This window comes from Duganella fentianensis, assembly GCF_964031615.1.
Lineage (GTDB): Bacteria > Pseudomonadota > Gammaproteobacteria > Burkholderiales > Burkholderiaceae_D > Rugamonas > Rugamonas fentianensis_A.
Map to the genome: position 1 here is coordinate 629,254 of NZ_CAXIQN010000022.1, position 57,671 is coordinate 686,924.

The following is a 57,671-nucleotide window of genomic DNA, read 5'->3' on the forward strand; positions in this document are numbered from 1 at the left end:
GGCCGATGCGCCGCCGCCACCGCAGATGGCGGCACCGACGGAAGGTGCTGCCGTCAAGTAAGCCTGAGTAGTGTCGTGAGTCGCAGTATCGTTAGAAATTGTTACGCCCCCTATCCTTCGTCGTTGCGCTGTCCAATAATGAAACTGACGGCAGTGACGGAGGAGGGGAATGATGCGGATGCTCACCAGCCAGCAGCGCTTGCTGCTGGCAGCTATGCTGGTTACGTGGATTAGTCTGGCTGGCGCACAGTCGGAGCCTGCGGCCGACAGCGCTAGCGAGCGCGCAGCCTATGCGCGTCTGCCAGTATGCACGCTCAGTGCCGATGGCCAGCATCTGGCCGAGCAACCGTGTCGCACGGCGCCGGCGCGGGTGCCCATGCCGCGCCGTCCCGTTGCGCAAATAGTCGAACCGCTGCCTGCTATGCGGCTGGCGCCTTCGCCCGCATCGCCTACGCTTGCGCCTCCCGCCACTGGCGCACCACCTGTCATCGCATCACCTGTGATCACGCCGCGTGCGCTGAACAATTGCACAGCCAGCGGCTGCAACGATGCTGCGGGCGGACGCCTGAATAACGCCGCGCCCGGCATGGTGATCACACCGCAAGGGCAGGTGTGCAGTCGCAATGGCGTGTGGATACAGTGCTAGCGCAAACAGCCCGCAGGTTTTCTCCGTCCCTGTCGAAAAATTCGCTACAATGCGCATGTGACGTTAACGTAAACGTCAAATAAAAACCAGATAGGGACACACATGCAAATTCAGGACAATGTATTCATCGTAACGGGTGGCGCTTCGGGACTGGGCGCAGCGACGGCGCGCATGCTGGTCGCGCAGGGCGGCAAAGTGGTGCTGGCGGACGTTCAGATCGAAGCCGGACAGGCACTGGCAGCCGAACTAAAGGCCGTCTTCGTCAAATGCGACGTCACCTCGGAAGCGGACGGTCAGGCCGTAGTGGCCGCCGCCACCGCACAAGGTACGCTGCGTGGCCTGATCAACTGCGCCGGCGTCGCGCCGGCCATGAAAACCGTGGGCAAAGACGGCCCCCATCCGCTGGAACTATTCCAGCGTACCGTCAACATCAACCTGATCGGCACCTTCAACATGGCCCGTCTGGCCGCTGACGCGATGAGCAAAACCGCCGCAACGGACAGCGGCGAGCGCGGCGTCATCATCAACACCGCCTCCGTTGCCGCCTTCGACGGCCAGATCGGCCAGGCCGCCTACGCCGCCTCCAAAGCCGCCGTGGCCGGCATGACGCTGCCGATGGCGCGCGACCTGTCGCGCAACGCCATCCGCGTGATGACCATCGCCCCCGGCATCTTCGAAACACCGATGCTGATGGGCATGCCGGAAGAAGTGCGTACCGCGCTGGGCGCCATGGTGCCGTTCCCGCCGCGCCTCGGCAAGCCGGACGAATACGCCCAGCTGGCTAAAGCCATCATCGAAAACACCATGCTCAATGGCGAGACCATCCGACTGGACGGCGCCATCCGCATGCAGCCGAAATAAACCCCGGGGTCAGGTCGGGCAAAGTGCAGGTGTCAGGTCGGGCAGATGGGCACGTGCGACTGCGAAGAAACAGCAGTCGCGAGCTCTGCGCCAATGCCCGACCTGACCCCGCCGGGTTTTTGGTGTAGGATTCCAGAGTGATCGGGCGCGCAGCGCAGGCTGCGCGCTTTTTTTATTCTGGAGAGTGTATGTTCCGTCTGAAGTCGCTGACTGCGCATCTGGCGCTGTCTCTGCCGCTGCTGCTTGCGCTGCAAGTGCCGGCCCACGCCCAACGCAGTAGCAACGAAGCTGCGCCCGAAATCGCTACCGGCTATGCCGCCAAGGCAGGCAAGTCGGCCCAGAAGTTCATGGTGGCGGCGGCCAATCCGCTGGCGACGGACGCGGGCTACCAGATGCTCAAACAGGGCGGGGCGGCGATCGATGCCGCCATCGCTACCCAGCTGGTGCTGACGCTGGTGGAACCGCAATCATCCGGCATCGGCGGCGGTGCTTTCCTGCTGTATAGCGATGGCAAGCGGGTGCAGTCCTACGACGGCCGCGAAACGGCGCCCGCCGCTGCGGACGAACATCTGTTCCAGGATGCTGACGGCAAGCCGGTTGCGCGCGAGATCGGCGTGATCGGTGGCCGTTCGGTGGGTGCGCCGGGCGTGCTGCGCATGCTGGAAATGGCGCACAAGGAGCATGGCCGGTTGCCTTGGAAGGCGCTGTTCGCGCCGGCTATCAAGCTGGCCGAGGAGGGCTTCAAGGTCAGCCCCCGTCTGAACGGGCTGCTGTCGTGGGACCGCTATCTGGTGCGCGATCCCGTGGCGCGCAATTATTTCTTCGATGAGCAGGGCAAACCCCGTCCAGTCGGTTACCTGCTGAAAAATCCCGAGCTGGCGCGCACCTTGCGCGAAATCGCCGAAGGCGGTGCCGATGCGTTTTACAAGGGCCGCATTGCGGACGATATCGCTGCCAAGGTGGCCGGGCACCCGACCAATCCGGGCAAGCTGACGGCGGCCGACATTGCCGGCTACCGTGCGCTGGAACGCCAGCCTATCTGCACCGACTACAAGGTATGGACCGTGTGCGGCGCACCGCCGCCGTCGTCGGGCGGGGTGGCGATTGCGCAGATGCTGGGTGTGCTGGAGATCAAAGACATCGCCCCTCATAAACCGGTAGATGGCCAGCTGACGGCGCAAGGCATCCACCTGTTTAGCGAAGCGGGCCGGCTAGCCTATGCCGATCGTGATCACTACATCGCCGATCCAGCCTTTGCCCCCTTGCCCGGCAAAGGCGTAGCTGCGCTGGTGGATAAAGCCTATCTGGCAAAGCGTGCAGCGCTGATCGGCGAGCGTTCGATGGGGCGCGCCAGCTACGGTGTACCAGATACGCTCAAGCTGGCGTGGGGTGCCGATAGCGCCATCGACAAACCATCCACTTCCCATCTGGTGGCGGTGGATGCCTACGGCGGCGCACTGTCGATGACCACTTCGGTGGAAGATGCTTTCGGTGCGCGCCAGATGGTCGATGGCTTCCTGCTGAATAACCAGCTGACCGACTTCTCGTTCGATGCACGCGATGCCGATGGTCCGATTGCCAACCGGGTGCAGGCAGGCAAACGTCCGCGCAGCGCCATGTCGCCGACGCTGGTGTTCAAGAAGGGCACCAAGGACCTGGTGCTGGCGGCCGGCTCGCCCGGTGGCGCCACCATCATCAACTATGTAGCCAAGGTGCTGGTGGGCACGCTGGACTGGCAGCTCGATGTGCAGCAGGCCATCAGTCTGCCGAATATCGGCAGTCGCAACGGCCCCACCGAACTGGAAAAAGGCCGCGTAGCACCGGAGGTGATCGAGCAACTGAAGGCGCGCGGCCACCAGATCCGCGAGTCCGAGTTCAATTCCGGCCTGCAGGGCATAGAGCGGCGCGTTGTCAATGGTCAGGCAGTTTGGTTTGGCGGTGCCGATCCGCGCCGCGAAGGTGTCGTATTAGGTGACTAAGATAGTGACTTAGTAGGCCGAAGTCGGCCTAAGTGCAGGGCTGGGACTCCCCAAATCCCCCAGACCCTGCTAATCTCTTCGAATGGGAATTCATAAGAAAACCGGCCTGATACTGACAGGTGGTGGCGCACGCGCCGCCTATCAGGTTGGCGTGTTGCAGGCGATCTCGCAAATACTGTGGGAGGCTGGCTGGCCGCCGGCGCGCAATCCCTTCGAAATCATTTGCGGCACTTCCGCCGGTGCCATCAACGCCACCGCGCTGGCCTGCCGCGCCGACAATTTCGGCGAAGGCGTACAGAAGCTGCTGGACGTGTGGGAGCACATCGAAGTAGGCCAGGTGTATCGTGCCGATTCGCTGGGTGTGATCCGTTCCGGCGCGCGCTGGCTGTCGCTGCTGTCGTTCGGCTGGCTGCTGCGCAAATGGCGCGCCCAGCCACCTGCCTCGCTGCTCGATAACACCCCGCTGGTGGGCCTGCTGCACCGTATGCTGGATCTGCCGCGCCTCGATGCGGTGCTGTCGGAAGGCTTGCTGCACGCGCTGGCCGTGACGGCATCCTCGTACAGCGCCGGTAACCACCTGACTTTCTACCAGACCGCCGCCGATATCGCGCCATGGGTGCGCATGCAGCGGGTGGCGCTGCAGGATCAGATCGGGGTCGAGCACCTGCTGGCCTCGTCGGCGATTCCCTTCATTTTCCCTGCCACGCCGCTGTACATGGGCGGCCATCGTGAATACTGCGGTGACGGTTCGATGCGCCAGCTGGCGCCGATTTCACCGGCCATCCATCTCGGCGCCAGCAAGGTGCTGGTAGTGGGCGCGGGCCGGCTGACGGAGCCGCCACGCAGCGGCGCCGAACACGATGCCTCGCGCTACCCCAGTCTGGCGCAGATCGCCGGCCATGCCATGTCGTCGATCTTCCTCGATAGTCTGGCGGTGGATATCGAGCGCCTCGAACGTATCAACCGCACGCTGTCGCTGCTGCCGGAATCCGTGCTGGAGCAGACCCCGCTGAAACCCGTCAAACTGCTGGTGATCGCACCGTCCGAGCGGCTCGATGCGATCGCGGCGCGTCACGTGGCCAGCCTGCCCGCACCGATCCGCACCATGCTGTCCGGGATAGGCGCGACCGAGTCGCGTGGCTCGGCGCTGGCTTCCTACCTGCTGTTTGAATCATCTTATACTTGCGAGTTGATCCGCCTTGGCCAGCACGATACCTTCGCGCGCAAGGACGATGTACTGGCATTCTTCGAATCCTGATCGGACTACGTTTTGTCGCTGAAATTACGCTTCTGTCGCTATCTGCTGTTGCCGCTGCTACTGTGGGGCGGTGTGGTCTGGGCCGGGCCGCCACCGCGCACGCTGCGCTTTGACCAGTTCCGGGTCGAGAATGGACTGGCGCAGGAAACTGTGCTGTCCATTACGCAGGACCGGCAGGGCTTTATGTGGCTGGGCACGCAGGCCGGCGTTACCCGCTTCGACGGTTATCGCGCCGTGACCTTCAAGAGCGCCGTGGCCGACCCGCGCAGCCTGATCGACAACTGGGTGCGGGTGCTGCATGTCGATGCGGCGGGCCAGCTGTGGCTCGGTACTGACGGTGGGCTAGACCGGTTTGACCCCGATAGTAATAGCTTCATCCATTACCTGCCCAGCGAATCTAGCCAGCGCGGTAATGGCAACCGGCATATCCGCGCCATCGTCGATGATGGTGCCGGTTCGATGTGGCTGGCCAGCGGCGACGGCCTGCACCTGTTCGACCCGCGCACGCGCCGCTTCGTCAGCTGGCACCATGATCCGGCCGATCCGGGCAGCCTGTCCAACGATCAGGTGAATGCGCTGGCGCGCGATGCCAGCGGACGCCTGTGGGTCGCCACGGCCACGGGGCTGGATATGCTGGCACCGGGTGCCATGCGCTTCCAGCATTTCACCATGGATGCCAGCCGTAACAGCAAATTCAACACGGTACTGTCGCTGCAGGTCGATAGCGAGCAGTCGCTGTGGGTAGGCACGCTGGGCGGGCTGGAACAATGGCGCCTGCTGGGCAGTGAGCCGCAGCGGCGCCGCTTCGGCCCGCGCGAAGGACTGCGCGCTGGCGCTAGTGTGCCGGTGATGTATCAGGATCCGGATACCAATATCTGGATCGGCACCCAGGCCGATGGCCTGTTCCGCTGGGTGCCATCGGAGAACCGCCTGCAGCAGTACCGCCACCAGCTGAGCGATAGCCACAGCGTGGCCGATAACCAGATTTCCTCGCTGTACCGCGACCGGGTGGGCACCTTCTGGGTCGGCACATGGAATGATGGCGTGAGCCGGGTGGATATGGGCAGCGGCGGTTTCTCGCGCATCGTGCGTCAGGCCGATATTCCCAACACGCTGACGGACAACCGCGTGCACGCCATCATCGGCGAAACCCAGGGGCGGCTGTGGCTGGGCACCAGTAGTGGGCTGAATCTGTACGACCCTGTTAGCGGCACGGCGCGCACATGGCGCTATAAGCCCGGCAGTGCCAACAGCCTGAGTGACGACCACGTGACCACGCTGTTGCGCGACAAGAAGGGCAATATCTGGATAGGCGGGCGCGCCGGTCTGAATTATCTGAATGTGGCGGCTGGCACCATCAGCGTTACCTCGTTTGCCCATGGCGATCCGGCCAGCGACATTATCCGCAATATCGTTACCGATAGCGCCGGCATCCTGTGGATAGCCTCGCGCGGCGGTCTGCACCGGCTGGACCCGCAGACCATGGCAGTACGCACTTACCGGCATGATCCGTCCGACCCTAGCAGCTTGTCCGATAACGTGGTGCGGCCGATACTGGAGGACCGGCAGGGCCGCATGTGGATAGGAACCTTCAACGGCCTCGATCTGTTCGACCGCAAGACGGGCGTGTTCCGTCACTTCCGGCGCGAAGCCAACAACCCGAAAAGTCTCAGCCACGACGAAGTGCATTTTCTGTATGAGGATGGTGCCGGTACCATCTGGGTGGGCACGGCGGCTGGCCTGAACCGCATGGAGCAGGGCAAGGACGGCAGCATCAGCTTCCACGCCTATCTGCGCAAAGACGGTTTCGCCGATGACGCGATCGCCTCGATACTGCCGGACGATGCCGGCAACCTCTGGCTCAGTACCAATAGCGGCCTGTCGCGCCTGAACACGCGCACTGGCCTGATCCGCAATTATTCCGGCGCCGATGGCACCATCGAGGGCGCGTATTTCGACGGTTCGGCCTTGCGCGCGGCCGACGGCACCTTGTACTTTGGCGGCTTTAACGGCATTACCACCTTCATGCCGAGCGAAATCCGTGAAAACAGCGTAGCGCCCGGCGTGGTGATTACCGATTTCCAGATCTTCAACAAGTCGGTCAAGCCGGGTGTGAACGGGCATGCCGATGTACTGAAGACGGCGATCGAACATACGGCAGCGCTGACCCTGAGCGAGCGCGATTCGGTGTTCTCGCTGGAATTCGCCGCTTTGCACTATGCCGCGCCCCAGCGCAACCGCTTTGCCTACCAGTTGCAGGGCTTTGACGAAGACTGGGTGCTGACTGATTCGGACAAGCGCTTCGCCACCTATACCAATCTGGATCCGGGCAAGTACATCTTCCGGGTCAAGGCGGCCAACAAGGACGGCATCTGGAATGACAATGCAGCGACGCTGGAAATCACCATCCTGCCACCGTTCTGGAAGACGTGGTGGTTCCGCCTGCTGGTATTTATTGCGGCAGCAGGTGCCGGCTATGCGGTCTACCGTGCACGCGTACGCAGCCTGCATCACCAGCAATTAAGGCTGGAAAATCTGGTCAGTTCGCGCACCGCCGAAGTCGAACAGAAGAACCTGCTGCTGCAACAGCAGAAGCAGGAGCTGGAACAGCGCCGCCTGGAAGCGGAAGCCCAGCGCGCCGAAGCCGAGCAGCGCCGCATCGACGCCGAGCGCCAGAAAATCGAAGTGGAACACCAGAAGGAGAACGTCGAACAGGCACACCGAAACATCTCGGTGCTCAGTGAACTGGGGCGGGAAATGAGCGCTACGCTGGATGTGGAAACCAGCATGCAGACGCTGTACCGCCACGTGCATCACCTGATGAATGCGCAGATCTTCGGGATTGGTTTCGTGCGTGAAGATGCCGGCGTAATCGATTTCCCGTTCGCCATCGAAGAAGGGGTGCGGACCCTGCCTTATCAGCGTCAGCTAGATAGGCCTAACCAGCTGGCCGTGTGGTGTCTGATCCATCGTCAGCCAGTGTTCATCAACGACTTCCACGCCGAATTCCGCAACTACATGGATGAATCCGGACTGGATAATCTGGTGCCGTGCATACGGGAAGATGGCCAGCCTGCCTCGATCGCGCAATCGATGATGTATGCGCCGCTGATCGTAACGGACAAGGTGGTTGGTCTGCTGTGTGTGCAGAGTAAGGAAAAGCACGCCTACCAGCAGGTGCACATGGATATGCTGCAGACGCTGGCCGCCCATGCGGCAGCCGGTCTGGAAAATGCCCGCGCCTACCAGCAGCTGGAAGAAACCCTGCAGACGCTGCGCCGCACGCAGGAGCAGCTGGTGCAGCAGGAACGTCAGGTGCGCCTGCACACGGACGAGCTGGCGCTGGCTAACCGCGCGCTGCAGGAAAACGATGAGCGTCTGCGCCTGGCCAAGCAGAAGGCGGAAGATGCCACCCGCCAGAAGTCCGAGTTCCTCGCCAATATGAGCCACGAGATGCGTACGCCGCTAGCCGGGGTGATCGGCATGCTGGGCTTTGCGCTGCGCGATATGAAGCTGGGCGTGAGCACGCGCGAGCAGATCCTGCGGGCACAGGCCAATGCCCAGTCGCTGCTATCGATCATCAACGATCTGCTGGATTTCTCGAAAATCGAAGCGGGCAAGCTGACTATCGAGAACATCGACTTCTCGCTGTCCGCCGCTGTGGAAAATGTGGTCAGTCTGTTCGAGGAGCAGGCCGCGGCGCACAGCGTGGGCTTCAGTCTGGAATTCAGCGAAGACTTGCCGCAGTTCGTGGTGGGTGACCCAACCCGTTTGCGTCAGGTGCTGGTCAATCTGGTGGGGAATGCCTTCAAATTTACCGAGCAGGGTTCGGTGCGGATGCGTGTGGAGCGGGTGCCGACCGGTCCGGATGGCGATAGGACCGGCATGAACCGGATCCGTTTCAGCGTCAGCGATACCGGCATCGGCATCGAGGCCGAGGCAATTCCCCGGCTGTTCCAGCAGTTTGAACAGGCCGATGCGTCGACCACGCGCCGCTATGGTGGCACGGGGCTGGGGCTGGCGATCTGCCGCCAGCTGGTAGAACTGATGGGCGGCGAGATCAGCGCCGTCAGCGCACCGGGGCAGGGCAGTACCTTTACCTTCGAACTGCCGCTGGCCAATGGTGTGGCGCCCACCCTGGTGCCGCATGTGCCGCGCGAACCGCACAGTCACCAGCTCAAGGTACTGTGTGCAGAAGACTTCCCGACCAACCAGATCATCATCCGCATGATGCTGGAAGATCTGGGGCACAAGGTGGACATTGCTGCGAACGGCGCGCTGGCAGTCAAAGCCTGTGCGCTGACGCGTTACGACCTGATACTGATGGATGGCCGCATGCCGGAAATGGATGGCGCCAGTGCCACGCGGATTATCCGCGCAGGCGGTCCTATCGATGCGCCGGTGCGCGATCAGGAATTGATGATTATTGCGCTGACTGCCAACGCCAGTGAAGAAGACCGTAGCCGCTATCTGGCGGCCGGTATGGACGATTTCCTGACCAAGCCTATCGACGAAGACAAGCTGCACTTCCAGCTGAGCCGCGCAATCGAGCGCCAGCTGCAGCGCGGCGTGCATCTGCCGCGCATGGCGCCGCGTAGCGTAGCTGCCGCCAGTACGGCGGATCTGGATGCCATGTTCGGCGTAGCTCCCGCACCGGCGCCGGGACTGGAACCGGCGCGGCTGGCCCAGCACAGCGGCGGTACGGACCTGAAGCAGCGCCTGCGTGCCGCCTTCAATCAGGATGTGCCGATCCGGCTGGCAGAACTGGAGCAAGCGATCACGGATGAAGCGGCTGATGTGGCGGGGCGTCTGCTGCATGGCATGAAAGGCAGTGCCGGTTATCTGGAGGAGCAGGAATTGCAGGCGCTGTGTGGCGATCTGGAGCTGGCAGCCGATCATGCGGACTGGGTGCGGCTGCGTGTAGCCTTGCCGCTGTTGCGCGAACTGCTCGGTGGAGCAGGATCGCAGCGCAAGTAACTAGGCACAGGGGAAATACATGAAAGTTCTGGTAGTCGATGATGATGTGGTGTCCCGCATGGTGCTGATGCACCTGATCGATAGCTGCGGACAGTTTGAAATAGCCGAAGCCGAAGATGGCGAAGACGCATGGCAGCAACTGCAGCAGGGGCTGCGCCCGGCAATCTGCTTCTGCGACCTGCGTATGCCGCGCCTGTCGGGGCTGGAACTGCTGCAGCGTTTGCGCCAGCATGAGGAACTGGCCACGCTGCCGTTTGTGCTGGTCACTTCTGCTAACGACACCGATACGGTCACGGAAGCCACGCAGGGTGGCGCTAGCGGTTATGTAGTAAAGCCGTTTCAGGCCGATCAGGTACGCCAGCATCTGGATGCGCTGCGCAAGAACCAGCCGGCCGACTACCAGCATTACGCCGAAGAGCCGTCACAGACGCTGGCAAGGCTGGGTATTAGCGCCGAACGTTTGCTGGTGTATCTGAATGGCTTTGCCACCCAGCTAGGCGCAGCCCGTGAGGAACTGGCAGGTCTACTGCAACAGGGGCAGCAGAGCGAACTGCGCCAGCGACTGGAGCGCCTGCATGCCGGTTGCACTACACTGGGTCTGAGCGGCGCCGCCTCCTGCCTGCAGCAACTGCAGGTGATGCCACTGGCAACGCCGGCGATCCAGGCGGCGCTGGAGGAAGTGCTGCGCGCCGTGCACTATCAGAGCGAACTGGTCCTGCAGTCCGGCACCGCCTAGACTTCCCATTCCAGCGCCGGACTATGCGTGCTTTGCCCTCGCTGTAAAAATAGTTTAAACTTAAAGTATCGTCCGATTGCGGACGCTGCGCGCCACTATTTTCGACAGGGGATCATGAAGCCTATGCCAGCCAGTTCTGCCAGTGCCCATACCGACCCGTTTGCGCGTTCCCATCTGCCGCCTGTCGACACATGGCCGGAACTGCGTTTCGATCTGCCCGAACTGCAGTATCCGCCACGCCTGAACTGTGTCGCGGAACTGCTCGATGCCGCGCTGGCGCACGGGCAGGGGCAGCGCATTGCGCTGCGCGGCGAGCATGATAACTGGACTTATGCGCATTTGCACGCGCAGGTGAACCGCATTGCCCATGTGTTGCGCACCACGCTGGGACTGGAGACCGGCAACCGCGTGCTGCTGCGCGGTGCGAATACACCGATGATGGCGGCCTGCATACTGGCTGTGCTGAAGGCTGGCTGCATTGCCGTGCCCACCATGCCGCTATTGCGCGCCCGTGAGCTGGCGGTGATTGCTGCCAAGGCCGAAGTCAATGCCGTATTGTGCGCCGATAGTCTGCGCGCCGAAGTGGAAGCAATGGAGCTGGCACCGGCAGCGCGTGAGCGCACGGTGTATTTCGGCGCTGCCGGCAACGCCATGCTGGAAGCGCTGATGGCTGACCAGTCTGACCAGTTCGAGGCGGTGGATACGGCGGCCGATGACGTCTGCCTGATCAGTTTTACTTCCGGCACCACCGGCATCCCCAAAGGCACCATGCACTTCCACCGCGATGTGCTGGCCATTTGCGACTGCTTCCCCCGTTCGGTGTTGCGCACCGCTGCGGACGATATTTTCATAGGCACGCCGCCGCTAGCCTTCACTTTCGGTCTGGGCGGCCTGCTGCTGTTCCCGCTGCGGGTGGGGGCCAGTGCCGTGCTGCTGGAAAAACTCACGCCGGAGACCTTGCTGGTGGCGATCCAGCACTACCGGGCCACCATCTGCTTTACTGCGCCTACCTTCTATCGCCAGATGGCGCCATTATTCGGGCGCTATGATCTGGCCAGTCTGAAAAAGAGCGTATCGGCTGGCGAGGCGCTGCCCGTGGCCACGCGTGAAAGCTGGCTACAGGCCAGCGGCCTGACTATGATAGACGGCATCGGTGCGACCGAACTGCTGCACATCTTTATTTCCGCTGCCGGCGATCAGGTGCGGGCTGGCGCGACGGGCAAGCCCGTGCCCGGCTATCAGGCCTGCATACTTGATCAGCAGGGCCAGCCGGTAGGGCCGGGCGTGATAGGGCGGCTGGCCGTGAAAGGCCCGACGGGCTGCCGCTATCTGGCCGATACGCGTCAGCGCGACTATGTGTTGAATGGCTGGAACCTGACGGGCGATGCCTACGAGATGGATGCGGACGGCTATTTCTACTACCGCTCGCGCACGGACGACATGATTATCTCGGCCGGCTACAACATCGCCGGACCGGAAGTGGAAGATGTGCTGCTACGTCATCCGGCGGTGGCCGAGTGTGGCGTGATCGGCCGCGCCGACGAGGAACGCGGGCAGATTGTGGAAGCCCACGTAGTGCTCAAGTCGGGCTACGCAGCGGAACCGGAACTGGTGACCCAGTTGCAGGAATTCGTCAAAGCCCAGATCGCTCCGTATAAATATCCGCGCGCTATCCGCTTCCTGCCCGCACTGCCGCGCACCGAGACGGGCAAGCTGCAGCGCTTCAAGCTGCGCACCGAATAAAGAGAACCGTATGAATATCGTATGCATAGGTGGCGGACCGGCCGGCCTGTATTTTGGCCTGCTGATGAAGAAGCAGAATCCGGCCCATCAGATTACCGTGATCGAGCGTAACCGGCCCTACGATACCTTTGGCTGGGGTGTGGTGTTTTCCGACCAGACACTGGGCAATCTGGCGCTGGCCGATGACATCAGTGCGCGCGCCATACAGGCTTCCTTTAACCACTGGGACGACATCGATACCTATTTCAAGGGCGAGAAGGTGAGTTCGGGCGGTCACGGATTTTGCGGCATCGGCCGCAAGCATCTGCTGAACATCTTGCAGCAGCGCTGCGAAGAACTGGGCGTGACGCTGCTGTTCGAAACAGAGGTGGAGGACGATCAGGCAATCGCCGCACGCTATCAGGCCGATCTGGTGATTGCTGCGGATGGCTTAAATAGTCGTATCCGCACACGTTACGCAGCCAGCTACCAGCCACAGATCGACGCGCGCCGCTGCCGCTTTGTCTGGCTGGGCACGCGCAAAAAATTCGATGCGTTTACTTTCGCCTTCCGCGAGACTGAGCATGGCTGGTTTCAGGCGCATATCTACCAGTATGACGCCGAAACGTCGACCTTCATCGTCGAGACGCCGGAAGAAGTGTGGCGTGCGGCAGGGCTGGAGCAGATGACGGCAGAGCAGTCTATCGCCTTCTGCGAGCAGTTATTTGCCGATATTCTTGATGGCCATCGCCTGATGTCGAACGCCGCCCACTTGCGCGGTTCGGCTATGTGGATAGTGTTCCCCCGCATCGTCTGCCAGCGCTGGGTGCACTGGCAGCAGATCGGATCGCAGCAAGTGCCCGTCGTGCTGATGGGCGATGCCGCCCACACGGCACATTACTCGATCGGTTCTGGCACCAAGCTGGCGCTGGAAGATGCGATCGAACTGGCGCGCTGTTTTAGCCAGCATGACGACACGGCCAGCGCATTGGAAACCTACCAGCGGGTGCGTTCGGTGGAAGTCATCAAGCTGCAGAGCGCGGCGCGCAATTCGATGGAATGGTTCGAGAATGTGGCGCGCTACACAGCGCTGGAAGCACCGCAGTTTGCCTATTCCATGCTGACGCGCAGCCAGCGTTTATCGCATGAGAATTTGCGCTTGCGCGATGCTGGCTATGTAGCCGACTACGAACGCTGGTTTGCGTCGCGCGCCTGTGCTGCGGCAGGATTGCCGGCGGCGCCGTCTGGCGCCGCCGCGCCGCCGCCAATGTTCACGCCGTATAAGGTGCGTGAACTGGTGCTGAAGAACCGCATCGTGGTGTCGCCGATGGCACAATATAGCGCAGTCGACGGCATGGTGGGCGACTACCATCTGGCACACTTAGGTGCGCGTGCGCTGGGTGGGGCAGCCATGGTGTTTGCCGAGATGACCTGTGTTTCTGCCGATGCCCGCATTACACCGTATTGCCCCGGCCTGTATGCGCCGGAACACACTGCAGCGTGGCGCCGTATCGTCGATTTCGTGCATGGCCATAGCGATGCACGTATCGCCATACAGCTAGGCCACGCCGGTGCCAAAGGCTCGACCCGTGCCATGTGGGACGGCATAGACCAGCCGCTCGAGCGCGACAACTGGCCGCTGCTCTCTGCCTCGCCGCAGCAGTATCTGCAAGGCGTATCGCAAGTAGCGCAGCCGCTTACGCGCGCAGACATGGCTCGTATCGAAGCTGATTTCGTGCGCGCCACACAGGCCGCCGAGCAGGCTGGTTTCGACTGGGTGGAGCTGCACTGCGCGCACGGCTATTTGCTGTCATCGTTCATTTCGCCGCTAACCAACCAGCGCGAGGACGAATATGGCGGCACGCTGGAAAACCGCTGCCGCTATCCGCTGCAAGTGTTTGCGGCGATGCGTGCCGTATGGCCGCAGCATAAGCCCATGAGTGTGCGGATCTCTGCGCATGACTGGGTGGAAGGCGGTATCACGCCGGACGATGCGGTGCAGATCGCGCGGCTGTTCAAGGCCGCCGGTGCCGATATGATCGACTGCTCCTCTGGGCAAGTCAGCAAGGCCGAGAAACCGCTCTACGGGCGCATGTTCCAGACGCCGTTTGCGGACCGCATCCGTAACGAGGCAGGTATAGGTGCGATTGCGGTCGGCTCGATCTTCGAGGCCGATCATGCCAACGGCATCATAGCGGCTGGCCGTGCCGACCTGTGTGCGGTGGGACGCCCGCATCTGGCCAATCCCGCATGGACTCTGACGGAAGCGGCGAAGATAGGCTATGGTGGCGTGCACTGGCCGCGCCAGTATGTGCCGGGCAAGCAGCAGCTGGAGCGCAATCTGGAACGCGATCGACAGCTGGCAGCCAGTAGCAGTGGTCTGTCACCGCAACAACTGGCGGCACGTCTGCTGGAAGGATGAACCGAATATGAAATCGAACGAGATGCAAGAAGATACGTCGCAACAGGAAGACCCGCCGGTGCTGGATCTGGCTAGCCGGCTGACGCAGGACCATCACCAGTCACTCAAACTGTGGCTGCGTATGCTGTCGTGTACCACCAAGATCGAGAACGAAATCCGTAGCCGCTTGCGGGCCACCTTTGGCATCACCTTGCCGCGTTTTGACCTGATGGCGCAGCTGGAGCGTTATCCGCAAGGCTTGCGCATGGGCGAGCTGTCCAAACGCATGATGGTCACGGGCGGGAATATCACCGGCATTACCGACCAGCTGGAGCAGGAGAAGCTGGTGGTACGCGTGGCCGATCCGAAGGATGGCCGCGCCTACAGCGTGAAACTGACACCGGCCGGACGCAAGGCCTTTGCCACCATGGCAGCCGTGCACGAAGGCTGGGTAGCCGAACTGCTGCAGGATATGTCGGCCGGCGACAAAGGACAACTGATCGACTTGCTGTCGCAGATGAAGCAGCACCTGTATGCTGCCGGCGACAAATAACCGAGCAAGCATCGCACATTAAGGAAAACTCTATGCGCTATTTACCCGGCAAGCCACAGCAACTACCCGGCAACCGCCAGCAGCTCGCTAGTTATCAGGCGAGTCATTTTCTGTTCGAGGTGAGTGACCGTGTGGCCACGCTGACGCTGAACCGTCCGGAGCGCAAAAATCCGCTCACGTTCGAATCGTATGCCGAGTTGCGTGACCTGTTCCGCCAGCTGGCCTACGCGGATGATATCAAGGCGATCGTCATTACCGGTGCGGGCGAGAACTTCTGTTCGGGCGGGGATGTGCATGACATCATCGGGCCGCTGACCCAGCTCGATATGCCGGGCCTGCTGGCCTTCACGCGCATGACGGGTGATCTGGTGAAAGCTATGCGCGCTTGCCCGCAACCGGTGATCGCCGCGGTGGACGGTGTGTGCGCCGGTGCGGGCGCCATCCTGTCGCTGGCGGCCGATCTGCGCTATGGCACGGCGCGCAGCAAGACGGCGTTTCTGTTCACCCGCGTGGGTCTGGCCGGTTGCGATATGGGCGCCTGTGCGTTGCTGCCGCGCGTGATCGGGCAGGGGCGGGCGGCCGAACTGCTGTACACGGGGCGTTCTATGTCCGGCGCGGAGGCAGAGCGCTGGGGCTATTTCAATAGTTTGCATGAGCCGCAGGACTTGCTGGCGGCAGCGCAGGCGATGGCACAGTCACTTGCCGACGGCCCCACTTTTGCGCATGGTATGACCAAGAAGATGCTGCAGCAGGAGTGGAATATGGGCGTGGATGAGGCCATCGAAGCGGAAGCGCAGGCGCAGGCGATCTGCATGGCGACCAATGATTTCCACCGCGCCTACCATGCGTTTGTGGCCAAGCAGCGGCCTGCATTCGAAGGCGATTAATCCGGAACCAATATGAGTGATAAAACCTATCTGGACTGGCCGTTCTTTGAGCCTGATCACGCCGCGCTGGAACAGGCGCTGGATGAATGGGCAAGCAGGGAGATCAGCCAGCAGCATGCCAGCGATGTCGATCAGGCTTGTCGCACACTGGTGCGACAACTGGGCGATGCCGGCTGGCTAGCCCACGCTATCGCGGAGCGCGAATATGGCGCAGCCGGTGAACGTATCGACACCCGTGCCATTTGCTTGATCCGCGAAACGCTGGCGCGCCACAACGGGCTGGCTGATTTTGCTTTTGCCATGCAGGGGCTGGGCTCCGGCGCTATCTGCCTGCATGGTAGTGCCGCCCAGCGGGCCGCCTATCTGCCGCGCGTTGCGCGGGGCGAGGCGATTGCGGCGTTCGCGCTATCCGAGCCGCAGGCTGGGTCTGACGTGGCAGCTATGCAGTGCGCTGCCGTGCGCGATGGTGACGACTATGTGCTGGATGGCGAAAAGACGTGGATCTCGAATGGCGGTATCGCGGACTTTTACGTGGTGTTTGCCCGCACCGGCGAGCAGCCGGGTGCGCGTGGTATTAGTGCATTCATCGTCGATGCCGGTACGCCCGGTTTCGAGATCGCCGAGCGCATCGATGTGATCGCGCCACATCCGCTGGCACGACTGCGCTTTAATGGCTGCCGCATTCCGGCTAGCCAGCGTATCGGCGAGGCAGGGCAGGGCTTCAAAGTGGCGATGGCTACGCTGGATGTGTTCCGCACTTCGGTCGCTTCAGCCGCGCTGGGCTTTGCCCGCCGTGCGCTGGATGAAGCCATGCAGCGGGCAACGGCGCGGCAGATGTTTGGGCAGGTGCTGGCAGACTTCCAGCTGACGCAAGCCAAGCTGGCGCAGATGGCCACGGGCATTGACGCAGCAGCTTTGCTCACCTATCGCGCCGCGTGGCTGCGTGATCAAGGGCGCAATGTGACCAAGGAAGCGGCCATGGCCAAACTGACGGCCACCGAGACGGCGCAGCAGGTGATTGATGCGGCCTTGCAGATGTTTGGCGGGCTGGGTGTGGTGAGCGAGCAGCCGGTGGAGCGTTTATATCGCGAGATCCGTGCGCTGCGCATCTACGAGGGGGCGAGCGAAGTGCAGCAACTGATTATTGCGCGGGAAATGCTGCGCGCAGCAAAGAACGGGGAAGTGTGATGGAGTTTCTACAACCGCCCGGATGGGCGCGGCCGCGAGGCTATTCTAACGGTGTTGCCGCAAGCGGGCGCATGGTGTTCGTGAGCGGGATGATAGGCTGGGATGGGCAGGGCGTGTTCCACAGCGATGATTTTGCCGCGCAGGTGCGGCAGGCTTTGCTGAATGTGGTGGCGGTGCTAGCTGAAGCGGATGCGCGGCCGGAGCATATTGTGCGGATGACGTGGTATGTGGTGGATAAGCGCGAGTATGTTGCTGCCTATAAGGAGATCGGTGTGGCTTATCGTGAAATCATTGGTAAGCACTTTCCGGCTATGACTGCGGTGCAGGTGGCCGGATTGGTTGAGGATAGGGCGCGGGTGGAGATTGAGGTGACGGCGGTGGTGCGGGATTAGCGGAGAACGCCCGCCGCGTTCATGGGTAAATACAATGCGCGGATACTTACCCAACCTAGTTGATCATCGTAGCTCCCTCCGGGAGAATTGGACGAATTGGTGGCGGATCTGAGTATAAATTGATTTGTCCCTGTCGCATTTTTAATCTCATCAACATTCCTTTCAGATAAATTTGGCAGCGAAATTCCGCTTAAATTAAATCCGAAGTTATTTCGACCATGTGAAAGTACTACTGCTGGTGCGCAAGGGTTTGCTACAGTGCATTTCGGGTGACCGACAATATAAATCGGTTTTCCATCGCTATTTCGGGTGAAGACCACTTTGTTGGGTATCACCGTCAGCGACGGAAAATTTGCAACGGTTAATTCCGGCACGACGCTATAGGCTAGTCGCTTATCCCACCCGTCAAACCCATCAACTCCAAGCGTTACCCAGGGTATGAGGCCCGTGCATTGATTTTCATCCAGACATTGTTCTTGTATTTCTCGCCCGTCAAATTGAGATATCGCTGGTTTGGGCAGACGGCCGTGAATTACTGCAAAGCCTACCAAGGCCGCTTTTGCTTGTGCAATTGCAATCTGGGTAGACCTCTCTCTTCGCTGTTCAATTCTGGATTGATGGAATATATTAACGAAGGTGATTGCCGCGCCGAGTGCAATGACGCTTAGCAGCAGCAGTAATGCAGCGCCATGCTGATTATCGTTTAAGAAGTTGACGCTGCGATTTTTCAGAGTCATGTTAGTTGAATTGGCTGAATGCTAACCTGTACAATACGGCTTCTTCGCGTGTGCCGCTATCGCACAATGGATAGTGCAACCCCCTCCTAAGGGGTAGATGTGGGTTCGATTCCCGCTGGCGGTACCAATTTTTCGCTTCTCCTTTGCTGTGCTCTTCGGGCTCGGCAGCAATGCTCAATTATAAACTATGGCTGTCATCTCTATTTCGTCGGCGCAACTGGCATTTGGCCATGTTGCTTTACTTGATCATGCGGAGTTCTCGCTCGAAACCGGTGAGCGGGTCGGTGTGATCGGGCGCAACGGCACTGGCAAATCGTCATTGCTGAAAATTATCGCCGGCCGTTTAAAACTTGATGATGGCTTGTTAGTTCAACAGCAGGGGCTCAAGGTTGCCTACGTTGAGCAGGAGCCTCTGTTCGAACCAGCATGTTCGGTATTCGATACGGTGGCTGCCGGTCTAGGGCCGCAGCAGGCTATGTTAGCTGAGTATGAGTCGCTTACAAGTCAGTTCGGTCAAGGCAATGATGAGCAGTTGCTGGAGCAGATGCACGAGCTACAAGTGCAGTTGGACTTGACCGATGCATGGGGGTTGGCTAATAAGGTAGAGACTATTTTGGATCGTCTCAATTTGAATGGTGAGATGTTGATGTCCACGCTTTCAGGGGGGATGAGCAAGCGAGTGGCTCTGGCTGCCGCATTGGTAGCTGCGCCCGATGTGCTTCTGCTCGACGAGCCTACTAACCACCTAGACTTTACATCGATTCAGTGGCTGGAAGGGCTATTGCGGGACTTTAAGGGCTCGGTGTTATTTATCACTCACGACCGCAGTTTTCTAGATAATGTGGCAACCCGGATCATCGAGCTAGACCGTGGGAAGCTATTGTCATATCCAGGTAACTTTGCTGCCTATCAAACTCGCAAGAGTGAACAGCTGGAAATCGAAGAGGTAGAGGCTGCGAAGTTTGACAAGTTCTTGGCTCAAGAAGAGGTATGGATACGCAAAGGTGTGAAGGCTCGCCGTGTGCGTGACGAGGGGCGTGTGCGGCGTTTGGAGATGCTTCGACTGCAACGTGCTGCGCGCAGAGAGCAACAAGGGCAAGTCAGGCTAGAGCTTAGTTCCGGCGAGCGTTCTGGCAAGATTGTGGCTGAGCTAGAGAATGTCACGAAGGCTTTTGGTGAGAAAGTAATCGTGCGTGACTTCAGTGCCACAATATTGCGGGGAGATAAAGTGGGGCTGATCGGCGTTAACGGTGCCGGGAAGACTACATTGCTTGAGATGATCTTAGGGGAGCAAACTGCCGATAGTGGGGTGGTGCGCTTGGGGACCAAACTTCAAGTAGCGTATTTCGATCAGATGCGGGCCCAGCTCAATGAGGATGATAGTTTGATGGACACTATTGCACCCGGAAGCGATTGGGTCGAGGTTAACGGCCAGCGAAAGCATGTGATGAGCTACTTGGGAGACTTCCTTTTTGCGCCAGAACGCGCGAGGTCGCCTGTCAAGTCGCTGTCGGGTGGCGAGCGCAACCGCTTATTACTGGCACGACTCTTTGCTAAACCTGCTAACTGCCTAGTGCTAGACGAACCGACAAATGATTTAGATATCGATACGCTGGAGTTACTCGAGGAGTTGCTTGAGGATTATGAGGGTACTGTGTTCCTGGTTAGTCACGATCGCACATTTATCGACAATGTTGTGACTCAGGTTATCGTGGCTGAAGGGCAAGGGGAGTGGCGTGAATTTGTCGGAGGCTATACTGATTGGGAGCGTGTCAAGTCGACCGCTATAGTCTCTGCTAAGGCTAAGCCTATCACTAAGGTTGTAGCTGCGCCGATGGCGCCGCCAGTGGCCAAGGGTAAGAAACTTAGCTACAAAGAGCAGCGCGAACTAGATGAGTTGCCGAAGTTGATCGCTGACCTCGAGGCGGAGCAAGCGTTAATTACTCTAGAACTTGCATCACCGGATTTTTACAAGCAAAATCCTTCAGAAGCCAAGCGCATGAATCAACGTTATGTTGAACTGGAAGAGCAGATGCTTGCTGCCTTGGAGAAGTGGGAGCAGATCGAGTCCCGTACGCATGATTGATGGCGTCGACCTACATTTCACTCACATCGCCGAATTAAAAAGGAAGTTCATGCAAGTTACCTTCTGCCCTCAGAGTGGTGCGTATGTTTAGCTGCGCCGCGCGAGCGCGTATCCTGCCATTCGCGATATATATTGCATTTATAGTGTTGGCAGATCTGCTGACCCGTGCCGGTTGTTCTGAGTACTCGCTGCGCTGGCTCTACCCACTTAAGATTGTCACGGTGGTTGGTCTGCTGGTTTGGTACTGGCGTCAGTACACTGAGTTACATCAGGTTCGCCTTAGTGGCGGGGCATTGCCTGTTGCGATACTGGCTGGCGCAGCGGTGTTTGCAGTCTGGATATCTTTGGACGCCCCATGGATGCGACTGGGAGTGCCAGGGGTGGGGTACGTTCCAATCACGGATGGTCACATTGACTGGTTGCTTGCAGGTGTGCGTTTGTTTGGCGCTGCGGTGGTGGTGCCGCCTATGGAGGAGTTGTTCTGGCGATCGTATCTAATGCGGTGGACTGAGTCGCCGGATTTTGAAAAAGTCGATCCTGCAAGTGTAAAGTGGCTGGGTTTTGTTATTACGGTGATATTATTCGCTATTGAACACGAACTATGGCTCGCAGGTATTGTTGCCGGTGCCGTATATGGTGCGCTGTATCAGCGATACCGTAGTTTGTGGGTTGCTATATTGGCTCATGCCGTGACCAACGGTATGTTGGGCCTGTGGATTATTGTTACTGCCAGTTGGGAGTATTGGTAGTATTATTATGAACTGTCTGACAACTCAAAAGACGATTAACAATGCAGAGTTCTTCGCGCAACACACGTAACTCAAGTGCTAGCATCTTCCTGTTGGGCTACATAGTCTGTACTTTCGCGCATGCCAATCCTGGTGATCCACTTCAGGTGAGTGCCGGAGTGGCGTATAGTCATGACAATAATCTGTTTCGCCTCGGTGACAATGATGTAGGTTATGACGGACAGCGTGGCGATTTTTCGCGCCAGACCATTATCGGGCTAACTTACGATCAGACTTTTAATCGTCAGGTACTTTCATTGCAAGGTAAATTTAGTGATATTCGCTATGATCACTTTACCCAGTTGAATTACCATGGCAAAGATTTTCAGGCAAAACTGAATTGGTATATCGGTCATAATCTGGATGGTAATCTTGGTAGTGTCTATAACAGTACGCTAGCCTCTTATGCTGATGTGCGCAGTAATCAGCGTGTGCTGCGTCAGCGCGAGTACAACTTCTTTGATGGCGGTTGGCGCTTGCATCCGCATTGGCGGTTGCGGATGGCTCTGTCTCGTGACAAGGCTTCTTACGATTTGGCTAGCGTCCAGGTGATCAACCGGATCGACACTGCGTACGAGACCGGGCTTGACTATTCAGTCGGTAATGGAAGTACAGTTGGAGTACTTGCGCGGCGGACCGAGGGGCGTTATCCGTTGCAAGGCTCACGCGCGCATTCAGTGTTCGATAGTAGCTACAATCAGGATGAAGCCAAGTTGCGCGTTGTATGGCGAATAAGCAAAGATCTTGACACTCAATTGACAGCGGGGCGCGTACGGCGCAGCCACCTCTATATTAGTGATGAGGATAGTAACGGCTTTAATACCCGCTTAGTGGGTAATTGGGGGGTGACGAATGCGTTGCAGCTAAGTGCGTCAGCTTGGCGTGAGTATGCGCCGCTTGAAAGCACACTCGTAAGCTATAGTCTCAATCGCGGCGGCAATCTGGCGGCGGTTTGGAATCATAGTAACAAGCTTCGCTTCGACACTCAATTGCGTTATGAACGGCGCGCTTTTGGAGGACTAGCACCTGGTGTGAATCTGGCGCTGGCCGAAGGTGATAATACACGTCAGACATCTTTGGGTGCGATTTATGCGCCGCTAGCCGGCGTGCAGTTCCGAGCTTCGCTGTACCGTGATCGACGAAGCGGTGCTTCGTTGTTCGGCCTTGGCGCGTATCACGCCAACGGCTATTCCCTCAATGCCAACTTGCAGTTTTAACCATGACGCTTAACGATATTCCCTTAGTTCCATTTTTTCAGAGAGTATTGGATCCGCTGATTGTGATGGTCTCGCTGTACCTATGCACGGTCTTATTCCAAGAGCCGTTCACTGGTTACTACATGATTTTAATGATTTTGGCGTTTTTTATCGCAAGCGGAATGGATAATTACATTGATCCTTACCGCACCTGGCGAAGCGGACGTATGGCTGCCTATGTTCGCGATACTGTGGTTAGTTGGTCGCTGACGGTAGTTGTGTTGACACTGATCGGAGTCACTTCTGGCTTGGGTAGCGCTTTCAATCTTGATGTCTTGTTGTGCTGGGCTGTGGCGACGCCGGTGATATTGTTGCTTAGTCATGAGGCCGTATGGCGCATGTCAATTGGCAGAATCGGTCGTGGTGAAGCGCGTTCTGTCATCATCATCGGTGCCAATGATGTCGGATTGCGATTTGCCGATATTTGTGATAATCAGCCTAACCTCTTTATGCATATGTTGGGTTTTTTTGACGATCGTACGGAAGATCGCCACCCTCCAGGGCGGCGCCATCCAATTCGCGGCAAGATGGACAAAGTCAGTGCATTTGTGCGCGAACACAATGTCAAGATGATCTTCATTAGCCAACCAATTTCGGCCCAGCCTCGTATTCGTCGCCTGCTCGATGAGTTGCAGGACACTACTGCCTCGGTCTACTTTTTGCCCGATATTTATGTGTTTGATTTGATGCAGGCGCGCTTTGATAACGTCGGCGGTATGCCGGTGATTGCTATTTGCGAGACGCCATTTACAGGTATTAATAGTATGGTCAAGCGCACAAGCGACATTATCCTTGGCTCACTTATCTTGATCATGCTGTTGCCGATTATGCTGGTAATTGCTCTGGTGGTCCGCTTCACATCGCCTGGACCGGTAATCTTCCGGCAGAGACGCTACGGGCTGTATGGCGAGGAGATTTTGGTTTATAAGTTCCGCTCTATGACCACCGTTGACGACGGTAACACTATCGTGCAGGCTCGAAAAGATGATCAGCGAGTCACGCCAGTTGGTGCGTTCTTGCGCCGCACCTCGCTCGATGAATTGCCACAATTCTTCAATGTCTTGCAAGGACGAATGAGTATTGTTGGCCCGCGCCCGCACGCGGTGGCACATAATGAACAATACCGTAAGTTGATTAAGGGATATATGTTGCGTCATAAGGTTAAGCCGGGTATTACCGGTTGGGCCCAGGTCAACGGTATGCGTGGCGAGACGGATACCCTGGATAAAATGGAGGCGAGGATTCAGTATGATTTATCGTACTTGCGCAACTGGTCGTTATTGCTTGACTTGCTGATTATTATCAAGACTGTGAGCGTGGTTCTGAAGCGTGAAAACGCGCACTGAGTAGGTATCAAAATAAGACAACGGTAAAGAGCAATACCTAGGAAGCCGTTGCCGGCTATTAACTCACGCGTACCTTGACTGCAAATAAAATGACATTAGGGTTGAGGTGCGAGAAACGCAATTAGATTTAGGTGTTGCAAATCTATATCGATCGTGTCAATATTTGCAACGTTGTGCAATTTATTGCTTTTTATAAATATTGTTGCTCGCTGTTACAGCTGCCTTTTATTCATGAGGGAATCATTTTGAACCAAATTAAACAGTACGGGCTCGAGTCGCGCACTCTTAATCGTGTGCCACGCCATACGATGTGTGCGGTTGCTGTGCTGGTCGCATTCAGCTTGGCGGCATGCGGCGGCAAAGATAAAAAGCCCGGGCAGTCGCTTGCGAGTGTCGATGGCGAGGAAATTACCGTTTTGCAGCTAAACGAAGAACTTCAGCGTGCCAATGTGCAGGCCGCACAGCAGGCCGCTGCAAGTAAGCAAATACTTGAGTCATTAATTGACCGTCAACTGTTGCTGAACGCTGCGGTCAAAGAAAAGCTGGATCGTGACCCGAAAGTGGTACAGGAAGTTGAGCGTGCGAAAGCGTTGGTGGTTGCTCAAGCTTACATGCAGAAGCATCTGACGGCGCCGACTAAGCCTACCCGTGAAGAGGTAGAAAAGTATTACCATGATAATCCGGTATTCTTCTCCCAACGCAAGTTGTTCGATTTGCGTCAGTTATTGCTGGCGACGCGTGATTTAGATGATGCGATGCGCGCAGAAATCGACAAGGCAAGGTCGCTCGACGACGTTGGGGTACAGTTGGACGCACGTCAGATTAAATATGCGCGAGGCCAGGCTGCGCGATCCACGGCAGACTTGCCGCCAGAGTTGTCTGCCAAATTGCAGGTGATGGCAAAGGGGCAGCTTTTCATCGTGCGAGAAGGCGAACGCAGTCTCGTAATGACTATCGCTGAGGTAAAAGATAATCCGATTTCGCTAGAGGTCGCTGCGCCGCAGATTGAACAGTTTTTGCTGAATCTGCGCAATAAAGAGGCGGCAAGTGCCGAGATAAAGCGTCTTCGTGCGGCGGCTAAAATTGAAATGCTGCAAAAAGATACAACTCAAGCTGCGGCCGCCCCTGCAGCGTCAGCTGCTTCGGCCGCTTCGACGGCCGAAAACGGTGCCGGCGCGCGCGCGGTCGAAGGCTTGAAGTAATTGTTAGCACATTTTTTGTCACGTGGTAATTCTCAATAGGATTAAGTAAATCATGAACCGACTCGCAAATTGGGTAGCCGCGTTGCTGCTGATGTTTTCCTTAAATGGCGTGAGTGCCGCCGAAGTTCTATTGGGCCCCGGTGATGTGCTGCGCTTGTCGGTGTTTGGAAATCCTGATTTGGCTTTGGAGACACGTGTTAATGAGGCGGGCAATATCACCTTCCCGTTGATAGGTGAGGTTGCGGTTGCTGGCTTGTCACCATCGCTGGCCGGTAAAAAGATTGGCGACCGACTGGAAAGTGGTGGCTTTGTTCGCAAGCCCCAGGTCAATGTTTTGGTCACCACATTGCAGAGTCAGCAAATCTCAGTGTTGGGTCAAGTTAATCGGCCTGGCCGCTATCCTTTGGAGGGGAAGCGTAGCGTTATTGATCTATTGGCTATGGCCGGTGGCATTTCGGCTGACGGCGGCGATACTTTGAACCTGCTTCGTAAGCGCAATGGGGTCACCACCAAGGATGTGGTCGATATCATCGCGATGATGCGTAGTGGTGAACTGAGTCAAGATTATGAGCTGGCCGGCGGGGACGTCGTTTATGTAGAGCGTGCGCCACGCTTTTATGTGTATGGGGAAGTGCAGCGTCCAGGGAATTTCCGTCTTGAGCGAGGGCTAACCGTCGTGCAGGCGCTGTCGGTAGGTGGGGGGCTGACTCCTCGAGGTACTGAGCGTGGCATGGTAATCAAGCGCCGTGATACCAATGGCAAGTTACTGTCGTTCGATGCCAAGCATGACGACATTTTGCAACCCGATGACGTGCTGTATGTGAAAGAAAGCTGGTTCTAAGCGAAGCGGGCTTGTGGGCACGGGTTGACCCGCGCTAAACCTCGATTGAAAGTACCCTATGAATTTTTCCCAATTTTTACTGATTTTGCGTGCGCGCAAATATATTGCTTTGGTTACTTTACTGGTGACGGTGCTCACGACCGTAGTAATCAGCCTACTGCTGCCGAAGACATACCGCGCTACCAGTTCGGTTGTGCTGAACTATAAGGGTGTTGATCCCGTTACTGGAATGACGCTTCCGGGTTCTTTACTCCCGGGCTATATGGCGACCCAAGTGGATATCATCAGCAGTAAAACGGTTGCGTCGAAAGTTGCTGAGCGGCTGGGTTTGGACAAAAATCCAGCTGTAATTCAACAGTTTCGTGATGCTACGAACGGGCGCGGTACGGTGAGCGATTGGTTGGCGGATCTACTGCTTAAAAAGTTAGAGATTGAGCCAGCGCGGGAGAGTAGCGTAGTTTCCATTAGTTTCAAAGGCAACGATCCCCAGTTCGCTGCTGCGGTGGCGAACGCCTTTACAGAAGAATATCAGCGCGCCAGCCTCCAACTTAAGGTTGACCCGATGAAAAAAGCTACGGCTTATTTCAATGATCAGGGTAAGTTGCTACGGGATAATGTTGAGGTGGCGCAAAGCCGCCTATCGAAATATCAACAGGAGCATGGCATTGTCAGCGTCGACAACCGACTCGATGTTGAGTCCGCACGCCTGAACGACTTGTCGGCGCAACTGGTAGCGGCTCAGACGCAGGTGGCTGAAGCCAACTCTCGTCGGAATATGGCCCTCGGCCGTGATGGCGCTGAATCTCCTGACGTTAATGGCAACCCATTGGTGCAGAACCTGAAGATCGCGCTTAGTAACGCTGAAGCTAAGTTTGCCGATATCAGTCAGCGCCTCGACAAGAACCACCCCAACTATCAAAGTGCTAAGGCGGAAGTCGAGAAGATCCGATCGGACCTTCAGGCACAAATGCGGACCTCCTCCAATAGTGTTGGAAATAATGCTGCGATTTTGCAGCAGCGAGAAGCTACTATCCGTGCCGCATTAGCGGCCCAAAAGGATAAGGTACTGGAGTTAAACCGCACACGCGACGAAATGAATGTTCTGGCTAAGGACGTAGAAAGTGCACAGCGCGCTTTCGACACTGCAATGCAGCGTCTGTCGCAGACGCGCATCGAAGCACAATCGGAACAGTCTGATATTGCGATCCTGAATGTTGCAGTTCCACCAATTGAGCCATCCGGTCCTAAAGTTTTGCTCAACACTGCCTTGGCTATCTTCGTGGGTACCGTGTTGGGCATCGCTACTGCTCTGCTGGTTGAGATGCTTAACCGCCGCGTGCGTTCCCAGAATGATCTGGTTGAGGTTACCGGTGTTCCAGTTCTGGGTAGCATAGACTGGACTGACAAGCCGCGCAAACGCACCCTGATCAATACTTTCTCCGGACGCCGACTGGCGCTTAAATAATGGACGCGACTATGACTCAATCCGTAAATCCCGTGGCAATGCCAGGTGGCGAATCCAGCATCGGCGGTATCCTATTGGCATCTGGGAAAATCACGCCGGAAAATGCCGAACGTGTGCTGCGTATGCAAAAGGAGCTTGGGATTCGTTTCGGTGAGGCGGCTCAGCGATTGGGGCTGATTACCGAGGCCGACATCCAGCAGGTCCTGGCCCGGCAGTTTGATTATCCTTATCTGACCAAAGACGATAGCAAGTATTCGAAAAAGCTAGTAGCAGCTTACGAGCCATTCTCGGCGCAGGTGGAAACTCTGCGCGCGGTACGTAGCCAGTTGATGCTGGGGTGGTTCGGTAGTGGCCGCAAGGCGTTGGTGGTAGCCAGTGTTGATCCTAGCGACGGTGCCAGCCTATTTGCCGCAAACCTTGCCGTAGTATTTTCTCAATTGGGCGAACGCACACTGTTGGTGGACGCGAATCTACGCAATCCGCAGCAGCAAGATATCTTTAACCTAACCGAGCGCCAAGGCGTGTCGGATGTGTTGGCCAATCGTGCTGCGCTTGATGTGATCGCGAAGGTCGACGAGTTCGTTGACTTATCGATTCTCGCTGCTGGCACTTTGCCGCCGAATCCTCAGGAAATGCTTAGCCGCAGCTCGTTCAATGGGTTGAATACCCAACTTGAAAGTCGCTTTGACGTGGTGCTATATGATGTACCAGCGTTTAGCATTGGCTCGGATGCACTTGCGGTTGCTGGCAGGGCAGGTGGGGTTTTGTTGGTAGTTCGCAAGAATCATACTTCTCTGGATGATGTGGCGGCTGTGGCCGAGCAGATGCAGCATACTGGCGCACGTATCATTGGTACGGTTTTGGTGGAATTCGATGACTGAACTGGTGCATAACATGTACTGGCGTGAAAAGGTACGCGCCGCTTTCCCTGAATGGGGCGCGATCATACTTGGCTTTGCAGCCATGTATGTGCCGACTTTCTATAGTTTAATGACGGGTGCTTGGTCCACGGAGGAACAGGCGCATGGCCCTATAATATTAGGCTTGGCACTTTGGCTACTTTATCGTCGCAGTGATCTGTTATTGAGTGGCCCCAGTGTACGACATGCGTCGGCCGCGTTACCGTTGCTGGTGCTTGGCCTGCTTTTATATGTATTAGGCCGCTCCCAGCAGATCCTATTATTTGAAATTAGCTCTTTTATTTTTGTGCTTGTTGCACTGGTGTGGTTCAAACGTGGTGGGCGAGTGCTGGCTCAACTATGGTTCGCTTTCTTTTTTATGCTGTTCATGGTTCCGTTGCCGAGTGCCGTAGTGAGTGCACTAACTATGCCTATGAAGATGGCAGTATCATGGGCAACTGAGCATGTGCTCTTCTGGTTCGGTTACCCAATTGCACGTAGTGGCGTGATTCTGCAAATTGGACAATATCAACTGCTCGTTGCAGACGCTTGTGCAGGACTTCAGACCTTGCTAACACTTGAGTCGTTGGGCCTGTTTTACATGAACGTAGTACGTAACACGTCGGCGTTACGCAACGTGATGCTTGCCATCTTGATCGTGCCGATTTCTTTTACTGCCAATGTGATTCGCGTTGTGACGCTTACATTAATTACCTATTATTTTGGCGACGCTGCCGGTCAAGGTTTCCTGCACGGCTTCGCTGGCATGGTGCTGTTTGTAAGTGCGTTGGTCCTAATTATTAGCATTGATTCGCTTCTTATGATGGTTGTGCGTTGGCGGCAAGGCCGTGCGGTGCCCGTTAAGGGAGCAATACAGTGAAACGGTCCACTCTTACCGCAATATTGCTAGGCGGAAGCATGTTGCTTGCTAGCATTGGTGCTACTGTTCTCACACCTACCCGCTATCTCTCGGCTCATCTTCCACCAGTGGTTCTTGATAAAATGGTGCCGGTTGCGTTTGGGGAGTGGCGTGAGGAAATCAATACCCAAGCAACTGTTATCAATCCGGAAACTGCCGCAACATTACGGCGTATCTATTCGCAAACGCTATCTCGAACTTACGTCAATCGCAACGGCGAGCGAGTGATGTTATCTATCGCATATGGTGGCGACCAGGGCGATGCAAATCAGGTTCACTATCCTGAAGTATGCTATCCGGCACAGGGCTTTCAGTTGACGTCTAGCAGCACAGGACAGCTATCAGGGCCTTTGGGCACTATCCCGGTTAAACGCCTGGAAACTAATTTGGCCCAGCAAAGGTATGAGCCAGTGACCTATTGGACTACGGTTGGCGATCGTGCGGTAGTGGGCGGGGTCAGTAAAAAGTTGGCGGAGCTTAATTATGGCCTGCATGGAGAAATCCCGGATGGCTTACTATTTCGGGTGTCCTCAATAGATCGGGATTCGATGCGCGCATATCAGCTGCACGACGAGTTCGTGCAGTCCTTGGCACAGCAATTGGCGCCAGAAACTCGTAAGCGCTTGATGGGGCTGCGTTTATGATAGGCGCAATCGGCAAGCGAATGGGCACGCGACTGGCAATTAAACCAACTGCTTTGCCGGCGCGTCGTGGGCGTTGGGGACTGGCACTGTTGTTGGTGTTGGTACTTTTTTTTGCAATGTTCGGTGGCCTGTTGGTGGCTCTATTCGGGATGCCTGCGGCCGCATTGGTCGTGGTGGTTGTCGGTGGTGTCGTTATGTTTATGCTGCCATTACGCCACGTGGTGGGACTGATGGTGCTTACTGCATTCTTGGTCGTCGGGCAATTGGTCTATTTCGCGCGTATTGAAAAGGCGTTCTGGATTCCCTTCCTGTTTGGCTTCCTTTTATTGCTACGTCTGCCTGCTGAATTGATGCATCGTAGGCTGGAAGACACTTTTCAGGCACCTTTCCGACCGCACCTGAATGGCTGGATTATCGGTTGTCTGGTGGTATATTTTGCTGCCTTGATTGGTTCTACGTTAATTAATTTAAATCCTCCTTTTCAAGTTCTGCTCAGTGCACGCGAGTACTTTTTTATTTGGGGGCTCTATGCAGTACTGGCGAGTGGCCTGATAAATCCAAGTCTATTAGCGCGAGTTTGGCACTGGCTTCCATGGCTGCTACCGCTACAACTACCTCTGGTGCTGTATCAACGATTTGTGGTCGCCGCGCGGCGTACGGTAGTGTCGCTTGGAAGTGGTTCACCTTGGGATGCGGTGGTGGGGGCCTTCGGCGGGGACCCCAATGGTGGCGGAGCTAGCGGTTCGATGGGCTTGTTCGTTGTCTTCGCAATGACTTTGGTAACTGTACGATGGCGAAAAGGGGAACTGCGCTTTAGTCATTGGGCTCTGATCATGATCAGCGGATTGGGAGCACTGTTGTTGGCTGAAGTAAAGTTCGCTGTGTTGATGTTGCCTGTGGTTATGGCCTTCGCGTTTAGGCGGGAGTTGGTGCTACGTCCGGTAGCAGCGGCTGGGATGCTGATAGTGGTGTTTGGATTAACTGGTGCGATGTTTGGGCTTTATAAATATCAGTATTCCAATAGCTATGTCGAGCAGCATTTCGGAGGCTACAGCGATTTGGTTCTTAAAGGCGCGCTCGATACTTCTGCGTTAGGTGGCGCTCGTACTGAAATGAGTCGCGCTGCAGCGGTTACCTTCTGGTACACGCAACAGACTAACATGGTTGATGCACTGATCGGACATGGCATGGGGGCTACTCGCAAAGGGGTCACTGCAGTAGGAGAGGTGGCGGCCAGGTATCCTTTCACCGTAGCGCGTTCCTCATTGGCGGTGCTCCTGTGGGAATGTGGCCTGATTGGATGCTGCGCGTTGATGGCAGCTCTGTTCGCAGCCTACCAGTTGGCCTATCGATTGTCATCGGATAGTAGATTGGTGCCGTCGGAGCAGCGGTTGCTTGTGGTGGTCAGCGCTGGGATTATGCTAACTGCTGCTGAATTGCCGTACAACACAGATCTTTTATATTCTGCGCACATGCAAATCTTGCTTATGTTGCTGTTGGCACAGGTAGCCTGCTCAGCAGGTAAAATTACGGCGTTGCGCATTCGGGGGCGCGCCGTAGGTTGAGTTTGACGCTAGGCGCTACATTTTTCATCTTCCTATGGTAATTTCTTGAACCATTATTCGAGTTCGCGGGCGAGACAAAGCTTGCTGTACTTTTTGTCTGGTAAGGTCATGTCGGCTCTTTTAGGGGTCGGCTTCCTTGTTTTGACAGTGCGTCATCTGGTAGCAGACCATTATGGTGCATATGTAGCGTTGATTGCGCTAATTGACGTCTTCTATCTTTCCACTGGGCTTGGGTTGTCGACCATCGCCCAACGGTACGTTGCTGAATTTCGGCTGCGTGCTACGCCTCGCAGACTGCACGCGTTTATCGGGGGGCTGTTTGTGCGCCGTATTTGCCACTCACTGCTGTTTGGTGCACTGCTTTTAGGCTTGCATGAGTACGTACTACCAGCATTGGGATTACCTATTCAGGAGCGCTTGTTGCCGTTGGTTGTTATCTTACTGATGGCGGCCGCTAGTTTAGCGATGCTTGACGAGGTGTTGGCCGCGCTCTTGCTTCAAGGAAGCGCGCAGGCGATGGCTATGACGCGCAACCTAATTAAAGTCGGCGTGGTTGGCGCTATTCTCCTTGCCGGACGCAACCTAAACATCGATGTCCTTCTCGTGACCGAGTTGGTGGCGGTAGTGTTAGCAATGGCATTGGGATACATTCTGCTATACAGGCAGTTGCGTCGCGACGTTGATGCTGAGGGGGGGGATTCTCACTATGAGGTCCGTGGAATGTGGGGAATGGCTGGTCGATTTTATCTGATTCAGCTGATCGGTCAGGCATATGGCCAAAACGTAGCTAAACTGATTATTACTCGCATGCTGGGCTTGGCGCAAACCGCTGCTTATGGTTTTGCACAGTCGATTGCTGATATGCTGGCCAATTATTTGCCGGCACATCTGTTGGCTGGCTGGCTTCGTCCACTCATGGTGTCGCGCTATCTGGCTCGAGGAAAAATAAGCGATTTGGTTGATGTGGCCAATCTCGTGCTCAAACTCAATCTAATCGGGATTTTGCCCGTAGCGGTATTTTTCGGACTTTACGGCGATAGGTTTGCAAGTTGGGTCACAGGTGGCAAGTATGGCCATGCCGGGCTTTTACTGATGCTGGTGACGCTCTTTATTGGGTTGCAAACTGTACATTTGATGGTGGCAATGATCGCTATGACTGTAGAGCAGGCAAGTTCAAACTTAGTGGCCACACTAATGTCGGGGGCAAGCTTGCCGTTGTCCTTGCTCCTGATTCACTGGCTTGGCACCGAAGGGGCATCCCTAGGCCTGATTTGCAGCGAGTTAGTTTGGATAGCAAGTGCTGTTTATCTATTGTACCGGCGCGGATTCCCAATTGAATGGGACATTGGCGGTAGCTTACGCTTGTGTGTTGCTGGCGTGGGTGCTGCGATAGTAGGTTATCTGCTACCAATTGTCGACGGTGCACCGTTGCTGCAGCTATCTTTGGCAGCCGTTGTGATAGGTGGAGTCTTCTTATTGCTGGCTGTGTTGACAAAACCGCTACGCGAAGCTGAGAGAACTTTAATTCGGGGAATAATTCCCGCACGATTTGTGATTTTGTAAATTTCTTTGCCAGGTTCTTGATCCATGAATGTAATAGCCCGAAGTTTAATTTCACTAATCCCTCATCGAGGGCAGCAGGCATTGCGACAGATTTGGCGCGATTGTCGGGCAAATTTGCGGTTGCTTCTGGCATATCGCTATGATTGGTGCGTTTATCGTCGGCACTCGGGTATGTTACGTCACCGCGCTCCGTCGGTTATAGAGGCGCGCTTAATCAAAGCCTATCATCGCATTGAGAAGGGCTTAGCTTTGCCTGTGCCGCGTCCTGGTTTTGGACGAGATGCGGTCGCTGAAGTATTAACGTGTGTGGATGAATTTACCCATCGCTTCGGACCGAATCATACTACTCGTCGCGCCCTCAATACATTGGATGAATATGTTAGCTTTAATCAGCGCGTAGATGCTGATGTTCGGTGGATGGTGCCAAAGTTGCGCGAACTTATGGCTCTGCAGCAGAACGCAACAGAAGGCCAGGGGGGGACCCTAAAGGTTGATCGTGAATCAATTTACGCTGCTGCTCGAATCGATCTTGAGTCATTCTTTGCGATGCGTTACAGCGTACGTCAGTTCGCGCCCGACCCGATTGATCAACAGTTGATCGAACGCGCAGTCTGCATGGCAAAGAAGACACCATCGGTCTGTAATCGTGAATCAGGCAGTGTGTTTGTAGCCAGCGATATTGCGCGTAAGCAGGCATTGTTGGCGTTGCAAAATGGCAATAGTGGTTTCGGCGAAAGCGCTGACCGTATTCTCGTGATCACTTCTCGGCTGGATACGTTTCTAAGTGTTGGCGAGCGTAACCAGTGCTGGATAGACGGCGGGCTATTTGCCATGAGTCTGATTTATGCTCTGCACTCGCTGGGATTAGGAAGTTGCTGTCTCAACTGGAGTGTTGAGCCTGGTCAGGACCGAGCACTTAAGGCGGTTGCGGGCATTCCTGAGGATCATGCCGTGATTATGCTGTTAGCCGTAGGCCACTTGCCCGAGCAATTGCGTGTGGCTCAAAGTCCACGCCGTCCCCTGAGTGATGTTTTGCACTATATTTGAACTGGAACCCCATGACCACCACCATTTATTTCACTGGCCAAAATAATTTCGGCAATCGCGGTTGCGAGGCTCTAGTACGATCAAGTGTGGCTACACTGCGCGCACAGATTCCGGATGCGCACTTTTTGGTACCGTCTCTCGATCCGGAGCGTGACTCTGCACAATGGCCAGATGCGGCTGCTCAAGGTATTGAGTTTGTGCCAAGCCCAGCATTACCCTCTAGCTTCAAGTGGCGGGGGCGCTTGTGCCGCCGGTTGCCTTGGCTGAAAGTGTTGGCGTGGCCCTCCTTGGCAGGCCGCGCGGACCTAGAGCCCTACCTAAAGCGGGCTGATCTAGTGGTGTCGATTGGCGGGGACAATATTTCGCTCGACTATGGATTGGAATCTTTGTTCATGTTTGTCGGCGTGGCTGAGCGTGCGATAGAGCTTGGTAAGCGGGTGGCTCTATGGGGAGCATCTGTAGGTCCATTTAGTAGTGATGCTCGGGTGGAGCGCCAACTTTCAGTTCATTTGCGCAAACTGGATATGGTGTCGATCCGTGAAAGCCACTCGCTTGCTTACTTGAAGTCGATTGGTGTAGAAGCTAACGTGGTTGCCGTGGCTGATTCTGCCTTCGCATTGGATCGCATCGAGGTCGATGTGGCGCCGTTTTGGCCGATCCAGGGATCAGAGGGGGTGTTGGGGCTGAACGTAAGTCCGCTAATTGAAAAAACGTATGCTCGTAGCGGTCGATCTGGTACTGTGGCGCAAGAAACGGTGGCTTTCATTGAGTGGGTCTTGGCCAACACTAGCATGTCAGTATTGCTCGTTCCTCATGTTGTTCCGTTAGATGGTGCTTCGGGAAATAACGATGAAATTTATCTAGACGCGATTCGGCAACAGGTGTTAAATGGTGGGGAAAGGGTGAAAATCGCGCCCGCTGGGTTGAATGCTTGCGAACTAAAGGACATCATTGCCCGTTGCACGCTGTTTATTGGCGCTCGTACGCATGCCACCATCGCTGCTCTCTCGACTTGCGTGCCTACGGTGTCGATTGCCTACAGCGTCAAAGCGCGGGGATTGAATCGTGACCTGTTTGGGCATGAGCGCTATGTTCTGCCAACCCAAAACGTTAGTGCACTGACCTTGCAGCAGAATCTATTAATGTTGCAGAGTGAACAAGGTGTGATTCGTGCCGTGCTTAAGGAAAAAATGCCTGAGTGGAAAGACAAAGCCCGATTAAGTGCACAAGTGTTGGCCAAGGAGCTAGCTCACTCGTAATATTTTTCCGGAGTTCAACTTTTTGTGCTAAAGTGAAATAAAAATTTTTGAGACTAATATTTATTTCTCTAACAAATGATTGTTTTGGCGCCAAGTGGTAACACCGATGAGCGCCCTCCAAGGAGTTGAAATGAAAAATCCACACATTTATGCGGGACTCTTGTTTGGTTCTTTGATATGCGGTCTGGCTGGTGCGCAGACACAGGTTACGCCATCGGCGACTTTGTATTACACAGCCTCGGGCTACGTTCGAGTTGGTACTACGCCGACATATGTCAACGCAGGCACTGCAGCCCGTCTGCACGATTTTGGTACCACTGGTGGCTTTACTAAGGATGGCACTCCCCGTTTGGCAACTATTGTTTCGGCGAATACAAATAACACTCAGACTATTCTGAGCGGTACTATAGGGAATGGCATCCCAGGGCGTGTTGAGTGGACTCCAACCGGCGTCACGATGCAAAATATCGCAGGGGAAGGACAGTCCGGAACCTTATGTCGAGCCCAGGCGTCGTCTTATGCACTATTGCCTGATGTACCGTTGGTATGGAATCTGCGGTTCAAATTGGGTGATGCAACCGTGGCGCGCAAGTGGCAGTTTTTACCGGTTGGTAAAGATCCAGTGTTGTTGTGGCAGATCAAGCCACCTACCACGTCACCATCTATTGCGTTCTATGCTGATACTGATAATTTGAATCCGTCCAAACTTCAATTAGTGTTCGGCGTTACTGATGATTCGGTTAATTCCAATACAACAGTGCGTGCTGGTGAGGTGCACGGGTTGTCTGATGGGACAATGATTGACGTGCATATCGAAGCTCTGCTAGATGATCGTTCTGTGGCCGCAGGCGGGAAGGGGTACTGGAAAGTATGGGTTAATGGCACCCAAGCCGTTAACCGTGTTGGCCCGACTCTTCGAGCAGGCGTGAAGGAGCCTCATCAGTGGTACTTTGGTATTTATCGATACAACACGGTTTGCCCAAGTTCGGTTCCCCGTTACACATTATGGGAAACTTTGCGCTTGGATATGGCTAAATAATTTGAATCAACTAGGTTATACATGCAAGCAAAAGGCGTTCAGCCAAAAGTCACTATCATTATCAAGGCACTGAACGAAGAACGACGTATCGCTGCCTGCTTGCAGGCGGCGGTTAGCGAGGCGCAGAGTGTTCAGGGTGAGGTGTTGCTGGTTGATTCACTATCGACTGATCGGACAGTAGAGATTGCCCAAGGCTTCCCGATTCGAATTGTACAATTCTTGCATGTCGGTGACCGCAATTGTGGTTCTGCTGTTCAGCTTGGTTTTCAATATACGCAAGCGCCATATTTGTACGTATTGGACGCTGATATGATCTTGCAGCCTGGTTTTCTGGCGACGGCTTTGTCGCATCTCTGTGCCGATAGTGGTTTAGCAGGGGTGGCAGGCAAGCTGCTTGATTCCCGCCTGCTAACCGTGTACGACCAGCGGCGCGCCGAGAAGGCGGTGGCGCTCACCGTGCCGATCGAAGTTGGCGAACTAGGTGGTGGTGGTCTTTATCGGCGGGAGGCGATTGATCAGGTTGGTTATTTGGGGAATCGCTGGTTGCGTGCATACGAAGAAGCTGAGTTGGGTATGCGACTTCGTGCGGCAGGATGGCGTCTGCTGCGCTTGCCAACGCCAGCAGTAATGCATGAAGGGCATTTCGAGACGAGCGTGGCTATGCTCGCGCGTTTGTGGCGCAACGGTCGCGCTACTGCCGCTGGTGTATTGGTGCGCGGGGCTCTTGGTAAGCCTTGGTTTGTACGCGCGCTGCGCAGTCAGGCGCATGCTTTGGCTGTTCCCGCGATGCATATTTCATCCGCGCTGATTGGTTGGTTATTGCTGCTTGATAACGGTAGTTGGCTTGCTGGTTATGCTGCTGTGTGGCTGGGGTGGTTCGTACTGCTATGTGCAAGGAAGCGTTCTCTTGGTGGGGGATCGTGGACATTGCTTCTTTGGCACTATAGCGCGATTACGCTATTGCTTGGACTGTTCATTCCCCTGCGTGATCCACTATTACCAATCGCTGCGCGTGAGTTGGTTTATGAGAATTTAGATCATGCGATTCAACAGCGGGACTCTGCTGATGAGCCAACAGAGGATCGCAGTCACACTGTAGGCGAATAAAGTAGTGCACGGGATTGCCATGAAGGTTGGGTAGTCTGTCGCTGCTATCAGATGCTCTATTAGTTCTAGTGCTACCGGGTGCACCAGATAGATGCCCAAGGACAAACTGCTGAGTATGTGCGCACTATTGCGTGGTAGCAATGTCGAGTGTTTTTTAAATAGCAGCATGATACAGAGCGACATTGGCACAACTGTTATGCTGAGGTAATTGTAGAAGTACAATCCGCGCGTTAGGCCTAATGTGATGCTGCATAGGTAACATCCGACCGCGGTTGCTGAAATTGTACAAACTAGTGCTAGGGAAAGTTTCCATGATTTCGGTTGCCAGACCGTGGTTGCGATCAGATGGCCGGCAACGAAATACGGAAGGTAGCTAATAAACCCGTGTAATGGAAAGCCTAGTTCTAGTTGTAGCAATATAGTAACTGCGCTATTGGCTCCGTTTAATAGGAAAAGCGTAGTCATCACCCAAATCAATTTGGTGCGGTCTATTTGTTGTAACACTAAGCGAATTATCGGAGTCAATAGATACAGCCCAGTGATCATATATAGAAACCACAGATGAAAATACGGTTCGCCCTTGAGTATGCTATCGAGCAACTCCCTTGTTGTGGGCGGAGTGTTTCTATACCAGCCCTTTAAGTAACGCCAGCATAAATAGAAGGCCGACCAGAATAGTAGCGGTGCGAGAACGCGTGCGATGCGCTTTTTATAGAAAGTTGAAGTATCCTCGCGTCGATCAGGGTTGAGCAATAATGCGCCGCTGACCATTACTAATACCGGCACACACCAGCGGGTCGCAGCATCGAATAAGTTGCCTTCCCACCATATCCCACTATGCCAATCCGAGATCTTGGTTACGACTCCTGCTGCCGCATGCAGGCAAACTACTGCTAATACTGCCAAGACGCGAGCATTATTGATCCAATTCATTTGAACTCCTCTTTCAATAATGGTCACTCTGTAGCTTGTGCTTATTTTGACTTGCTATCGAGTTAGCTTAATTGCGATCATCGTTCAGCGTAATGGCGCACCGCAAGAGAGTTGTATACAGGTAAGCCTTTGCAACATTTTGATGAACGATTTACAATGTTCGGCGCACTAGCCAAAGATTACTAGGTCAGTTGGTCGGTACGTTCACATTCATAGAAGGGTAGACAATGATTTTGTCCAGTTTGTTTAAGTACTGGCGTGCCCAGCGTCGCGTGCTCAGCCTTAAGTCTTGGCTGGCTGTAATTTTGCGTTCGTCGCGGGTTTTATTGATTCCGAAGCAGACGCAGGAGTTGTTTCAGCTTGATAGCTATCGTAACTATGCATTGCGCTCAATTAAGCCGGAACCGTTTCACCATTTGTGTCGCCGCGATTATTTAATTGCTGGGCAAAGTATGCGACAGCGCAGCCAATGTGTGCTGGCTCATTATCAATTCGAGGATGCTTATTTCAACCCTGAGTATAAGCGTTCAGTCTATCTTGATCCTGTCGGTTTAATTCTGTGGAGTAAGACGGTTGGCGATACCAGTTTCGCTGTGCGCTTAGCGCTTGAGGTCAATGCCCCCTCCGAAGGGGACTTGCGCCTTACTTTTTTAGTTAACGACCAGAACTTGCATCGTATTAGTTTTAGCTGGGTAGATGGCAGTATTGTTGGGCTCCCGCCAGTACCTACAATCTTTATCGGCCGCAATCAGGGTCGTGCACGTGATGGGAGTAATCTGCACGAATTGTTCGAGGCGGCCTTTCCGCAGAACTCCGCCAGCTTCTTTTGCGTATATGCGTTGCAAGGGGTGGCGCAGGCTCTGGATTTAAAAAATGTATTGGGAGTAAAGGCCACCTCGCACATCGTATACGACGAGGCTGCAGCCATTCATTTTAGCAACGCCTATGACGCGTTCTGGACTGGCTTGGGGGGAGTCGAGTTGGAGCGTGGAGCGTACCAGTTGCCATTGCCGTTCTACTCTAAGCCGCTGTCCGAGGTGTCGCCTAAGCACCGTAAACGCTCAGCCAGTCGACGTGAAAACTGGCAGGAAATTAGTAATGCTACCGAGCGGGCGTTACGCGATTACCGGCTTACTGCATCGACAGAGCGTGATTCGTTACTGGAAGTCTGATGTTCGATAGACGATTACTGAAATCTGGCCAAGTAGTTATGGTTGGCACTAGCTTGGATGCCCCGGGGGGCATGACTGCTGTGGTTCGCCTTTACCAAGCTATGGGTCTATTTGAACGATGGCAAGTGCTCTATCTGAGCTCCTATGATACGCCGCGCATGTTGGCGCAGATGCGAGTAATGGGTGGGGCAGTTTTGACCTTCATTGGATTGCTTTTGCGCGGCCGCGTCAGTTTGCTGCATGTACATAGTGCCTCCCGTGGCAGTTTCTGGCGTAAGTCGCTGTTTTGCGCCCTGGCGCGTCTCTTTAGGGTACCGTACATATTCCATTTGCACAGTGGTGAGTTTCCAGTGTTCTATCGCGATGAGTGCGGTCCATTGGGACAGCGCTGGGTAAGTCTAACACTGTGCCGTGCAGCCCGAGTGGTGGCATTGACGAGTTCGTGGCGAGCGGCACTTGAACAGATTGCTCCTAGTGCACAAATCACAGTGCTGGGCAATCCAGTAGCGCTGGTTGGAACGTTGCCACCGGCACCGGCTGAACGTCGCCATGTGTTATTTCTGGGGCGGCTACGTGACAAAAAGGGAGTATACGATCTGGTACGTGCGATGCCAGTAGTCTTGGCGCAGGTTCCGCAGGCGCGATTCACATTAGCTGGCGACGGTGATTTGGCGGGAACTGCCGCTCTGGCTCGTGAGCTGGGCGTGGAAGCGGCGTTGCACTTACCCGGCTGGGTTGATGGGTCGGATAAGGATCAGTTGCTGGCGAGCGCTGACGTCCTCGTGTTGCCTTCATACTTTGAGGGTTTGCCGATTTGTGTATTGGAAGCGATGGCGCTAGGCATACCTGTTGTCTCGACCAATGTGGGAGGTATCCCCGAGGTTTTAGATCAAGGGCGTTGTGGCATTCTGCTTACGCCTGGTGACATACCATCTTTGAGCCAAGCTATTTTGCAATTATTGCAGGAACCTGCAAGAGGTGAACAGTTACGTCTCGCCGCCTTCGAGCGTGTTACTAAATTTTACTCGACTACGGCAGTACTGAAAGCTTTGGACGACTTATATGCGCCCTTTTTGTCATCAAGCGTATCGGGCCAGGAATTCTAAAGGTGCACAGGTAGCTGGGGCTGATGGCAGGTCGGTCAAGTGTTTGTATAATATTCAAGACAAGTAGTCTAACTTTCAGACGAAGAAGACGATTATGGCTACGTTGATTGTCGATTGAGACAGAGGCGATACCTCGCTGTAATCTGTTCAAATATAGGGGTGAGAATGATTGTGCTGCGGATTTATCGTTTGGCGAATTGGTGCTACCGGCACCGCATTCCTCTGTTACCGTTTGTGTTGAAAAGCTTTAACCGTATTATTTTTGCCGTGGTCCTACCGCCGTCCGCCTCTGTTGGGCGCAATGTGTTGTTTAGCTATGAGGGACTTGGGACCGTTATTCACCGCCGCGCGGTGATTGGGGATAATGCGATTATTGGCGCCGGTGTAACTTTGGGGGGGCGTTCAGGAAGTGAAGGCGTACCAGTTATCGGTGCCGGCGCGATTATTGGCAGTGGCGCTAAGGTAATTGGAGCTGTTCGGATTGGCGCCTATGCTTCGATAGGCGCTAACGCTGTCGTGCTATCCGATATACCGGATTTTGCCGTAGCAGTGGGAGTGCCCGCTAAAGTGGTGCGCATTAATCGGCCAGAGGAACTGCCCAATTATCGCGCATTTGAGCGGCAATAATTTAGGCATGCACAGGAGTCTAGGCAGCGTATTCGAAGTCTGAATAGATCATAGTGATTAGAGATTCAAGGTATTAATTATAGGTTGTGTAATGAGCAATTTGGCCGGATTTGCTTGCATATTAGAAGTGGTCAAGTATGCGCTAAATTTTTTGATGTGGTGTCGCAGTTATCTCGCACCTCATCCCTTTTAGGAGAGTGAAATGAGTGTAGTCGCAGTGATTGGCTTAGGCTATGTTGGCCTGCCGCTGGTGGTGGAGTTCGGCAAGCGTGCGCGCACCATCGGCTTCGACATTGCCACCGCCAAGGTTGATGCATGTCTGCGTGGCCAGGACCCATCGCGTGAGCTGACTGATGCCCAGATGGCAGAGGCCAAATTCGCCGAATATAGCAGTAACCCAGCTGTACTGGCGGAAGCCGATATCATCATTGTTGCTGTGCCAACTCCCGTTGATCACGCACATAATCCAGACTTCACACCGCTAATTGGCGCTAGCAATAGTGTTGGTGCTCATATGAAGCGCGGTGCCATCGTTGTCTACGAATCCACCGTGTACCCCGGTGCGACTGAGGAGGTCTGTATCCCAGTTCTGGAGCGTGCATCCGGCCTGCGTTGGAAGCAGGACTTCTATGTTGGTTATTCGCCTGAACGGATCAACCCAGGCGATCGCCAACACATGTTGACTAACGTTATTAAAGTTGTTTCGGGCGATACACCGCAGACGCTAGAAACTGTTGCTAAGTTGTATGAATCGATCGTTGAGCCAGGAGTGCATCGCTGCTCCAGCATCAAGGCAGCTGAAGCTTGTAAAGTTATCGAGAATACTCAACGCGACCTAAACATTGCGCTGATGAATGAGTTGGCCATCATCTTTGACAAAATTGGTATTGACACCTCGGAAGTATTGAAGGCGGCTGGTACTAAGTGGAATTTTTTAAAATTCACCCCAGGCTTGGTGGGCGGGCACTGTATTGGTGTCGATCCATACTACTTGACTCATAAGGCGGAGTCGCTCGGGTATCATCCTCAGGTCATATTGGCAGGGCGTCGTATTAACGATGGCATGGGCAAATTCATTGCAGAGCAGACTATTAAAAACATGATCGCCGCTGGTAGTTACATCAAGGGGGCGCGTGTTAACGTGTTGGGTCTGACTTTTAAGGAAGACTGTGCCGACCTGCGCAATTCAAAGGTGGGTGACGTTATCAACGAGCTAAAGACTTATGGTGTGGAAGTTTTCGTGCACGACCCGTATGCCGATGCTGACGAGGCAATGCACGAGTATGGTGTGCGCCTGTTTGGTTGGGATGAGTTACCCCGAGCTGACGCTATTGTTGCTGCCGTATCGCACCGCGAGCTGTTAGCGTTGCCTGCTGAGGACTTCCAGAAAAAAGCAGTTAAGGGCGGTGTGTTCATTGATGTTAAGGCTGCCTTTAATGCTGAAGAACTGACTAACGCTGGTCTCCGCGTATGGCGCCTGTAAGTGGGAGTTGATGTGAAAAAGAAAGTCTTGGCGGTTGCATCTGGGGGGGGGCATTGGGTGCAATTGTTGCGACTGCGGCCCGCATTTGAGGGGCAGGACGTTGCCTTCGTTACGGTTCAGCCAAGCTACGCCGAACAGGTGCCTGGCTGCCGTTTTTACGCAGTTCAGGATGCAACCCGCTGGAGCCGCTGGGATCTTTTGAAGATGGTTGCACAGGTTAGCTGGATCGTGGTGCGTGAACGACCCGATGTGGTAATAACTACTGGTGCCGCACCTGGCGTAGTAGCGTTGCGTGTCGGTAAGTGGCTAGGGGCGCGTACTGTGTGGCTCGACAGTATCGCTAATGTTGAGCATATGTCGATGTCAGGCGAGCGTGTGCGGCCGTTCGCCGATCTGTGGTTAACTCAGTGGCCTCACCTAGCTGATGGCGCGCCGCCAGCGGTGCCAGAATACCATGGGAGTGTGTTGTGATTTTTGTGACCGTTGGTTCCCAAATGGCGTTTGACCGACTAATACGGGCGGTCGATCGATGGGCTGGCACGACACCTGGTGTGCCGCACGTTCTGGCGCAGATCGGCCCAAGTACGTTGGTGCCTACTCACGTCGAGTCGCGACAGGCGTTGTCGCCAGCCGAATTCAATGCCGCGGTCGCACGCGCTGACGTGATCGTGGCACATGCGGGTATGGGATCGGTGCTGACAGCTATGGAATTGGGTAAGCCACTGGTGCTTATGCCCCGCCGTGGCGACTTGCAGGAAACTCGTAATGACCACCAGGTCGCAACTGCGAAATGGCTATCCAAGCGCGCGGGTATTTATGTCGCAATGGATGAGCACGATCTGCCCACTGCGCTAGCTGATGCATTGGCAAGTGCGCAGGGTACTGCCACGATCGCGCCTTATGCAACGCCCCAACTTCTGGATGCACTGCGCCAATTTATCGGCGCGGCCTAAGCCGTTCCCGGCCAGTTCGGGGGGGGATTGTCCGCGCCATTAAGGGAGAACAATATGAAGGTTTTGGTCACCGGTGGGCTTGGTTATATAGGCTCGCATACCTGTGTTGAATTAATGGCAGCAGGTCATGAGGTGTTAGCTCTGGATAACCTGTCTAATGCTCGGGCCAGTGTGGCAGATCGGGTTGGGCGAATTTCCGGTCGCCCCCTGCCATTTGTGCAAGCAGATGTGCGTGATCGTACCGTACTACGTAGTGTGTTTCGTGACCACGCGATTGATAGCGTAATCCATTTCGCTGGTCTAAAGGCAGTTGGCGAGTCGGTCGAGCAGCCACTACGCTACTATGACCATAATGTTTGCGGCAGTCTGGTACTTTTTGAGACAATGGCTGAGGCTGGAGTGAAATCTTTAGTGTTTAGCTCTTCGGCCACAGTGTACGGTGATCCCGCCTCAGTACCGATCTTCGAGCACTTCCCGTTGTCCGCCACGAACCCGTACGGTCGTAGCAAATTGATGATTGAAGAGCTGCTGCGCGATCTATATCGGTCCGATCCGTCATGGCATATTGCATTGCTGCGATATTTCAATCCTGTGGGTGCCCACGAGAGCGGCTTGATCGGCGAGGAGCCGAATGGCGTGCCCAATAACCTTTTACCTTATGTGGCCCAGGTGGCCCATGGTTTGCGCGAGCAGTTGGCTGTGTACGGGAATGACTACCCAACCCCCGACGGTACCGGTTTGCGTGATTATATCCATGTGGTCGACTTGGCGCTTGGCCATCTGAAGACACTGACCAAGTTGGGCGCTGGTTCGGGACTGCACACATATAACCTAGGCACTGGACGGGGTAACAGTGTGCTAGAGATGGTGCGTGCTTTTGAGGCAGCGAGTGGGCGTCCAGTGCCGTATCGATTTGCTCCGCGGCGACCTGGTGATATCGCTGCCTGTTATGCTGATGCTAGTCTAGCTGAGCGCGAACTCGGCTGGAAGGCTGAGCGCGATTTAGCACAAATGTGTGCTGACGCGTGGCGCTGGCAAACTACTCCGACTGACTAAAGGGCGCTCATGAAAGCGATGATACTGGCCGCTGGTAAAGGTACAAGGGTGCGGCCCTTGACCTACGACCTTCCGAAACCAATGATTCCAATTCTTGGTAAGCCAGTGATGGCTTATTTGATCGAGCATCTGCACAAATATGGTGTGACGGAGATCATGGTCAATGTCAGTTATTTGCACGAGAAAATCGAAGAATATTTTGGTGAAGGGCATCAATTCGATGTTCAAATTGGTTATTCATTCGAGGGCTACACAACTGATGACGGTGAAGTAGTCCCGCAGCCTCTGGGTTCTGCGGGTGGGATGAAGAAAATTCAAGAATTTGGTGGTTTCTTTGATGACACTACTATTGTGTTGTGCGGTGATGCCTTAATTGATTTGGATATTAAGTCCGCACTGTTCGAGCATCGGCGTAAAGGAGCCCTGGCTTCTGTGATCACCAAGGAGGTGCCGTGGGATAAAGTTTCCAGCTACGGCGTAGTGGTGACCGATGGCGACGGTCGTATTACCGAGTTTCAGGAAAAACCTAGCCAGCAAGATGCTAAATCGAATTTCGTCAGCACCGGTATATATATTTTTGAGCCTGAGGTGATTGACCTGATCCCTTCAGGGCAGGTGTTTGATATTGGTTCCGAATTATTCCCCCTGTTGGCTGAAAAAGGCCTGCCGTTCTACGCTCAGACCCGTAACTACAACTGGATTGACATTGGTAGCGTTTCAGATTATTGGGAAACATGTCAGAGCGTGCTGATGGGCGAGGTGGCGAATTTGCACATGCCCGGGATTCAAATTAATGATGGCCTGTGGGTGGGGCTCAATACCAGTATCGACTGGGAGGGCACGCGTATCGAAGGTCCTGTCTATATCGGTTCCGGCACTCGTATCGAAGCTGGCGTGCGTATCGTAGGTCCGACATGGATAGGCCACGGCAGCCACATTTGTGCCGGTGCAGAATTAGTGCGTAGTGTTCTGTTTGAATATACTAGGGTGTTACCGAATGTTTCTTTAAACGAGATGATCGTGTTTAAGGATTATAGTGTCGACCGCTGTGGCGAGATGAAACACGTATCCGAAACTGATCCTGATTCCTGGGCCAATGCGCGCGACCGCCGCAGCAAGAGGCGCACAGCACAAGATACAGTTTTAACCAAGAAGAGAATTAGTGCATGAAAATTTACCCGGTGATCCTTTCCGGTGGTTCCGGTACCCGTTTATGGCCGCTTTCGCGCGCGGTGCTACCTAAACAGTTACTGCCACTGGTTTCTGATCGCACTATGCTGCAGGAGACTGCTTTGCGCTTACATGAGCGTCCACAGATGCAGGCTCCACTAGTGGTATGTGGCAACGATCACCGTTTTCTGGTGGCTGAACAGTTGCGCGAAATTGGTATCGATCCGCTAGGTATTTTGCTAGAGCCTGTCGGGCGCAATACGGCCCCTGCGGTCGCCGCCGCAGCGCATTATCTGCGTGTCATCGACCCGCATGCGGTAATGTTGGTGCTCCCTGCGGACCATGTGATTGAAAATATAGAGGCGTTTTATGACGCCATTCAATTCGCTTCAGCGATGGCGGAACAGGGCGCATTGGCTACGTTCGGTATTGTGCCGACGGGGCCTGAGACTGGGTATGGTTATATCCGTAGCGGCGTTGCAGCAGCGGCGCCGCGTTGTTACGCGGTTGATAGTTTCGTCGAAAAGCCTGACCGCGCTAAGGCGCAGAGCTTCGTGGAGGCAGGCAACTACTACTGGAACAGCGGTATGTTCCTGTTCCGCGCCGATGTTTATCTGACAGAGTTGCAGCAATTTGCACCTGCTATTTTTGATGCTACGGCTGCCGCCGTAAGTAAAGATTACCGCGATCTTGACTTCTGCCGTCTGGACGAGGCCTCATTCACGGCCTGCCCGTCCGATTCGATCGACTACGCCGTGATGGAACATACCAAGCACGCGATCGTGGTCCCGGCCGATATCGGCTGGAGCGATGTAGGGTCATGGTCAGCACTGTGGGAAGTGCAGCAGCAGGATGCGCAAGGTAACGCCACCCGCGGTGATGTTTATCTGGACGCTGTGAGCGGTTCGCTCGTGCGTGCCGAGAGCCGTATTGTGGCGGTGATCGGTGTGAAAGATCTGGTGGTTGTCGAGACAAACGATGCCGTATTGGTAGCGCACAAGGATCAGGTGCAGCGTGTGAAAAACGTGGTGGATCACCTGAAAACTAAGCAGCGTACTGAGCACCTGCATCACACTAAAGTTTATCGCCCGTGGGGCTGTTACGAGGGAATCGATATCGGTGAGCGTTTCCAAGTCAAGCGGATTACAGTTAATCCGGGCGGTAAGTTATCGCTGCAAATGCATCATCACCGCGCCGAGCATTGGATAGTAGTGAGTGGTACGGCAAGTGTTACGTGTGGCGATAAAGTTACGCTGTTGACGGAAAACGAATCGACTTATATCCCTATAGGTATGACGCACCGCCTAGAAAATCCAGGTAAGCTACCGCTACATCTGATTGAAGTGCAGTCCGGTAGTTACTTGGGGGAGGACGATATCGTGCGCTTTGAGGATGTTTATCAGCGTGCCTAAGCTCTTGCGCTATCGCTATAATGAAAACGGGAGCCACGGCTTCCGTTTTTTTATTTGAAAGTTGAATCTCTTGCGCCACTTTACTCTGTTCCTTGCTACGACGTTGCTACTGACATCTGCACGTGCTCAGTTTGTGTCACCACGCGGGCTGATTGCTACGCAAATGGCGGTAGTGATCAATGATGCTGAGCCCAACAGCGTCGAGATCGGTGAATACTATCGCAAGGCACGTGGTATTCCGGCCGCAAACATCGTACACGTGCAGATACCGCATAGCCCCCGTAGGCTGGAAGCGGAAGAGTTTGAGGTGCTTAAAGAGAAGATCGACGCGAAACTTGCGCCGGAAATCCAGGCCGTATTAATGCTCTGGACGGCACCCTATGCAGTCGAATGCAATTCCATCACGGCAGCTTACACGCTAGGGCTGGATGCTGGCCTTTGTGCCAAACCCTGCGGTCCGGCCAAACCCAGTGCCTACTACAATTCGCCTAGTACTCGGCCGTACACCGAGTTGAAAATGCGTCTTTCGATGTTGCTCCCGACTGATAATGTGGAGTCTGCCAAAGCGCTGATAGACCGCGGTGTCGCCAGCGGTTTTTCAGTACCACAGGCCAGCGCCTATTTCCTGCAGACCAGCGACGCCGCGCGCAGTAGTCGCGCCCGTTTCTTCCCCCGTTCCATGGTGCTGCCGCAGCAGAAGCTGACCATCAAGACCCTGCAGGCCGATAGCATCGAACAGGTGAGCGACATCATGCTGTATCACACAGGGCTGAGCAGCGTCCCCAAGCTTAATACGCTCAAATTTTTGCCCGGTGCGCTGGCCGATCATCTCACGTCATATGGCGGTGATCTGCTGGGCGAGCGCCAGATGAGCAGCCTGCGCTGGCTAGAGGCGGGCGCTACGGCCAGCTACGGCACCGTAACGGAACCCTGCAATCACTGGCAGAAATTTCCCAACTCCACGGTATTGCTGAGCCAGTACTTGCGTGGTGCCAGCGCCATCGAAGCCTACTGGAAAAGTGTTGCCTGGCCGGCACAGGGTGTCTTTATCGGTGAGCCCTTAGCGGCCCCGTATCGCCACTAAATCCCTCTGTAGGGAACTTGATTGACGGCGTTTAGTCCGAATGGACTAACGCGCTGTCATCAAGGCGTCAATCGTGCAGATTAATATGCAAAATGTCATGTTTCAGTACATTTTGTTAACTCTGCATTTTCGACACACTCTCTCGGGATCCCACATGAAAAAAACTTCCTATCTGTCGCGCGTCGCTGCGCAGTCACAGCCTATGCGCCTTACGGCCATGGCTGCGGCGCTGCTGGGCGCGCTCTCGGCGCCAGCCTTTGCCGTTACCGTTGCCAATACCGATGTAGGCGGCAAAGTGGTGATCAGCCAGGTGTACGGTGGCGGTGGCAATAACGGCGCCACTTATAAGAATGATTTCATAGAACTGTTCAATCGCAGTGATGTACCAGTCAACATCAGTGGCTGGAGCGTGCAGTACGCTTCGACATCGGGTACCAGCTGGCAGAAGACCGCCATTCCTGCCAATGTGACTCTGCAGCCGGGGCAGTATTATCTGGTGCAGGAAAGTGCTGGCACTGGCGGTTCGGTTGCGCTGCCGTCTCCAGATGCGATAGGCACTCTTGCTATGAATGGTAGTACCGGCAAAGTAGCGCTGGTTAATGATGGCATCCTGCTGACCGGCGGGGCGCCGACTAATGCCAGCATTGTAGATGTGGTCGGTTTTGGCGGTGCCAATTTCTTTGAAGGCAGCGGTGGCACGCCGGCATTGACGAATAGCACTGCAGCGCTGCGTGCTGCTGACGGCTGCACGGACACCAATAGCAACAGCAGCGACTTCACCACCGGGGCACCTGTACCACGCAATACCAGCTCGCCTCTGCATGCTTGCTCCGTACCGGCGGCGCCACCTATCGTTACCACTTGCCCCGCCAGCCTGGCGCTGAGCGTGGGTGTGGGCGGCAGCGCTCTGCTGACCGCTACCGATGTTGATGGCATCGTCAACAATGCCGTGATCACCTCGACTGGCGTGGCTGGCATCAGCCTGAACGATTTCGTCGCTGCTTCGGGCATCGGCGCCAACGCCAGCGTTACCTTGAACGTCAGCTCTGGCGTTGCGGCAAACTCCTATCCTGTGACGATCCGTTTCGATAACGATCAGGCGCAACAGACTAGCTGTACCGTCAACGTTACCGTCGCGGCACCACCTGCCATCACCCATACCATCCCACAGATTCAGAGTTCGGCCAAAGCCAGCCCTTATGTCGGTACGGTGCAGACCACCGAAGGTGTGGTCACTGCCAAAGTAGGTAGCGGCTTCTTCATTCAGGATGCCACCGGTGATGGTGATCCAACCACTTCGGATGGCGTCTTCGTCTACACCACCACAGCCAATACCAACACCGTCAATGTGGGTGATCTGGTACGCCTGACCGGCACGGTGAGCGAATACACCCCGACCGATGCAACCCGCTCGTACACCGAGCTGACCAGCATCACCACGCTGGTACGGATGGGCAAAGACCGTGTGATTACCCCGACCAATATCCAGCTGCCGCACGATGATTTGGGCCAGGTGGAAGGCATGCTGGTCCGCTTTACCAATGCGCTGACTGTGTCGCAACTGGAATTCCTGGGCGATCGTGGCGAAGCCACGCTGTCGTCGGGCCGTCTGGAACTGCCAACCAACCGCTACCGTCCGGGCACGCCGGAGGCGCTGGCCATGGCCGCTGCCAATGCCAAGAACCAGATCATTCTGGATGATGGCATCTTCGTCGCGCCGAGCGTGATTCCGTATCTGGGCGCCGATGGTTCGCTGCGTTCGGGCTTTACCGTCAGCAATCTGACCGGTGTGGTGGACTTCGGAGCCAAGGGCGGTGGTGGTGCCGGCTTCAAACTGCAGCCTACCGTGGCTCCCGTATTCTCGGCCGACAATCCACGTGCTGAAGCACCAGCTCTGGTGGCCGGCAACGTCAAGGTAGCCAGTGCCAACGTGCTCAACTACTTCACCACGTTCACCGATGGTAGCGATGATCTGGGCAATACCGGCCAGGGTTGCACGATTGGCAGCACGACCAACAAGGGTAACTGCCGCGGCGCCGATAATCTGAATGAATTCAAGCGCCAGACTGCCAAGATCGTCGGCGAGCTGAAAGCCATCAATGCGGACGTGTTCGGCCTGATGGAAATCCAGAATAAGGGCGAGTACACGGTCACCAAACTGGTGGATGCGCTGAACGAAGCGATTTCCCCCGGCACCGGTCTGAAGACGTATGCTGTCGTACCTAAGCCAGCCAGCACCGGTACCGACGCTATTCGCGTTGCCATGATCTACAAACCGGCTGCGCTGAAGCTGGTGGGTGGCGCGCTGTCTGATGCCGATAGCGTCAACAACCGCCCACCGATGGCGCAAACTTTCCTGGCGCCGAATGGCGCCAAGTTCTCGGTGGTGGTGAATCACCTGAAATCCAAAGGCTGCGGTAGCATTACCGGCGCTGATAGCGATCAGGGTGATGGTCAGAGCTGCTACAACGCTACCCGTATTAAACAGGCACAGCGCCTGGTGAATACCTTTGTGCCGCAAGTGACGGCTGCCGCTGGCGACAACCGCGTGCTGCTGATTGGTGACTTCAACGCCTACGGCTTCGAAGATCCGATCGCCGCCATCACGGCTTCCGGCTTCGTCAATCAGCTGGAGCGCTTCGTACGTGGCAGCGGCGCCTTGCCTTACTCGTATGTGTACGGCGGCGAGTCCGGCTATCTGGACCATGCACTGGCTAGCCCGGCATTGAATGCGCAAGTGGTCGATGCGGCCGAATGGCATAACAACGCCGACGAACCGCCAGTGGTCGATTACAACACCGATGGCAAACCGCAGGATAAATACACCGACGCACCTTACCGTGCTTCGGACCACGATCCGGTGGTGATCAGCCTGAATCTGGCAGCGCCTTACACCGATGTCAGCAGCAGCGTCCGTGCGGTGGCTTCCGGTCTGGTGCTGAACCGTTCCACCGGTAAATGGAGCGGCAGCCTGACCCTGACCAATACCTCGGCTGTGGCGCTGCAAGGCCCGCTGCAGGTGGAGCTGAGCGGTCTGGTGGCCGGCGCTACGCTGGTCAATGCTAGCGGCAGCCATAACGGTGCACCATACATCACCCTGAACAGCAATCTGGCCCCCGGTGCCAGCGTGGTGGTGCCTACCAGCTTCAGCAAAACTGGTGGCGGCACCGTGAGCTACTCGGCGGTTAAAGTTTATAGCGGTACTTTCTAAGGAATCGGAATATGTTCAATCTCACTACACTGCGTCGCAGCCTGCTGGCTATTGCTCTGGGCGCTTGCACGACGCTGGCTTCGGCCGCCGGCACCTTCCACGTCGAACTGAATACCCAGAATCTGGGCAGCACTGGCTGGATCGATATCCAGCTGGGTTCTGCACCGATGCAGGCATCGACGGCCTGGGCCGATCTGAGCCACTTCAGTGGCTTCATCGACCCTGCCAGTGCCCAACTGAGCGATGTAACGGGCAGTCTGGCCACCGGCTACCGGCTCGATACCACGAACGCTGGCTGGAGCGATCTGTTCCATCAGGTGAACTATGCTGGCGGCAAAATCTCCTTCGATCTGACCATCGATGGCGCGATCGGTAGCAACTACTCGAGCTTTAGCGTTTCGCTCTACGATGCCAACCAGCAGCTACTGTCCGGCACGGCCGGGGCTGATGGCTTTAGCGTGCTGCGTCTGGATTTCGCACCACCGGCCAGTGCGGGCGAGAGTGGCAGTCTGCTGGTCAATGGTTACGATGCCAGTCTGGTGCAGATCACCGCGGTGCCCGAGCCTAGCAGCTGGATGATGCTGGGCGCCGGCGTGGCCTTGCTGGGTCTGGCACGTCGCCGTCAGCTGCAAGCCTGAGCCTAGTCTGAGTCGAAAAAACGACAGCCCGCGTTGCGGTGCTGTCGTTTTTTTGTTTGTAGGAGAGGACTTTTGTTGGTGTCACACTGACTAAAACACTGATAGTTACGGGATATATATCGAAAACATCTAAATTTTGAAAATAAATCATATTAGTAAAGCTATGTTGCATATTGCATAGTGTTTTCTTTACACGGATTTGCCATGCGACCCGCCCATATCCTTGTCATTGAAAACCAGCCCGCCACGCTTGAGCTGATCGCCCTCAATCTTGGCATGGCGGGGCATACGGTGAGCCGAGCGCATGCTGCCGAAACGGCACTGCTGATGCTGGAAGATAGCCTGCCGGATCTGTTATTGCTGGACTGGGATCTGCCGGGGCAGTCCGGCCTGTCGCTGATCCGCCGGTTGCGCGCCAGCGCACGCACGCGGGCGCTCCCCGTCATGATGGTCACCGCCCGCTGCAGCGAACCGGACAAGATCATGGCGCTGGAAAGCGGTGCCGACGATTACATGACCAAGCCTTTCAGCCCGCGCGAGATGGTGGCGCGCGTCCATGCGCTTCTGCGCCGCTGGTCGCTCCTGCAGCCACAGCCGCAGCATGATGGCATCGGGATACGGCTTGATCCGCATACGCTGCGCGTCACGGCAGGCAGCCAGCAACTGGCCATCGGCGGCATGGAACTCAAACTGCTGAACTTCTTCATCAACCATCCGGAACGTGTGCATAGCCGCGCCCAGTTGCTTGATCAGGTCTGGGGCAGCGCTGTCTACGTGGCCGAGCGTACGGTCGATACCCATGTCGGGCGCTTGCGCACGGCACTCCAGCCCAGTGGACGACAGGATTGCATCGAGACCGTGCGCGGCAGCGGATACCGCTATGTCGAACGCGCAGGCGCATTGATGGCTGCTTCCGCATGAGTCGCGACGCGCTGGTCATACTTAGCAAGCTGGAGCAGGAATACCTGCTGCATGCCATCGAGGCGGCGCTGCCCGTACAGGAGCGGCGCCAGTTTTTCCTGTGGTCGCAAGGGCCGCTGCAAGCCTTGCTGCCGCATCAGTTAATGGTCTGCCTGCAGTTCGGTCCGGACGATGTGCTGCAGCATATTGAAACCCTGCATTCGGTGGTGCTCGATAGCGCGTTGCTGCAGCGCGTGTGTGACCCGCAGGATGGTCTGGCGCTCCGGCTGGCGCGCGCCTGCCGCGCGGCGCAACTGTTGCCGGCGTGGCTAGATGCGAGTGGCAGCGCGGGCGCTGGCACTGCTCCGCTGGCTGCCTACTTAGGCGAGTTGCGCGATCTGGGGCTGGATAATTTCATGGTGCATGGCAATGGCCGCACGGGCGGGCAGGATACCGTGTTCCTGCTGTTCAATCTGCCGCAGCGTCCCGGTAACCGGCTGGGCTATTTCTTCAGCCTGCTGCTGCCTACCTTGCATCTGACCCTGCTGCGCCTGAATCAGTGGCAGGCCCGCGCCGGTACGCTGGCCCGTCCGGTCAGCGGGCGCGAACGGGAGATCCTGTACTGGGTACGTGAAGGCAAGAGCAATGAGGAAATCGGCCTGATACTGGGCATCAGTGGCCTGACGGTGAAAAACCATCTGCAGCGCCTGTATCGTCTACTAGGAGTTTCAAACCGCACTCACGCAATTGCACGCGGCATGGCGCTGCAATTATTCGAGCAGCCACCGGTGCCGCTGGCGCGTGTTGCCTGAAGCGTAGCAATCTTGCGCCAGAGCCGTATGTACAGCAATAAAAGATTGTCGACTATACAAAGCCCGTGGTAGCCTCTTGTCTCTTACAAGCAAGTGCGCCGGTTGAAGGAGTTGTTCGGATGGAAGTCGCTAAGAGTCACGGTCAAGCTGGTGCCCACAAGGCAGGCGGTTTTACCTTGCTGGAATTGCTGGTCGTAATCGTGATCATCGGTTTGCTGGCAGCCTATGTGGGCCCGAAGTATTTTTCCCAGTTAGGCAAGTCGGAAGTGACGATCGCCAAAGCCCAGATCGAAGCGTTTGAGAAATCGCTCGATACCTACCGCCTCGATGTGGGGCGCTATCCGAGCACGGAAGAGGGCCTCGCTGCGTTGCTGGTGGCTCCCGCCACGGCTGGCGCCAAATGGAATGGCCCTTACCTGAAAAAAGGTGTGCCGCCGGATCCATGGGGTCACGCCTATCAGTACAAAGCCCCCGGCAGCAAAGGCGAATTCGAGATCACCTCGCTGGGTCGTGATGGCCAGCCCGGTGGTAGCGGCGAGGATGCCGACATCAGTTCCCAGTAAGCGCAGCCTAGTCTAGCCGGAAAGCTGTCTCCCCATGCAGTTCGAAGTCCGTACCCTGTCGGCCGAAATGGTGATCGGCCAGATGCTGGTCGACGCCCGCGATGAAGCCGATGCGCGCCGTCAGGTGGAGGCGCGCGGTCTGTACGTGAGCGCGATTACGCCGCAGCGCAGTCGTGCTGGGGGCAAGCGGGGCGGGCTATCGCTGGTGCTGTTCAGTCAGGAGTTGCTGGCCTTGCTGACGGCCGGTCTGGGCATCGTCGAAGGGCTGGAAGCGCTGCTGGAAAAAGAAGCCAGCCCCGCCACCCGCAACGTGCTGGAACGCCTGCTGGGCGGCCTGCGCGAAGGTCAGCGTTTTTCCGCCGTGCTGGCCGAACAGCCGGAACTGTTTCCCCCGCTGTACGTGGGCATCGTGCGTGCTGCCGAAGGCACTTCCGATCTGCCGCGCGCGCTGGCGCGCTTCATCGATTACCAGCAGCGCATAGATCTGGTACGGGGCAAGCTGGTCTCTGCCGCCATCTATCCCTGCATTCTGCTGCTGGTGGGCGGTGGCGTCAGCCTGTTCCTGATCGCCTATGTGGTGCCGCGCTTTGCCGAAGTCTATCAGGGCGCTGGCCGCAATCTGCCGTGGCTGTCGCAACAGATGCTGAACTGGGGCCAGTTCGCGGCCCAGCATACCAGCCTGCTGCTGGCGGGGCTGGCTGCGCTGCTGGCGGCGGCTGTGCTGGGCGTGCGCCATCTGCTGCGCAGTGGGGGCGTGATGCGCTTGCTGGCGCGCCTGCCCGGTGTGGGGGAGCGTGCCCACATCTACGAGCTGTCGCGCCTGTACCTGACGCTGGGCATGCTGAGCGAAGGCGGCATCACCATCGTGCATGCGATCGAGACGGTGCAGGGCATGGTTTCGCCGGCGCTGCGCCTGCATCTGCAGGCGGCGCGCAGCGCCATCGAAGCGGGCTTGCCGCTATCGACTGCATTCGAGGCCAATCACCTGACTACGCCGATTTCGCTGCGCATGCTGCGGGTCGGTGAGCGCACCGGCGATATGGGGCCTATGCTGACCCAGTCAGCGGCGTTTTACGACGGTGAAATCAGCCGCTGGATAGACCGCTTTACCCGAACTTTCGAACCCCTGCTGATGGCCGCCATCGGTCTGGTGGTGGGGGCCATTGTGGTGTTGCTGTATATGCCGATTTTTGATCTGGCCGGAGATATGTCATGACGCTGGGTCTCGCCACAGCAGGCCAGCCGGCCGCAATCGCAAGCGCAAGCACAATCGCAATCGATATGGCGCTGGTGACGCGCGCGCGCCATGTGTGCCGCGCTTCCGGCCGTGCGCTGGTGGATGAACTGCAGGCGCAGACGGGACTGGAACCACGTCAGGTGGTGCAGGCGCTGGCCCAGCCGTTCGCCATGACAGTGCTGGAAACCGTGGATATGTTGGCCATGACGCCGGCCTTCGAACTGTTGCCGCTGTCGCAGGCGATGGCGCGTCACTGCGTGCTGCTGCGCGCGGCCGATGGCAGCGTGGTGGGCGTGATCGCCGATCCGTTCGATCTGGATCTGCAGACCTGGTTATCGACGCAGGCCCGTGCCACGCCGCAGGCGCCGCTGCCCACGCGGCTGGCGCTGCAGGCCGACATACAGGCATATCTCTCCAAGCAGGAGGAATCGGCGCGCGCCACCGATACGCTGCTGCCCGGCAGCAGTGAAGGGCGGCGCGATGGCAAGACGGCCGCCGTGCTGTCGTTCGCCTCTGTATCGGAGGCGGCCAGCCCTGCCGTGCGGCTGGTGAATTCCACGCTGTACGATGCGCTCAAAGCGGGCGCTTCCGACATTCACCTCGAAAGTACCGCTGGCGGGCTGGCAGTGAAATACCGCGTTGACGGCGTGCTCGATCACGCCACCGCCGTCAATGGTATCGATGTGGCCGAGCAGATCATCTCGCGCCTGAAAGTGCTGGCCGAACTGGATATCGCCGAACGCCGTGTGCCGCAGGATGGCAGCTTCCGTGTCGAAGCCAATGGCCGCGAAATTGATTTACGCGTCTCCATCATGCCGAGTATCCATGGCGAAGATGCGGTCATCCGGATTCTGGACAAGCGCGCCATGATCGAAGCCTATGGTTCGCTGACGCTGGAAGCGTTGGGCTTCGATGCGCCTTCGCTGGCCACGCTGCGCGTGCTGGCACAGGAAGCCTATGGCATGCTGCTGGTGACGGGGCCTACCGGTTCGGGCAAAACCACCACGCTGTACGCGGCGCTGACAGAGATCCATAACGGCCGCGAGAAAATCATTACCATCGAAGATCCGGTGGAGTACCAGTTACCGGGCATATTGCAGATTCCCGTCAACGAGAAAAAAGGCCTGACCTTTGCCAAGGGCTTGCGTTCGATACTGCGCCACGATCCGGACAAGATCATGGTGGGCGAAATCCGTGACCGCGAGACGGCCGAAATCGCCGTGCAGTCAGCGCTGACGGGCCACCTTGTGCTGACTACCGTGCACGCCAATAATGTGTTCGATGTATTTGGCCGGTTTACCCATATGGGCATCGATCCCTATGCCTTTGTGTCGGCACTGAATGGCATCTGGGCGCAGCGCCTGATCCGGATTAACTGCCCGCACTGCGCGGCGCCCTACACGCCGGACGATCATGAACTAGCTAGCGTGGGGCTGACGCGTAGTGAAGCCTATGACTACCGCTTCATGCAAGGCAAGGGTTGCGGTGATTGCCGTGGCACGGGCTATAAAGGCCGTCGCTCGATTGCGGAAATCCTCACGCTGAATGACGAAATCCGCGAACTGATCGTGGACAAACGGCCGATCCGCCAGATCAAGCAGGCCGCCTATGCGAACGGCACGCGCAGTCTGCGGCAGGCCGCGCTGGAACTGGTCAAACGTGGCGGCACCACGCTGACGGAAATTAAACGGGTGACCTTGCATGCGTAGAGCCTGGGGACAATCCTTACGCATAGGCGTAGCCGCGCATGGCGTCAGCCTGCTGCAGGAAAACCGCTGGCGCAACGCTGGTGTGAGCGTGCTTGCCGAGCATATGTGTTCGCCTTCGGCCGAGCATCCCTACGATGCCATTGCACAGGCGCTGCGTGCGCTGCTGGGCGAGCAGCAGCTGGCTGGCTGGCCGGTGCGGTTCGTGCTGGCCGATGAACTGGTCAGGTTATGGCGGGTAGAAC

The 57,671-nt window shown here is 56.2% G+C and carries 48 protein-coding genes and 1 tRNA gene (2 of these 49 only partly in view); 47 read left to right on the forward strand and 2 right to left on the reverse strand.

Features of this window, described 5'->3' with window-relative positions:
- The 13 genes from ABNT42_RS19995 to ABNT42_RS20055 form a co-directional block, all read left to right on the forward strand.
- On the forward strand, positions 1-61 hold the end of the coding sequence (locus ABNT42_RS19995) for a sodium-translocating pyrophosphatase (RefSeq protein ID WP_348699938.1). Its footprint begins 2,102 nt before the window's first position; 61 of the gene's 2,163 nt are visible here — the last part of the coding sequence; its start codon lies beyond the left edge, outside the window; its stop codon occupies positions 59-61.
- Between the two features lie 108 nt (positions 62-169).
- Positions 170-646 (forward strand): hypothetical protein, encoded by a 477-nt coding sequence (locus tag ABNT42_RS20000; protein ID WP_348699940.1) that lies wholly within the window; start codon positions 170-172, stop codon positions 644-646.
- A 102-nt stretch (positions 647-748) separates the two neighbouring features.
- A complete protein-coding gene (locus ABNT42_RS20005) occupies positions 749-1,507 on the forward strand; it encodes an SDR family NAD(P)-dependent oxidoreductase (RefSeq protein WP_348699942.1) in 759 nt (252 codons plus the stop codon).
- Positions 1,508-1,695: 188 nt separating this feature from the next.
- Positions 1,696-3,486: a gamma-glutamyltransferase gene (gene ggt / locus ABNT42_RS20010; RefSeq protein WP_348699944.1), complete on the forward strand. Its 1,791-nt coding sequence runs from the start codon at positions 1,696-1,698 to the stop codon at positions 3,484-3,486.
- An 82-nt stretch (positions 3,487-3,568) separates the two neighbouring features.
- Entirely contained in the window at positions 3,569-4,744 is a 1,176-nt protein-coding gene (locus ABNT42_RS20015; protein ID WP_348699946.1) for a patatin-like phospholipase family protein, read from the forward strand.
- Between the two features lie 12 nt (positions 4,745-4,756).
- On the forward strand, positions 4,757-9,721 hold the full coding sequence (locus ABNT42_RS20020; RefSeq protein WP_348699948.1) for a two-component regulator propeller domain-containing protein: 4,965 nt from the start codon (positions 4,757-4,759) through the stop codon (positions 9,719-9,721).
- 19 nt (positions 9,722-9,740) lie between these two features.
- A complete protein-coding gene (locus ABNT42_RS20025) occupies positions 9,741-10,457 on the forward strand; it encodes a response regulator (protein ID WP_348699950.1) in 717 nt (238 codons plus the stop codon).
- Between the two features lie 114 nt (positions 10,458-10,571).
- Positions 10,572-12,200 carry a benzoate-CoA ligase family protein gene (locus ABNT42_RS20030; protein WP_348699953.1) on the forward strand — a complete coding sequence of 543 codons (1,629 nt, stop codon included), beginning with the start codon at positions 10,572-10,574 and terminating at the stop codon, positions 12,198-12,200.
- Positions 12,201-12,210: 10 nt separating this feature from the next.
- Positions 12,211-14,601, forward strand: a complete 2,391-nt coding sequence (locus ABNT42_RS20035; RefSeq protein ID WP_348699955.1) for a bifunctional salicylyl-CoA 5-hydroxylase/oxidoreductase — start codon at positions 12,211-12,213, stop codon at positions 14,599-14,601.
- Between the two features lie 7 nt (positions 14,602-14,608).
- Positions 14,609-15,133: a MarR family transcriptional regulator gene (locus tag ABNT42_RS20040; protein ID WP_348699957.1), complete on the forward strand. Its 525-nt coding sequence runs from the start codon at positions 14,609-14,611 to the stop codon at positions 15,131-15,133.
- 32 nt (positions 15,134-15,165) lie between these two features.
- Positions 15,166-16,020, forward strand: a complete 855-nt coding sequence (locus ABNT42_RS20045; RefSeq protein WP_348699959.1) for an enoyl-CoA hydratase family protein — start codon at positions 15,166-15,168, stop codon at positions 16,018-16,020.
- A 12-nt stretch (positions 16,021-16,032) separates the two neighbouring features.
- Positions 16,033-17,208 carry an acyl-CoA dehydrogenase family protein gene (locus ABNT42_RS20050; protein WP_348699961.1) on the forward strand — a complete coding sequence of 392 codons (1,176 nt, stop codon included), beginning with the start codon at positions 16,033-16,035 and terminating at the stop codon, positions 17,206-17,208.
- A complete protein-coding gene (locus ABNT42_RS20055; protein WP_348699963.1) occupies positions 17,208-17,600 on the forward strand; it encodes a RidA family protein in 393 nt (130 codons plus the stop codon). Before ABNT42_RS20050 ends, ABNT42_RS20055 begins: the two co-directional genes overlap by 1 nt.
- On the opposite strand, the gene ABNT42_RS20060 is transcribed toward ABNT42_RS20055, so the two are convergent.
- Positions 17,597-18,337 carry a hypothetical protein gene (locus ABNT42_RS20060; RefSeq protein ID WP_348699965.1) on the reverse strand — a complete coding sequence of 247 codons (741 nt, stop codon included), beginning with the start codon at positions 18,335-18,337 and terminating at the stop codon, positions 17,597-17,599. The genes ABNT42_RS20055 and ABNT42_RS20060 overlap by 4 nt on opposite strands.
- Before the next feature lie 52 nt (positions 18,338-18,389).
- Here ABNT42_RS20060 and ABNT42_RS20065 point away from each other — a divergent pair.
- The 17 genes from ABNT42_RS20065 to ABNT42_RS20145 all read left to right on the forward strand — a co-directional run bounded on the left by ABNT42_RS20065 (position 18,390) and on the right by ABNT42_RS20145 (position 37,363).
- Positions 18,390-18,464, forward strand: a tRNA-Arg gene (locus tag ABNT42_RS20065).
- A 60-nt stretch (positions 18,465-18,524) separates the two neighbouring features.
- A complete protein-coding gene (locus ABNT42_RS20070; RefSeq protein ID WP_348699967.1) occupies positions 18,525-20,423 on the forward strand; it encodes an ATP-binding cassette domain-containing protein in 1,899 nt (632 codons plus the stop codon).
- 83 nt (positions 20,424-20,506) lie between these two features.
- Positions 20,507-21,172, forward strand: coding sequence for a CAAX prenyl protease-related protein (locus ABNT42_RS20075; RefSeq protein WP_348699969.1), 666 nt, complete (start codon positions 20,507-20,509; stop codon positions 21,170-21,172).
- A gap of 41 nt (positions 21,173-21,213) precedes the next feature.
- A complete protein-coding gene (gene epsL / locus ABNT42_RS20080) occupies positions 21,214-22,428 on the forward strand; it encodes an XrtB/PEP-CTERM-associated polysaccharide biosynthesis outer membrane protein EpsL (protein ID WP_348699971.1) in 1,215 nt (404 codons plus the stop codon).
- A gap of 2 nt (positions 22,429-22,430) precedes the next feature.
- Positions 22,431-23,813, forward strand: a complete 1,383-nt coding sequence (locus ABNT42_RS20085) for an undecaprenyl-phosphate glucose phosphotransferase (RefSeq protein ID WP_348699973.1) — start codon at positions 22,431-22,433, stop codon at positions 23,811-23,813.
- 134 nt (positions 23,814-23,947) lie between these two features.
- Positions 23,948-25,015 carry an EpsD family peptidyl-prolyl cis-trans isomerase gene (locus tag ABNT42_RS20090; RefSeq protein WP_348699975.1) on the forward strand — a complete coding sequence of 356 codons (1,068 nt, stop codon included), beginning with the start codon at positions 23,948-23,950 and terminating at the stop codon, positions 25,013-25,015.
- Positions 25,016-25,067: 52 nt separating this feature from the next.
- Positions 25,068-25,856: a polysaccharide export protein EpsE gene (gene epsE, locus ABNT42_RS20095; RefSeq protein ID WP_348699977.1), complete on the forward strand. Its 789-nt coding sequence runs from the start codon at positions 25,068-25,070 to the stop codon at positions 25,854-25,856.
- A 58-nt stretch (positions 25,857-25,914) separates the two neighbouring features.
- On the forward strand, positions 25,915-27,321 hold the full coding sequence (gene epsF / locus ABNT42_RS20100) for a chain length determinant protein EpsF (protein ID WP_348699979.1): 1,407 nt from the start codon (positions 25,915-25,917) through the stop codon (positions 27,319-27,321).
- A gap of 11 nt (positions 27,322-27,332) precedes the next feature.
- The gene (gene epsG, locus ABNT42_RS20105; RefSeq protein ID WP_348699981.1) at positions 27,333-28,202 is read left to right on the forward strand and encodes a chain length determinant protein tyrosine kinase EpsG; all 870 of its coding nucleotides are present in this window, start codon (positions 27,333-27,335) and stop codon (positions 28,200-28,202) included.
- Positions 28,195-29,100, forward strand: a complete 906-nt coding sequence (gene xrtB / locus ABNT42_RS20110; RefSeq protein WP_348699983.1) for an exosortase B — start codon at positions 28,195-28,197, stop codon at positions 29,098-29,100. The genes epsG and xrtB overlap by 8 nt, the downstream gene beginning before the upstream one ends.
- Positions 29,097-29,783 (forward strand): exosortase-associated protein EpsI, B-type, encoded by a 687-nt coding sequence (gene epsI / locus ABNT42_RS20115; RefSeq protein ID WP_348699985.1) that lies wholly within the window; start codon positions 29,097-29,099, stop codon positions 29,781-29,783. Before xrtB ends, epsI begins: the two co-directional genes overlap by 4 nt.
- A 20-nt stretch (positions 29,784-29,803) precedes the next feature.
- Entirely contained in the window at positions 29,804-31,348 is a 1,545-nt protein-coding gene (locus ABNT42_RS20120) for a hypothetical protein (RefSeq protein WP_348699986.1), read from the forward strand.
- A 108-nt stretch (positions 31,349-31,456) separates the two neighbouring features.
- Positions 31,457-32,911, forward strand: coding sequence for a polysaccharide biosynthesis C-terminal domain-containing protein (locus ABNT42_RS20125; protein ID WP_348699989.1), 1,455 nt, complete (start codon positions 31,457-31,459; stop codon positions 32,909-32,911).
- Between the two features lie 171 nt (positions 32,912-33,082).
- A complete protein-coding gene (locus tag ABNT42_RS20130) occupies positions 33,083-33,958 on the forward strand; it encodes a nitroreductase family protein (RefSeq protein ID WP_348699991.1) in 876 nt (291 codons plus the stop codon).
- 11 nt (positions 33,959-33,969) lie between these two features.
- Complete coding sequence (locus ABNT42_RS20135; protein ID WP_348699992.1) at positions 33,970-35,217, forward strand: polysaccharide pyruvyl transferase family protein; 1,248 nt, start codon at positions 33,970-33,972, stop codon at positions 35,215-35,217.
- Between the two features lie 130 nt (positions 35,218-35,347).
- On the forward strand, positions 35,348-36,256 hold the full coding sequence (locus ABNT42_RS20140; protein WP_348699994.1) for a hypothetical protein: 909 nt from the start codon (positions 35,348-35,350) through the stop codon (positions 36,254-36,256).
- A gap of 21 nt (positions 36,257-36,277) precedes the next feature.
- On the forward strand, positions 36,278-37,363 hold the full coding sequence (locus ABNT42_RS20145; RefSeq protein ID WP_348699996.1) for a glycosyltransferase: 1,086 nt from the start codon (positions 36,278-36,280) through the stop codon (positions 37,361-37,363).
- Here the strand turns inward: ABNT42_RS20145 and ABNT42_RS20150 are convergent.
- Complete coding sequence (locus tag ABNT42_RS20150) at positions 37,289-38,296, reverse strand: acyltransferase family protein (protein WP_348699998.1); 1,008 nt, start codon at positions 38,294-38,296, stop codon at positions 37,289-37,291. The genes ABNT42_RS20145 and ABNT42_RS20150 overlap by 75 nt on opposite strands.
- 227 nt (positions 38,297-38,523) lie before the next feature.
- Between ABNT42_RS20150 and ABNT42_RS20155 the strand changes: the two genes are divergently transcribed.
- From ABNT42_RS20155 to ABNT42_RS20235, 17 genes are all read left to right on the forward strand, one after another.
- Positions 38,524-39,468: a DUF535 family protein gene (locus ABNT42_RS20155; RefSeq protein ID WP_348699999.1), complete on the forward strand. Its 945-nt coding sequence runs from the start codon at positions 38,524-38,526 to the stop codon at positions 39,466-39,468.
- The gene (locus ABNT42_RS20160; protein ID WP_348700001.1) at positions 39,468-40,574 is read left to right on the forward strand and encodes a glycosyltransferase family 4 protein; all 1,107 of its coding nucleotides are present in this window, start codon (positions 39,468-39,470) and stop codon (positions 40,572-40,574) included. Before ABNT42_RS20155 ends, ABNT42_RS20160 begins: the two co-directional genes overlap by 1 nt.
- A 165-nt stretch (positions 40,575-40,739) precedes the next feature.
- The gene (locus ABNT42_RS20165) at positions 40,740-41,201 is read left to right on the forward strand and encodes a serine acetyltransferase (protein ID WP_348700003.1); all 462 of its coding nucleotides are present in this window, start codon (positions 40,740-40,742) and stop codon (positions 41,199-41,201) included.
- Between the two features lie 202 nt (positions 41,202-41,403).
- Positions 41,404-42,684 (forward strand): nucleotide sugar dehydrogenase, encoded by a 1,281-nt coding sequence (locus tag ABNT42_RS20170; RefSeq protein ID WP_348700005.1) that lies wholly within the window; start codon positions 41,404-41,406, stop codon positions 42,682-42,684.
- A gap of 467 nt (positions 42,685-43,151) precedes the next feature.
- The gene (locus ABNT42_RS20175) at positions 43,152-43,637 is read left to right on the forward strand and encodes a glycosyltransferase (protein ID WP_348700007.1); all 486 of its coding nucleotides are present in this window, start codon (positions 43,152-43,154) and stop codon (positions 43,635-43,637) included.
- Positions 43,638-43,691: 54 nt separating this feature from the next.
- Positions 43,692-44,693 carry a UDP-glucose 4-epimerase GalE gene (gene galE / locus ABNT42_RS20180; protein WP_348700009.1) on the forward strand — a complete coding sequence of 334 codons (1,002 nt, stop codon included), beginning with the start codon at positions 43,692-43,694 and terminating at the stop codon, positions 44,691-44,693.
- A gap of 9 nt (positions 44,694-44,702) precedes the next feature.
- The gene (locus ABNT42_RS20185; RefSeq protein ID WP_348700010.1) at positions 44,703-45,863 is read left to right on the forward strand and encodes an NDP-sugar synthase; all 1,161 of its coding nucleotides are present in this window, start codon (positions 44,703-44,705) and stop codon (positions 45,861-45,863) included.
- Complete coding sequence (locus ABNT42_RS20190; RefSeq protein ID WP_348700013.1) at positions 45,860-47,275, forward strand: mannose-1-phosphate guanylyltransferase/mannose-6-phosphate isomerase; 1,416 nt, start codon at positions 45,860-45,862, stop codon at positions 47,273-47,275. The genes ABNT42_RS20185 and ABNT42_RS20190 overlap by 4 nt, the downstream gene beginning before the upstream one ends.
- Positions 47,276-47,438: 163 nt before the next feature.
- Positions 47,439-48,359: a TIGR03790 family protein gene (locus tag ABNT42_RS20195; RefSeq protein ID WP_348700017.1), complete on the forward strand. Its 921-nt coding sequence runs from the start codon at positions 47,439-47,441 to the stop codon at positions 48,357-48,359.
- 154 nt (positions 48,360-48,513) lie between these two features.
- Positions 48,514-51,570, forward strand: coding sequence for an ExeM/NucH family extracellular endonuclease (locus ABNT42_RS20200; protein WP_348700019.1), 3,057 nt, complete (start codon positions 48,514-48,516; stop codon positions 51,568-51,570).
- 11 nt (positions 51,571-51,581) lie between these two features.
- On the forward strand, positions 51,582-52,208 hold the full coding sequence (locus ABNT42_RS20205; protein ID WP_348700021.1) for an NF038129 family PEP-CTERM protein: 627 nt from the start codon (positions 51,582-51,584) through the stop codon (positions 52,206-52,208).
- 204 nt (positions 52,209-52,412) lie between these two features.
- Positions 52,413-53,129, forward strand: a complete 717-nt coding sequence (locus tag ABNT42_RS20210; RefSeq protein ID WP_348700023.1) for a response regulator — start codon at positions 52,413-52,415, stop codon at positions 53,127-53,129.
- Positions 53,126-53,920, forward strand: a complete 795-nt coding sequence (locus tag ABNT42_RS20215; RefSeq protein ID WP_348700025.1) for a LuxR C-terminal-related transcriptional regulator — start codon at positions 53,126-53,128, stop codon at positions 53,918-53,920. The genes ABNT42_RS20210 and ABNT42_RS20215 overlap by 4 nt, the downstream gene beginning before the upstream one ends.
- Positions 53,921-54,039: 119 nt before the next feature.
- Positions 54,040-54,483, forward strand: a complete 444-nt coding sequence (gene gspG, locus ABNT42_RS20220) for a type II secretion system major pseudopilin GspG (RefSeq protein WP_348700027.1) — start codon at positions 54,040-54,042, stop codon at positions 54,481-54,483.
- Positions 54,484-54,517: 34 nt separating this feature from the next.
- Positions 54,518-55,699, forward strand: coding sequence for a type II secretion system F family protein (locus ABNT42_RS20225; RefSeq protein WP_348700029.1), 1,182 nt, complete (start codon positions 54,518-54,520; stop codon positions 55,697-55,699).
- A 65-nt stretch (positions 55,700-55,764) separates the two neighbouring features.
- Complete coding sequence (locus tag ABNT42_RS20230) at positions 55,765-57,429, forward strand: GspE/PulE family protein (RefSeq protein WP_348700138.1); 1,665 nt, start codon at positions 55,765-55,767, stop codon at positions 57,427-57,429.
- Positions 57,422-57,671, forward strand: the 5' end (the start) of a protein-coding gene (locus tag ABNT42_RS20235; RefSeq protein WP_348700031.1) for a hypothetical protein. 593 nt of this gene lie beyond the right edge of the window; only the first 250 of its 843 coding nucleotides appear in the window; it begins with the start codon at positions 57,422-57,424; its stop codon lies off the right edge, out of view. The genes ABNT42_RS20230 and ABNT42_RS20235 overlap by 8 nt, the downstream gene beginning before the upstream one ends.

What these genes read in the sequence shown, in the direction of transcription:
- ABNT42_RS20015 (WP_348699946.1), top strand. Translation starts at nt 3,569, where the DNA reads ATGGGAATTCATAAGAAAACCGGCCTGATACTGACAGGTGGTGGCGCA.
- ABNT42_RS20190 (WP_348700013.1), top strand. Translation starts at nt 45,860, where the DNA reads ATGAAAATTTACCCGGTGATCCTTTCCGGTGGTTCCGGTACCCGTTTA.
- ABNT42_RS20155 (WP_348699999.1), top strand. Translation starts at nt 38,524, where the DNA reads ATGATTTTGTCCAGTTTGTTTAAGTACTGGCGTGCCCAGCGTCGCGTG.
- ABNT42_RS20075 (WP_348699969.1), top strand. Translation starts at nt 20,507, where the DNA reads ATGTTTAGCTGCGCCGCGCGAGCGCGTATCCTGCCATTCGCGATATAT.
- ABNT42_RS20035 (WP_348699955.1), top strand. Translation starts at nt 12,211, where the DNA reads ATGAATATCGTATGCATAGGTGGCGGACCGGCCGGCCTGTATTTTGGC.
- ABNT42_RS20060 (WP_348699965.1), bottom strand. Translation starts at nt 18,337, where the DNA reads ATGACTCTGAAAAATCGCAGCGTCAACTTCTTAAACGATAATCAGCAT.
- ABNT42_RS20205 (WP_348700021.1), top strand. Translation starts at nt 51,582, where the DNA reads ATGTTCAATCTCACTACACTGCGTCGCAGCCTGCTGGCTATTGCTCTG.
- ABNT42_RS20000 (WP_348699940.1), top strand. Translation starts at nt 170, where the DNA reads ATGATGCGGATGCTCACCAGCCAGCAGCGCTTGCTGCTGGCAGCTATG.
- ABNT42_RS20025 (WP_348699950.1), top strand. Translation starts at nt 9,741, where the DNA reads ATGAAAGTTCTGGTAGTCGATGATGATGTGGTGTCCCGCATGGTGCTG.
- ABNT42_RS20185 (WP_348700010.1), top strand. Translation starts at nt 44,703, where the DNA reads ATGAAAGCGATGATACTGGCCGCTGGTAAAGGTACAAGGGTGCGGCCC.
- ggt (WP_348699944.1), top strand. Translation starts at nt 1,696, where the DNA reads ATGTTCCGTCTGAAGTCGCTGACTGCGCATCTGGCGCTGTCTCTGCCG.
- epsE (WP_348699977.1), top strand. Translation starts at nt 25,068, where the DNA reads ATGAACCGACTCGCAAATTGGGTAGCCGCGTTGCTGCTGATGTTTTCC.
- ABNT42_RS20145 (WP_348699996.1), top strand. Translation starts at nt 36,278, where the DNA reads ATGCAAGCAAAAGGCGTTCAGCCAAAAGTCACTATCATTATCAAGGCA.
- ABNT42_RS20215 (WP_348700025.1), top strand. Translation starts at nt 53,126, where the DNA reads ATGAGTCGCGACGCGCTGGTCATACTTAGCAAGCTGGAGCAGGAATAC.
- xrtB (WP_348699983.1), top strand. Translation starts at nt 28,195, where the DNA reads ATGACTGAACTGGTGCATAACATGTACTGGCGTGAAAAGGTACGCGCC.
- ABNT42_RS20055 (WP_348699963.1), top strand. Translation starts at nt 17,208, where the DNA reads ATGGAGTTTCTACAACCGCCCGGATGGGCGCGGCCGCGAGGCTATTCT.
- ABNT42_RS20030 (WP_348699953.1), top strand. Translation starts at nt 10,572, where the DNA reads ATGAAGCCTATGCCAGCCAGTTCTGCCAGTGCCCATACCGACCCGTTT.
- ABNT42_RS20140 (WP_348699994.1), top strand. Translation starts at nt 35,348, where the DNA reads ATGAAAAATCCACACATTTATGCGGGACTCTTGTTTGGTTCTTTGATA.
- ABNT42_RS20070 (WP_348699967.1), top strand. Translation starts at nt 18,525, where the DNA reads ATGGCTGTCATCTCTATTTCGTCGGCGCAACTGGCATTTGGCCATGTT.
- gspG (WP_348700027.1), top strand. Translation starts at nt 54,040, where the DNA reads ATGGAAGTCGCTAAGAGTCACGGTCAAGCTGGTGCCCACAAGGCAGGC.
- ABNT42_RS20170 (WP_348700005.1), top strand. Translation starts at nt 41,404, where the DNA reads ATGAGTGTAGTCGCAGTGATTGGCTTAGGCTATGTTGGCCTGCCGCTG.
- epsF (WP_348699979.1), top strand. Translation starts at nt 25,915, where the DNA reads ATGAATTTTTCCCAATTTTTACTGATTTTGCGTGCGCGCAAATATATT.
- ABNT42_RS20125 (WP_348699989.1), top strand. Translation starts at nt 31,457, where the DNA reads ATGTCGGCTCTTTTAGGGGTCGGCTTCCTTGTTTTGACAGTGCGTCAT.
- epsL (WP_348699971.1), top strand. Translation starts at nt 21,214, where the DNA reads ATGCAGAGTTCTTCGCGCAACACACGTAACTCAAGTGCTAGCATCTTC.
- ABNT42_RS20230 (WP_348700138.1), top strand. Translation starts at nt 55,765, where the DNA reads ATGGCGCTGGTGACGCGCGCGCGCCATGTGTGCCGCGCTTCCGGCCGT.
- ABNT42_RS20225 (WP_348700029.1), top strand. Translation starts at nt 54,518, where the DNA reads ATGCAGTTCGAAGTCCGTACCCTGTCGGCCGAAATGGTGATCGGCCAG.
- ABNT42_RS20085 (WP_348699973.1), top strand. Translation starts at nt 22,431, where the DNA reads ATGACGCTTAACGATATTCCCTTAGTTCCATTTTTTCAGAGAGTATTG.
- ABNT42_RS20130 (WP_348699991.1), top strand. Translation starts at nt 33,083, where the DNA reads ATGTTACGTCACCGCGCTCCGTCGGTTATAGAGGCGCGCTTAATCAAA.
- ABNT42_RS20045 (WP_348699959.1), top strand. Translation starts at nt 15,166, where the DNA reads ATGCGCTATTTACCCGGCAAGCCACAGCAACTACCCGGCAACCGCCAG.
- ABNT42_RS20160 (WP_348700001.1), top strand. Translation starts at nt 39,468, where the DNA reads ATGTTCGATAGACGATTACTGAAATCTGGCCAAGTAGTTATGGTTGGC.
- ABNT42_RS20120 (WP_348699986.1), top strand. Translation starts at nt 29,804, where the DNA reads ATGGGCACGCGACTGGCAATTAAACCAACTGCTTTGCCGGCGCGTCGT.
- ABNT42_RS20040 (WP_348699957.1), top strand. Translation starts at nt 14,609, where the DNA reads ATGAAATCGAACGAGATGCAAGAAGATACGTCGCAACAGGAAGACCCG.
- ABNT42_RS20195 (WP_348700017.1), top strand. Translation starts at nt 47,439, where the DNA reads ATGGCGGTAGTGATCAATGATGCTGAGCCCAACAGCGTCGAGATCGGT.
- ABNT42_RS20210 (WP_348700023.1), top strand. Translation starts at nt 52,413, where the DNA reads ATGCGACCCGCCCATATCCTTGTCATTGAAAACCAGCCCGCCACGCTT.
- ABNT42_RS20005 (WP_348699942.1), top strand. Translation starts at nt 749, where the DNA reads ATGCAAATTCAGGACAATGTATTCATCGTAACGGGTGGCGCTTCGGGA.
- ABNT42_RS20050 (WP_348699961.1), top strand. Translation starts at nt 16,033, where the DNA reads ATGAGTGATAAAACCTATCTGGACTGGCCGTTCTTTGAGCCTGATCAC.
- ABNT42_RS20200 (WP_348700019.1), top strand. Translation starts at nt 48,514, where the DNA reads ATGAAAAAAACTTCCTATCTGTCGCGCGTCGCTGCGCAGTCACAGCCT.
- galE (WP_348700009.1), top strand. Translation starts at nt 43,692, where the DNA reads ATGAAGGTTTTGGTCACCGGTGGGCTTGGTTATATAGGCTCGCATACC.
- ABNT42_RS20135 (WP_348699992.1), top strand. Translation starts at nt 33,970, where the DNA reads ATGACCACCACCATTTATTTCACTGGCCAAAATAATTTCGGCAATCGC.
- epsG (WP_348699981.1), top strand. Translation starts at nt 27,333, where the DNA reads ATGACTCAATCCGTAAATCCCGTGGCAATGCCAGGTGGCGAATCCAGC.
- ABNT42_RS20150 (WP_348699998.1), bottom strand. Translation starts at nt 38,296, where the DNA reads ATGAATTGGATCAATAATGCTCGCGTCTTGGCAGTATTAGCAGTAGTT.
- ABNT42_RS20165 (WP_348700003.1), top strand. Translation starts at nt 40,740, where the DNA reads ATGATTGTGCTGCGGATTTATCGTTTGGCGAATTGGTGCTACCGGCAC.